The sequence below is a fragment of the Streptomyces sp. YIM 121038 genome (assembly GCF_006088715.1).
GTDB lineage: Bacteria > Actinomycetota > Actinomycetes > Streptomycetales > Streptomycetaceae > Streptomyces.
Map to the genome: position 1 here is coordinate 4,888,614 of NZ_CP030771.1, position 57,671 is coordinate 4,946,284.

49 protein-coding genes and 1 tRNA gene (2 of these 50 cut by a window edge) are annotated in these 57,671 nt (G+C 69.5%); 29 read left to right on the forward strand and 21 right to left on the reverse strand.

Annotated elements, in window-relative coordinates:
* Positions 1 to 415, reverse strand: the beginning of a protein-coding gene (locus C9F11_RS20675; RefSeq protein WP_138960672.1) for an MFS transporter. It extends 797 nt beyond the left edge of the window; 415 of the gene's 1,212 nt are visible here — the first part of the coding sequence; the start codon lies at positions 413 to 415; its stop codon lies off the left edge, out of view.
* A gap of 145 nt (positions 416 to 560) precedes the next feature.
* On the opposite strand from C9F11_RS20675, the gene C9F11_RS20680 reads away from it, so the two are divergent.
* Together C9F11_RS20680 and C9F11_RS20685 are read left to right on the forward strand one after the other, a co-directional pair.
* Positions 561 to 1,019 carry a MarR family transcriptional regulator gene (locus C9F11_RS20680; RefSeq protein ID WP_138960673.1) on the forward strand — a complete coding sequence of 153 codons (459 nt, stop codon included), beginning with the start codon at positions 561 to 563 and terminating at the stop codon, positions 1,017 to 1,019.
* Between the two features lie 278 nt (positions 1,020 to 1,297).
* Entirely contained in the window at positions 1,298 to 1,750 is a 453-nt protein-coding gene (locus C9F11_RS20685; protein WP_030676931.1) for a GNAT family N-acetyltransferase, read from the forward strand.
* 237 nt (positions 1,751 to 1,987) lie between these two features.
* Here C9F11_RS20685 and C9F11_RS20690 read toward each other — a convergent pair whose 3' ends face one another.
* Complete coding sequence (locus C9F11_RS20690; RefSeq protein ID WP_138960674.1) at positions 1,988 to 3,361, reverse strand: serine hydrolase domain-containing protein; 1,374 nt, start codon at positions 3,359 to 3,361, stop codon at positions 1,988 to 1,990.
* 320 nt (positions 3,362 to 3,681) lie between these two features.
* Here C9F11_RS20690 and C9F11_RS20695 point away from each other — a divergent pair, with 320 nt between their 5' ends.
* Positions 3,682 to 4,812 (forward strand): FAD-dependent oxidoreductase, encoded by a 1,131-nt coding sequence (locus C9F11_RS20695; protein ID WP_138960675.1) that lies wholly within the window; start codon positions 3,682 to 3,684, stop codon positions 4,810 to 4,812.
* Between the two features lie 31 nt (positions 4,813 to 4,843).
* Here C9F11_RS20695 and dnaB read toward each other — a convergent pair whose 3' ends face one another.
* Positions 4,844 to 6,307: a replicative DNA helicase gene (gene dnaB, locus C9F11_RS20700; protein ID WP_138960676.1), complete on the reverse strand. Its 1,464-nt coding sequence runs from the start codon at positions 6,305 to 6,307 to the stop codon at positions 4,844 to 4,846.
* Between the two features lie 460 nt (positions 6,308 to 6,767).
* Between dnaB and C9F11_RS20705 the strand changes: the two genes are divergently transcribed.
* Positions 6,768 to 8,105: an MATE family efflux transporter gene (locus C9F11_RS20705; protein WP_138960677.1), complete on the forward strand. Its 1,338-nt coding sequence runs from the start codon at positions 6,768 to 6,770 to the stop codon at positions 8,103 to 8,105.
* A gap of 206 nt (positions 8,106 to 8,311) precedes the next feature.
* On the opposite strand, the gene rplI is transcribed toward C9F11_RS20705, so the two are convergent.
* From rplI to rpsF, 4 genes are all read right to left on the reverse strand, one after another.
* Entirely contained in the window at positions 8,312 to 8,758 is a 447-nt protein-coding gene (rplI, locus tag C9F11_RS20710) for a 50S ribosomal protein L9 (RefSeq protein ID WP_138960678.1), read from the reverse strand.
* An 18-nt stretch (positions 8,759 to 8,776) separates the two neighbouring features.
* Positions 8,777 to 9,013, reverse strand: a complete 237-nt coding sequence (gene rpsR, locus C9F11_RS20715) for a 30S ribosomal protein S18 (protein ID WP_003949403.1) — start codon at positions 9,011 to 9,013, stop codon at positions 8,777 to 8,779.
* Between the two features lie 72 nt (positions 9,014 to 9,085).
* Positions 9,086 to 9,685: a single-stranded DNA-binding protein gene (locus tag C9F11_RS20720; RefSeq protein WP_138960679.1), complete on the reverse strand. Its 600-nt coding sequence runs from the start codon at positions 9,683 to 9,685 to the stop codon at positions 9,086 to 9,088.
* Between the two features lie 100 nt (positions 9,686 to 9,785).
* Positions 9,786 to 10,076 carry a 30S ribosomal protein S6 gene (gene rpsF, locus C9F11_RS20725; protein WP_006604399.1) on the reverse strand — a complete coding sequence of 97 codons (291 nt, stop codon included), beginning with the start codon at positions 10,074 to 10,076 and terminating at the stop codon, positions 9,786 to 9,788.
* Positions 10,077 to 10,386: 310 nt separating this feature from the next.
* Between rpsF and C9F11_RS20730 the strand changes: the two genes are divergently transcribed.
* The 3 genes from C9F11_RS20730 to C9F11_RS20740 all read left to right on the forward strand — a co-directional run bounded on the left by C9F11_RS20730 (position 10,387) and on the right by C9F11_RS20740 (position 13,137).
* Complete coding sequence (locus tag C9F11_RS20730; RefSeq protein WP_030676909.1) at positions 10,387 to 10,698, forward strand: hypothetical protein; 312 nt, start codon at positions 10,387 to 10,389, stop codon at positions 10,696 to 10,698.
* Positions 10,699 to 10,906: 208 nt separating this feature from the next.
* Complete coding sequence (locus C9F11_RS20735) at positions 10,907 to 12,028, forward strand: peptidoglycan bridge formation glycyltransferase FemA/FemB family protein (RefSeq protein ID WP_030676906.1); 1,122 nt, start codon at positions 10,907 to 10,909, stop codon at positions 12,026 to 12,028.
* 77 nt (positions 12,029 to 12,105) lie between these two features.
* On the forward strand, positions 12,106 to 13,137 hold the full coding sequence (locus C9F11_RS20740) for an alanine racemase (protein WP_138960680.1): 1,032 nt from the start codon (positions 12,106 to 12,108) through the stop codon (positions 13,135 to 13,137).
* 229 nt (positions 13,138 to 13,366) lie between these two features.
* Here C9F11_RS20740 and C9F11_RS20745 read toward each other — a convergent pair whose 3' ends face one another.
* Positions 13,367 to 14,896, reverse strand: coding sequence for a glycosyltransferase 87 family protein (locus tag C9F11_RS20745; protein WP_138960681.1), 1,530 nt, complete (start codon positions 14,894 to 14,896; stop codon positions 13,367 to 13,369).
* Positions 14,897 to 15,131: 235 nt separating this feature from the next.
* The gene (locus C9F11_RS20750) at positions 15,132 to 17,840 is read right to left on the reverse strand and encodes a transglycosylase domain-containing protein (protein ID WP_138960682.1); all 2,709 of its coding nucleotides are present in this window, start codon (positions 17,838 to 17,840) and stop codon (positions 15,132 to 15,134) included.
* Positions 17,841 to 18,214: 374 nt separating this feature from the next.
* Between C9F11_RS20750 and C9F11_RS20755 the strand changes: the two genes are divergently transcribed.
* The 4 genes from C9F11_RS20755 (at position 18,215) to C9F11_RS20770 (ending at position 22,042) form a co-directional block, all read left to right on the forward strand.
* Positions 18,215 to 18,904, forward strand: coding sequence for a PadR family transcriptional regulator (locus tag C9F11_RS20755; protein WP_138960683.1), 690 nt, complete (start codon positions 18,215 to 18,217; stop codon positions 18,902 to 18,904).
* Between the two features lie 58 nt (positions 18,905 to 18,962).
* Positions 18,963 to 20,045: an inositol-3-phosphate synthase gene (locus C9F11_RS20760; RefSeq protein ID WP_138960684.1), complete on the forward strand. Its 1,083-nt coding sequence runs from the start codon at positions 18,963 to 18,965 to the stop codon at positions 20,043 to 20,045.
* A gap of 78 nt (positions 20,046 to 20,123) precedes the next feature.
* A complete protein-coding gene (locus tag C9F11_RS20765; protein WP_138960685.1) occupies positions 20,124 to 21,380 on the forward strand; it encodes an MFS transporter in 1,257 nt (418 codons plus the stop codon).
* Positions 21,381 to 21,508: 128 nt separating this feature from the next.
* On the forward strand, positions 21,509 to 22,042 hold the full coding sequence (locus C9F11_RS20770) for a hypothetical protein (RefSeq protein WP_138960686.1): 534 nt from the start codon (positions 21,509 to 21,511) through the stop codon (positions 22,040 to 22,042).
* A 187-nt stretch (positions 22,043 to 22,229) separates the two neighbouring features.
* Here the strand turns inward: C9F11_RS20770 and C9F11_RS20775 are convergent, their stop codons facing one another.
* Complete coding sequence (locus tag C9F11_RS20775; RefSeq protein ID WP_138960687.1) at positions 22,230 to 23,705, reverse strand: CCA tRNA nucleotidyltransferase; 1,476 nt, start codon at positions 23,703 to 23,705, stop codon at positions 22,230 to 22,232.
* A gap of 227 nt (positions 23,706 to 23,932) precedes the next feature.
* Here C9F11_RS20775 and C9F11_RS20780 point away from each other — a divergent pair, with 227 nt between their 5' ends.
* The 7 genes from C9F11_RS20780 (at position 23,933) to trxA (ending at position 34,208) form a co-directional block, all read left to right on the forward strand.
* On the forward strand, positions 23,933 to 26,353 hold the full coding sequence (locus C9F11_RS20780) for a DUF6049 family protein (protein ID WP_138960688.1): 2,421 nt from the start codon (positions 23,933 to 23,935) through the stop codon (positions 26,351 to 26,353).
* Positions 26,354 to 26,400: 47 nt separating this feature from the next.
* Positions 26,401 to 29,046 (forward strand): murein biosynthesis integral membrane protein MurJ, encoded by a 2,646-nt coding sequence (gene murJ, locus C9F11_RS20785; protein WP_249401807.1) that lies wholly within the window; start codon positions 26,401 to 26,403, stop codon positions 29,044 to 29,046.
* Between the two features lie 118 nt (positions 29,047 to 29,164).
* Positions 29,165 to 30,868 carry a protein kinase family protein gene (locus tag C9F11_RS20790; protein WP_138960689.1) on the forward strand — a complete coding sequence of 568 codons (1,704 nt, stop codon included), beginning with the start codon at positions 29,165 to 29,167 and terminating at the stop codon, positions 30,866 to 30,868.
* A 36-nt stretch (positions 30,869 to 30,904) separates the two neighbouring features.
* Positions 30,905 to 31,657 carry an RNA polymerase sigma factor SigM gene (gene sigM, locus C9F11_RS20795; RefSeq protein ID WP_138960690.1) on the forward strand — a complete coding sequence of 251 codons (753 nt, stop codon included), beginning with the start codon at positions 30,905 to 30,907 and terminating at the stop codon, positions 31,655 to 31,657.
* A complete protein-coding gene (locus tag C9F11_RS20800) occupies positions 31,654 to 32,691 on the forward strand; it encodes a hypothetical protein (RefSeq protein ID WP_138960691.1) in 1,038 nt (345 codons plus the stop codon). Before sigM ends, C9F11_RS20800 begins: the two co-directional genes overlap by 4 nt.
* A 179-nt stretch (positions 32,692 to 32,870) precedes the next feature.
* Positions 32,871 to 33,833, forward strand: a complete 963-nt coding sequence (gene trxB / locus C9F11_RS20805; protein WP_138960692.1) for a thioredoxin-disulfide reductase — start codon at positions 32,871 to 32,873, stop codon at positions 33,831 to 33,833.
* Positions 33,834 to 33,878: 45 nt separating this feature from the next.
* The gene (gene trxA, locus C9F11_RS20810) at positions 33,879 to 34,208 is read left to right on the forward strand and encodes a thioredoxin (protein ID WP_138960693.1); all 330 of its coding nucleotides are present in this window, start codon (positions 33,879 to 33,881) and stop codon (positions 34,206 to 34,208) included.
* Positions 34,209 to 34,337: 129 nt separating this feature from the next.
* Here trxA and C9F11_RS20815 read toward each other — a convergent pair whose 3' ends face one another.
* The 9 genes from C9F11_RS20815 to rpmH all read right to left on the reverse strand — a co-directional run bounded on the left by C9F11_RS20815 (position 34,338) and on the right by rpmH (position 41,416).
* A complete protein-coding gene (locus tag C9F11_RS20815; RefSeq protein ID WP_138960694.1) occupies positions 34,338 to 34,955 on the reverse strand; it encodes a GNAT family N-acetyltransferase in 618 nt (205 codons plus the stop codon).
* 368 nt (positions 34,956 to 35,323) lie between these two features.
* On the reverse strand, positions 35,324 to 36,448 hold the full coding sequence (locus C9F11_RS20820) for a ParB/RepB/Spo0J family partition protein (protein ID WP_138960695.1): 1,125 nt from the start codon (positions 36,446 to 36,448) through the stop codon (positions 35,324 to 35,326).
* On the reverse strand, positions 36,445 to 37,518 hold the full coding sequence (locus C9F11_RS20825; protein ID WP_138966787.1) for a ParA family protein: 1,074 nt from the start codon (positions 37,516 to 37,518) through the stop codon (positions 36,445 to 36,447). Before C9F11_RS20825 ends, C9F11_RS20820 begins: the two co-directional genes overlap by 4 nt.
* 349 nt (positions 37,519 to 37,867) lie before the next feature.
* Positions 37,868 to 38,584 (reverse strand): 16S rRNA (guanine(527)-N(7))-methyltransferase RsmG, encoded by a 717-nt coding sequence (gene rsmG, locus C9F11_RS20830; RefSeq protein WP_138960696.1) that lies wholly within the window; start codon positions 38,582 to 38,584, stop codon positions 37,868 to 37,870.
* A gap of 98 nt (positions 38,585 to 38,682) precedes the next feature.
* The gene (locus C9F11_RS20835) at positions 38,683 to 39,198 is read right to left on the reverse strand and encodes a R3H domain-containing nucleic acid-binding protein (RefSeq protein ID WP_138960697.1); all 516 of its coding nucleotides are present in this window, start codon (positions 39,196 to 39,198) and stop codon (positions 38,683 to 38,685) included.
* 14 nt (positions 39,199 to 39,212) lie between these two features.
* Entirely contained in the window at positions 39,213 to 40,526 is a 1,314-nt protein-coding gene (yidC, locus tag C9F11_RS20840; RefSeq protein ID WP_138960698.1) for a membrane protein insertase YidC, read from the reverse strand.
* 3 nt (positions 40,527 to 40,529) lie between these two features.
* Positions 40,530 to 40,889, reverse strand: coding sequence for a membrane protein insertion efficiency factor YidD (yidD, locus tag C9F11_RS20845; protein WP_138960699.1), 360 nt, complete (start codon positions 40,887 to 40,889; stop codon positions 40,530 to 40,532).
* Positions 40,886 to 41,257, reverse strand: a complete 372-nt coding sequence (gene rnpA, locus C9F11_RS20850) for a ribonuclease P protein component (protein ID WP_138960700.1) — start codon at positions 41,255 to 41,257, stop codon at positions 40,886 to 40,888. The genes yidD and rnpA overlap by 4 nt, the downstream gene beginning before the upstream one ends.
* A 21-nt stretch (positions 41,258 to 41,278) precedes the next feature.
* Positions 41,279 to 41,416 (reverse strand): 50S ribosomal protein L34, encoded by a 138-nt coding sequence (gene rpmH, locus C9F11_RS20855; protein WP_003956500.1) that lies wholly within the window; start codon positions 41,414 to 41,416, stop codon positions 41,279 to 41,281.
* Between the two features lie 386 nt (positions 41,417 to 41,802).
* Here rpmH and dnaA point away from each other — a divergent pair, with 386 nt between their 5' ends.
* From dnaA to C9F11_RS20905, 9 genes are all read left to right on the forward strand, one after another.
* Positions 41,803 to 43,758: a chromosomal replication initiator protein DnaA gene (gene dnaA, locus C9F11_RS20860; RefSeq protein ID WP_138960701.1), complete on the forward strand. Its 1,956-nt coding sequence runs from the start codon at positions 41,803 to 41,805 to the stop codon at positions 43,756 to 43,758.
* 1,084 nt (positions 43,759 to 44,842) lie between these two features.
* Positions 44,843 to 45,973: a DNA polymerase III subunit beta gene (gene dnaN / locus C9F11_RS20870; protein ID WP_030676844.1), complete on the forward strand. Its 1,131-nt coding sequence runs from the start codon at positions 44,843 to 44,845 to the stop codon at positions 45,971 to 45,973.
* A 133-nt stretch (positions 45,974 to 46,106) separates the two neighbouring features.
* Entirely contained in the window at positions 46,107 to 46,991 is an 885-nt protein-coding gene (gnd, locus tag C9F11_RS20875; protein ID WP_138960702.1) for a phosphogluconate dehydrogenase (NAD(+)-dependent, decarboxylating), read from the forward strand.
* 132 nt (positions 46,992 to 47,123) lie between these two features.
* Positions 47,124 to 48,248 carry a DNA replication/repair protein RecF gene (gene recF / locus C9F11_RS20880; protein ID WP_138960703.1) on the forward strand — a complete coding sequence of 375 codons (1,125 nt, stop codon included), beginning with the start codon at positions 47,124 to 47,126 and terminating at the stop codon, positions 48,246 to 48,248.
* A complete protein-coding gene (locus C9F11_RS20885; RefSeq protein WP_138960704.1) occupies positions 48,245 to 48,823 on the forward strand; it encodes a DciA family protein in 579 nt (192 codons plus the stop codon). Before recF ends, C9F11_RS20885 begins: the two co-directional genes overlap by 4 nt.
* Before the next feature lie 286 nt (positions 48,824 to 49,109).
* Positions 49,110 to 51,206, forward strand: a complete 2,097-nt coding sequence (gene gyrB / locus C9F11_RS20890; RefSeq protein WP_138960705.1) for a DNA topoisomerase (ATP-hydrolyzing) subunit B — start codon at positions 49,110 to 49,112, stop codon at positions 51,204 to 51,206.
* A 56-nt stretch (positions 51,207 to 51,262) separates the two neighbouring features.
* A complete protein-coding gene (gene gyrA, locus C9F11_RS20895; RefSeq protein ID WP_138960706.1) occupies positions 51,263 to 53,848 on the forward strand; it encodes a DNA gyrase subunit A in 2,586 nt (861 codons plus the stop codon).
* 18 nt (positions 53,849 to 53,866) lie between these two features.
* Positions 53,867 to 54,577: a DUF3566 domain-containing protein gene (locus C9F11_RS20900; RefSeq protein WP_138960707.1), complete on the forward strand. Its 711-nt coding sequence runs from the start codon at positions 53,867 to 53,869 to the stop codon at positions 54,575 to 54,577.
* Positions 54,578 to 54,833: 256 nt separating this feature from the next.
* A tRNA-Ile gene (locus C9F11_RS20905) sits at positions 54,834 to 54,910 on the forward strand.
* Between the two features lie 79 nt (positions 54,911 to 54,989).
* Here C9F11_RS20905 and C9F11_RS20910 read toward each other — a convergent pair.
* The gene (locus tag C9F11_RS20910) at positions 54,990 to 55,325 is read right to left on the reverse strand and encodes a DUF6344 domain-containing protein (protein WP_138960708.1); all 336 of its coding nucleotides are present in this window, start codon (positions 55,323 to 55,325) and stop codon (positions 54,990 to 54,992) included.
* Between the two features lie 323 nt (positions 55,326 to 55,648).
* Here C9F11_RS20910 and C9F11_RS48165 point away from each other — a divergent pair, with 323 nt between their 5' ends.
* Positions 55,649 to 55,777: a DLW-39 family protein gene (locus C9F11_RS48165; RefSeq protein WP_003999697.1), complete on the forward strand. Its 129-nt coding sequence runs from the start codon at positions 55,649 to 55,651 to the stop codon at positions 55,775 to 55,777.
* Between the two features lie 248 nt (positions 55,778 to 56,025).
* A complete protein-coding gene (locus C9F11_RS20920) occupies positions 56,026 to 57,528 on the forward strand; it encodes a hypothetical protein (protein WP_138960710.1) in 1,503 nt (500 codons plus the stop codon).
* Between the two features lie 19 nt (positions 57,529 to 57,547).
* On the opposite strand, the gene C9F11_RS20925 is transcribed toward C9F11_RS20920, so the two are convergent.
* On the reverse strand, positions 57,548 to 57,671 hold the final stretch of the coding sequence (locus tag C9F11_RS20925; RefSeq protein ID WP_138960711.1) for a serine/threonine-protein kinase. The gene runs 1,895 nt beyond the window's last position; only the last 124 of its 2,019 coding nucleotides appear in the window; its start codon lies off the right edge, out of view; its stop codon occupies positions 57,548 to 57,550.

Sequence of the window (57,671 nt, forward strand, 5' to 3'; positions counted from 1 at the left end):
CCACGGTCAGACCCGAGAACATGGTGGCGATGGCCCCGGCCTTCTTCTCGGGGGCGACCAGCTCGGCCGCGACGACCGAGCCGATGCCGAAGAAGGCACCGTGGGCGAGGGAGGCGACGACGCGTCCGGCGAGCATCACGCCGAAGGCCGGTGCGACGGCCGAGAGCAGATTGCCCGCGATGAACAGGCCCATCAGCAGCATGAGCATCCGCTTCCGCGAGATGCGGGTGCCGAGGGCGGTCATCAGCGGGGCACCCAGCACGACGCCCAGGGCGTAGCCGGTCACGAGGAACCCTGCCGTGGGGATGGAGACGTCGAAGTCACCCGCGACCTCGGGAAGGAGTCCCATGATCACGAACTCGGTGGTCCCGATTCCGAAGGCCCCGATCGCTAGGGCCAGAAGCGCGAGAGGCATGGAGCTACCTTCCAAACGATTGCGGGAGCGCTTAACGTGCGTCCACAATAGTTGCAGGCGCGGGTTAATTGCAAGCGCTGGATATTGCAGCAGTGGACTATCCTGGACGCAGCCGCTCTGGGACGCAGGAAGACGGAGGAACGCCATGACAGCGACCGACCCCGCACTCACCGCGCTGGCCCAGGGCTGGTGCGCGCTCTCCCTGCTCCACGGGAAGATCGAGTCCCATGTGGAGCGGGCACTCCAGGCCAAGCACGGCCTGAGCGTGCGGGAGTACAGCCTGCTCGACGTGCTCAGCCGCCAGCACGACGGCGAGGGCGGCCATCTGCAGATGAAGCAGGTCGCCGATGCCGTGGTCCTCAGCCAGAGCGCCACCACCCGCCTGGTCACCCGGCTCGAGGAGCGCGGTCTCCTCCTGCGCTATCTGTGCCCCACGGACCGGCGCGGCATCTACACGAACGTCAGCGACAGCGGCACCCAGCTCCTCGCCGAGGCCCGGCCCACCAACGACGCGGCCCTGCGCGAGGCCCTGGACGAGGCCGCGCAGAACCCTGAGCTCGCCCCGCTGGTCCGGGTCGTCGAAACGGTGCGCGCGCCTGTGTGAGGCACGGCTTGCGTGTGAGGCACAGCTTGCGTGTGAGCCATGGCCTACGTGTGAGCCACGGCCTGTCGGGCGGCGAGCGTCGGGCGTTGGGCTGAGGGGGCGGGGAGCGCGGTGGAGGGTGCGCGCGGCGAGCGCATGAGCCAGTAGTCGCCTCAGCCCGACAGGCCCCCACAGGCCCCACAGGCCCCACAGGCCCCAGATCATCACGCCAGGGCGGCACCCTCAGGTCACCGCCGACCCCAACCCCTCGGCCAGCCGCCTACGCATAGGCTGCGGCCATGGGAGATCTTGAGATACGACCTGCCGTCGCCGATGACATCCCCGCGATCGTGGCCATGCTGGCGGACGACCCCCTGGGCGCCCAGCGCGAGTCGCTGGACGACCTCACCCCGTACTTCCCCGCCTTCCAGCGGCTCGCCGAGGACCCGAACCAGCACCTGGTCGTCGCCGTCCGCGAAGGCCGCGTCGTCGGCACGCTCCAGCTCACGATCATTCCGGGTCTGTCCCGGAAGGGTGCCACGCGGTCGATCATCGAAGCGGTACGCGTGCACGCCGAGGAGCGCGGCAGCGGCCTCGGCACCCGGTTCATCGAGTGGGCCGTCGATGAATCCCGGCGCCAGGGCTGCCAGTTGGTGCAGCTGACCTCGGACGCGACTCGCACCGACGCCCATCGCTTCTACGAGCGTCTGGGCTTCACGGCCTCGCACGTGGGCTTCAAGCTCCAGCTCTGAAGCGGGCGATGGCGCCTGAACGGCCGCTGCCATACGAAGCGAAAGGCCCAGGTTGTCCTGCTTCGCTGTTTCACGTGAAACAGGACAACCTGGCCTGCGTCTCCGCGATCGCCCCTTGTCCACGCGGTCGGCCCTTGACCACGCGGTCGGCCCTTGACCACGCGGTCGGCCCTTGACCGCAATCGCCTCTTGGCCGCAGTCAGTTCCTGTTGATCGCAGTCAGTTCCTGGTCGCGGACTACGCGAGGCCCCGCCACCCCTCCGGGTCCACCCCGCCGGGCACCGGAGCCTTCGCGTCGTACGGCTCCCGCGTGAAGACGAACGACCCCAGGTCGAGATGGCTCACCGAGCCGTCCGGCCGCCGAACCGCTCGCAGAAGCTCACCCGCGTAGTACCCGTCGAGCCCGGTCCACGTCCCGTCACCGTTCGGCCGGAAGCTCGAACCACGGCCGCCGCCCGCGAGCGAGCCCAGCTGAACCGCGCCATCCGCCGCGAGGCGCAGCACCTGGACACTGGTCCCCCAGTACCAAGGCCCGGTCAGCTCCAGTACGGCCGGGTCGACCTCACGCAGCGGCCGCCAGGGCTCAGGGATGCGCGGCTCCGCCTCCGCCACGATCCCTACGAGCTCGGCCGCCACCGTGGCCACCGGGAGGCCGGAGGTGCAGTTGGCGAGGACCACGGCCGCGACATCGGCCTCCTCACAGGTCCACAGGCTGGCGACGAAGCCCGGCAGCGAGCCCGTGTGCCCGATGAGCGCGCCACCGCTGAACCGGACGATGCCGACGCCAAGCCCGTACGTCTGCTCCGCGTCACCGAGCTCCGCGACCGCCGCCGGCGCCTTCATCTCCCGGACCGTTTCGAGACAGAGCACTCGGTCATCGCCCCGCATCAGGAACACGGCGAAGCGCGCCAGGTCAGCCGTCGTCGACCACAGCTGCCCTGCCGGAGCCATGAGTCCCAGGTCCTCCACGGGCTCCGGCAGCAACACATCGGCCCACGGATGCACCGCCCAGCCACCCGCGTGCGGAGCCATCGGCTGCCCGCTCGTACGGTTCAGGCCGAGCGGTTCCAGGACCTCCCTGCGCAGTACCTCCTCCCACGGCGCACCGCGCAACGCCTCGATCAGCGAACCCAGGAGTGTGTAGCCGGGGTTGGAGTAGTGGAAGCGGCGCCCCACCGGGTGCTTGAAGGGTTGCTCCCCAAGGACGTCACTCAGCTCGGGTCGCAGTGACGCGGGGCTGCGCTCCCACCACTGCCCCGGCGTCTCGGCCGCGAGTCCGCCCCGGTGCGACAGGAGTTCAGCGATCGTGACCTCCCCTACGCCGGTGCCCGGCAGGTGCTTCTCCAGCGGATCGGAGAGATCGAGCAGGCCCTCGTCGCGGAGCCGCATCACCAGGACGGCGGTGAACGTCTTGGTGATCGATCCGATGCGGTACTGCACGTTCTCGTCCGGCCCATGGCCGTCGACCGAGGTCCGGCTTCCCGTCCACACCAGCTCACCTCCCCGCACGACGGCAGCGACCAGGGACGGCGCTCGCCCCTCCGTCTGAGCGGTGGCAATCCGATGGGTCAAGGCGCGGCGCGTAGAGGGAAGCAGCTCTTCGTTTGTCATAGGGCCAGTTCATACGGGCGGGTGCCCCAGCGTCGAGCCCATTACGAACGCATCCGTATCCACTGTGAATGCATCCGTATCCACAGGGACGCTTTCGCTCCACGCCCTACCTGGCCACGCCATGTTTCACGTGAAACGTCCGCGCTTGCGCGCAGGATCTTCGGCTGACCGCCGGGCCCCTCTGCGAGGACGGAATCGCCGCCCGCCACACAAGATCGCATCTGTGACCCACGTCTCGTCGGCGCATGTCACGAATCCGCAGCCCCACTCTGTCTACCTTTCGAGGCCGCACCGGCGGCGGACATCGGAGGGAGAGCGTGATGGCAGCGCACATCGTGGTTCTGGGAGCGGGTTACGCGGGCGTCGTCGCGGCCAAGTCGATCGCCAAGCAGTCCGGCACCCGGGTGACCTTGGTGAACGCGAGCGACCGGTTCGTCGAGCGGGTGCGGATGCACCAGGTCGCGGTGGGCCAGCAGGTGCGCCAGCGGCCGATCGCCGAACTGCTCACGGGCGCACCCGTGGAGTTCGTCGTCGACCGCGTCGTCGCCATCGACGCCGAGCGTCGCGAAGTCGTCCTGGCCGATGCCGCGCCCCTCGGCTACGACACGCTGGTCTACGCGCTCGGCAGCCTCGCCGCCCACGACGCCGTTCCGGGAGCGGCCGAGCACGCGTATCCGCTGGCCGTCGCCCAGGACGCCGACCGCCTGCGGGCACGGCTGGCCGCGGGCGGCACCGTCACGGTCGTCGGCGGCGGTCTGACCGGCATCGAGGCCGCGGCCGAACTGGCCGAGACGCGACCGGAGTTGAAGGTACGCCTGGTCACCGGCGGCGCGCTCGGCGCGGCGCTCTCCGAGCGGGGTCGACAGCACCTGCGGCGCGTCTTCGCCCGCCTCGGCATCGAGGTACGGGACCACGCCAAGGTCACCGAGGTCCGCGCGGACGGCGTACTCCTCGCCGACGGCGCGCTGCTGCCCTCGGACACAGTGGTGTGGACGACAGGCTTCCGAGTGCCTGAGATCGCACGCGAGGCCGGTCTGGCCGTCGACGACCACGGGCGCGTGCTCGTCGACCCGACGCTGCGTTCGGTGTCCCACCCGGACGTCTACGCCGTCGGTGACGCGGCCGCCGCTCGCCGGCAGGACGGGCAGGAACTGCGCATGGCCTGCGCCACCGGCCTGCCGTCGGCGGCCCATGTGGCGCGGTCGATCAGCGACCGTCTGGCGGGCCGTACCCCGAGCCCGCTGCGCTTCCGGTACCTCAACCAGTGCGTCAGCCTGGGCCGCCGCGACGGCCTCATCCAGTTCGTCCGGGACGACGACAGCGCGGTCGAGCGCGTGCTCACGGGCCGCGTCGCCGCCTGGTACAAGGAGTTCATCGTCCGGGGCGCCCTGTCGGCCCAGCGCCACCCGGGCCTGGTGAAGCTGACCCCGCGCGGGAGCAAGGCCGCATAGCCCGACAGGCGTGCCCCCCCTGCCGCGCGCGTTACGTCTGGGCCATGTCCACGAAGCGCGAGTAGTGGCCCTGGAAGGCGACGGTGATCGTCGCCGTGGGGCCGTTACGGTGCTTGCCCACGATGATGTCCGCCTCGCCCGCGCGCGGTGACTCCTTCTCGTACGCGTCCTCGCGGTGCAGCAGGATCACCATGTCGGCGTCCTGCTCGATGGAACCGGACTCACGCAGGTCGGAGACCTGGGGCTTCTTGTCCGTGCGCTGCTCGGGACCACGGTTCAACTGCGAGAGCGCGATGACCGGAACCTCGAGCTCCTTGGCCAGCAGCTTCAGGTTTCGCGACATGTCCGAGACTTCCTGCTGGCGGCTCTCGGCCCGCTTCGAGCCACCGGACTGCATCAGCTGCAGATAGTCGATGATCACGAGCTTGATGTCGCTGCGCTGCTTGAGGCGGCGGCACTTCGCGCGGATCTCCATCATCGACAGGTTCGGGGAGTCGTCGATGTAGAGCGGCGCCGCCGAGACCTCGGGCATCCGGCGGGCGAGCCGGGTCCAGTCCTCGTCCGTCATCGTGCCGGAGCGCATGTGGTGCAGTGCCACGCGTGCCTCCGCGGACAGCAGACGCATCGCGATCTCGTTGCGCCCCATTTCCAGGGAGAAGATCACGCTGGGCAAGCTGTGCTTGATGGAAGCGGCGCGCGCGAAGTCGAGGGCCAGCGTGGACTTACCCATGGCGGGGCGGGCCGCGATGACGATCATCTGGCCGGGGTGCAGACCGTTGGTGAGCGAGTCGAAGTCGGTGAAGCCCGTCGGCACACCCGTCATCTCGCCGCTGCGGGAGCCGATCGCCTCGATCTCGTCGAGGGCTCCCTCCATGATGTCGCCGAGCGGCAGGTAGTCCTCGCTGGTGCGCTGCTCGGTGACGGCGTAGATCTCGGCCTGGGCGCTGTTGACGATCTCGTCGACGTCGCCGTCCGCCGCGTATCCCATCTGCGTGATGCGGGTGCCCGCCTCGACCAGGCGGCGCAGGACCGCGCGCTCGTGCACGATCTCCGCGTAGTACTCGGCGTTCGCCGCGGTCGGGACCGTCTGGACCAGGGAGTGCAGATACGAGGGGCCGCCGACCTTGGTGATCTCGCCGCGCTTGGTGAGCTCGGCGGCGACCGTGATGGGGTCGGCGGGCTCGCCCTTGGCGTACAGATCGAGGATCGCGGTGAAGACCGTCTCGTGGGCCGGGCGGTAGAAGTCGTGGCCCTTGAGCACCTCGACGACATCGGCGATGGCGTCCTTCGACAGGAGCATGCCACCGAGCACGGACTGTTCCGCGTCCAGGTCCTGGGGCGGTACGCGCTCGAAGGAGGGGCTCCCTCCGTCCCAGCCCCGCTCGTGCTGCTCATCACGGCCCTGGCCGCCGTCGCGGCGCGGGCGGGACGCGGGCAGCCGGTCCCCCGGCCCGCTGTCGGCCCACGGGTCGTCCAAGGGCTCGGAAATACTCACCGGGCCACCTCCTCCCGTCCGCCGCGCGGACCTCGCCGTGCCCCTCTTTCCTACGGCACGACACTGACAAATAAGGGGGCCCAACTCCGGTTCTGACGCGTCGGATTTGCGTGGTTTCGCCGATGACAGGACGAGGCGGGCGCCGCACAACCGTAGGCCCGTCGGCACCGTCAGCCAATCTGGTTATCCACAGGCACTGTGGATGACTGCCCCGATGCTGTGGAGAACCCCGGGAAACCTGTGCACGGCCCGGTGGACAGCCCTGTGAACAAGCCCTCAGGCGACTTTCCACAGCCGCCCTGACCTGCATCTTTCCCATCCACCGGCTGTGCAGAAGAAAAACTTCCCCAGTCGGCCCAAGATCTTGTCGAACAGCGCCCGTCCCCACGCCCGCTCTCGATGCAGGTAAGGGTCCTAAGTCAATTGCATCTCTTACCTGTGGAAGATTAGATTGGTGCTCATGACACAGGCTCCCGCGGCGCCCAAGGCCGCCCGGCGACGACACGACCGAGAGATCGTCGCACTCGCCGTTCCCGCCTTCGGCGCACTCGTGGCCGAGCCCCTCTTCGTCATGGCCGACAGCGCCATCGTCGGCCACCTCGGCACGGCTCAGCTCGCCGGCCTCGGCATCGCCTCGGCCCTCCTGACAACCGCCGTCAGCGTCTTCGTCTTCCTCGCGTACGCCACCACCGCCGCAGTCGCCCGCCGCGTGGGCGCCGGTGACCTCCCGGCCGCCATCCGTCAGGGCATGGACGGCATCTGGCTCGCCCTTCTGCTCGGCGTGGCCGTGATCGCCGTCGCCCTGCCCACGGCACCCGCGCTCGTGGGCCTCTTCGGTGCCTCGGACGCCGCCACGCCCCACGCGGTCACCTATCTGAGGATCTCGGCCCTCGGCATACCCGCGATGCTGGCCGTCCTCGCCGCCACCGGCGTCCTGCGGGGCCTCCAGGACACCAAGACGCCGCTGTACGTCGCCATCGGCGGCTTTGTCGCCAACGGCGTGCTCAACGTGCTCCTCGTCTACGGAGCGGGCCTCGGCATCGCCGGGTCCGCCTGGGGCACCGTCCTCACCCAGTGCGCGATGGCCGCCGTCTATCTGACCGTCGTCGTCCGCGGCGCCCGACGCCACGGCGCCTCGCTGCGCCCGGACGCCGCAGGCATCAGAGCCTGCGCACAGGCGGGCGTCCCTCTTCTGGCCCGCACGCTCTCCCTCAAGGCGATCGTCATCATCGCCACCGCCGTGGCCGCCCGGCTCGGCGATGCCGACATAGCCGCGCACCAGATCGTCCTGTCCCTGTGGAGCCTGCTGTCCTTCGCCCTCGACGCCATCGCGATCGCCGGGCAGGCCATCATCGGCCGCTATCTGGGAGCGGGCGATGCCCAGGGCGCCCGCGACGCCTGCCGCCGCATGGTGCAGTGGGGCTTCGCCTCGGGTGTCGTCCTCGGCCTGCTGGTCGTCCTGGCCCGGCCCGTGTTCGTCCCGCTCTTCTCCAGCGACGCCGCCGTCCAGGACGCCGCTCTGCCCGCGCTGATCGTGATAGCCCTCGCCCAGCCGATCTGCGGCATCGTCTACGTACTCGACGGTGTCCTCATGGGCGCGGGAGACGGGCCGTATCTGGCCTGGGCCATGCTGATCACCCTCGCGGTGTTCGCACCCGCGGCCCTGCTCGTCCCCACCCTCGGCGGCGCACTGACCTCTCTGTGGGTCGCGATGACGCTCATGATGACCGTACGCATGCTCACCCTGTGGCTGCGCTCCCGCTCGGGCCGCTGGATCGTCACAGGGGCCACGCGCTGAGGCGATGTTTCACGTGAAACGTGCCCGGCGTTTGAGCACCATCTCCTGATCCACAGCCGCGTCACGACGTTCCAGACACGACCGATGGAAGCACTCCCGCTCAACGCCATCCACTCGTCCCGCGCTGTCCACGCATGACAAGAGGGCCGCACCAGTAGGTGCGGCCCTCTTGCTCAGTCCTGCGAAACGCAGCGCTAGCGCGGCGTTCAGGCAGCGACGACCTCGACGTTGACCTTGGCGGCCACCTCGGGGTGCAGACGCACGGACGTCGCGTGGGCGCCCAGCGTCTTGATCGGCGCGCCGAGCTCGATGCGGCGCTTGTCGACCTTCGGGCCACCGGCAGCCGCGATCGCCGAAGCGACGTCAGCCGGGGTGACGGAACCGAAGAGACGACCGGCGTCGCCGGAGCGGACGGCCAGACGGACCTTGACGCCCTCGAGCTGGGCCTTGATCTCGTTGGCCTGCTCGATGGTCGCGATCTCGTGGATCTTGCGCGCACGACGGATCTGCGCGACGTCCTTCTCGCCACCCTTGGTCCAGCGGATCGCGAAGTTCCGCGGGATCAGGTAGTTGCGAGCGTAGCCGTCCTTGACGTCGACGACGTCGCCAGCGGCACCGAGGCCAGAGACCTCGTGGGTGAGGATGATCTTCATGTTTCGGTCACCCTTCCCTTATCGCGCGGTGGACGTGTAGGGCAGCAGCGCCATCTCACGGCTGTTCTTCACGGCCGTGGCGACGTCACGCTGGTGCTGCGTGCAGTTGCCGGTCACGCGGCGGGCACGGATCTTGCCGCGGTCGGAAATGAACTTCCGCAGCATGTTCGTGTCCTTGTAGTCCACGTACGTGACCTTGTCCTTGCAGAATGCGCAGACCTTCTTCTTAGGCTTGCGCACAGGCGGCTTCGCCATGGTGTTTCTCCTGTGTGATCAAGAAGTGTGGGTACGACCCGCCTTCTCGTCCCGGGGCCGGGGCCCTGGGTCTTAGAAGGGGGGCTCGTCCGAGTAGCCGCCGCCGGAGCCGCCGGAGCTTCCGCCCCAGCCGCCACCGCCGCCGCTGCCGCCCTGCTGGCCGCCACCGGCCGGCGCACCGGTCGCCCAGGGGTCGTCGGCGGGAGCACCGCCGCCACCCTGCTGCTGACCGCCACCGGGGCCACCGCCCCAGCCGCCGCCCTGCTGACCGCCGCCACCGCCGCCGTACCCACCCTGGCCGCCGCGACCGGTGGTCTTGGTGACCTTGGCCGTGGCGTTCTTCAAGCTGGCGCCGACTTCCTCGACGTCCAGCTCGTAGACCGTGCGCTTGATGCCCTCACGGTCCTCGTAGGACCGCTGCTTCAGCCGGCCCTGCACGATGACGCGCATGCCTCGCTGGAGCGACTCGGCGACGTTCTCCGCCGCCTGACGCCAGACCGAGCAGGTCAGGAACAGGCTCTCGCCGTCCTTCCACTCGTTGGTCTGCCGGTCGAAGGTGCGGGGAGTGGACGCGACGCGGAACTTCGCGACCGCCGCACCGGACGGGGTGAAGCGCAGCTCGGGGTCGTCGACAAGATTGCCGACGACCGTGATGACGGTCTCGCCTGCCATTGGGGGAACCTCTCGGCGGGTTTGCTGCTGGCTGCTGGTGCTGCTACTCGAATCCCGAGTACCGCCGAGCCTCGCGGCTCAGCGGGTCCGAGCCAGGGGCTCAGTGGGTCTCGGGGCGGAGGACCTTGGTCCGGAGGACCGACTCGTTCAGGTTCATCTGGCGGTCGAGCTCCTTGACGACCGCAGGCTCGGCCTGCAGGTCGATGACCGAGTAGATGCCCTCGGGCTTCTTCTTGATCTCGTACGAGAGACGACGACGGCCCCAGGTGTCGACCTTCTCGACCTTTCCGTTGCCCTCACGGACGACGGAGAGGAAGTTCTCGATCAGCGGGGAGACAGCGCGCTCCTCGAGATCGGGGTCGAGGATGACCATCACCTCGTAGTGACGCATGTGGAACCCACCTCCTTTGGACTCAGCGGCCACGGTCGTTCCGTGGCAGGAGGGTCGTGATGCGTACGCAACGGTATCGGCCGCCACTGACAATCGACCGCCCCGAGCGGAGGTCCGAGGGGGAGTCGCGTCGTGTGGCTGTACCAGTCAGTGACGGATCAGTGACTGGCCTGGGCAGACACCGGTGCAGACGGTACAGAGTACCCGCACCTAGGCTTCCGGTTGAAATCCGGCGGCGGGCGGGCAGAATCTGTACACATCGGGTGTGTATGGCGCTACGATGCGCTGCCTTTCCGCAGGAGGTGCCTCCATGGCACAGACATTGCGACGTGACACCGCCGGTTCCCTCTTCGCGACCGACGGCAAGCCCCATCCCCTCCAGGACACACTGCTCGGCGTGACGCTGATCCTCGGCGCGATCGCCTTCGTGTCCGCGATGTTCCACAACCTCCATCTGCTCAGTTCCTGGACCGGCCTGGTGGGCATCTTCACCGGCGCGTACGGACAGTTCATCTCGGTGACGACGCGGGAGCGCTTCTTCCTGATCGTCGGCCTCGGTGCCTGTGCGGTCGGCTTCTTCCTGGGCATGGCGCACGGCGGCCTCTTCGGTGGACTCTGGTGACCTGCGACGGCCGCGGATGAGCCGTCCCCGGCCGCGCCGCCTTCTCCGAACCGGCTGTTGACCGGTCCGCACCACCCCTGGTCAGAGACGGGCCAGGGGCGAAGGTGCGATACGCCCAGACGGGGCGCTCGCAGGGCGCAGTAGGCTTCGGCGCTAGAGCCGGAGCCCCTGTACCCATGGGGACACACCAGCCCGAGGAGCGCCGCGAATGAGCCTGACCCTGAGGACCATCAGCCGAGAGCAACATCTGGCGTACATCCAGAGCCTGCCGTCGGCGAGCCATTGCCAGGTCCCCGCATGGGCAGACGTGAAGAGTGAATGGCGTTCGGAGAACCTCGGTTGGTTCGACGACAGGACCGGTCACATGGTGGGCGCGGGCCTGGTGCTCTACCGCCAGCTGCCCAAGGTGAAGCGCTATCTCGCGTATCTCCCCGAGGGCCCGGTCATCAACTGGTACGCGCCGAACCTGGACGAGTGGCTCCAGCCGATGCTCGCGCACCTGAAGAAGCAGGGCGCCTTCTCGGTGAAGATGGGCCCGCCGGTCGTCATCCGCCGCTGGAACGCCCCCGCGATCAAGGCGGGCATCCAGAACCCCGACGTGAAGCGCCTGCGCGACATCGAGGCCACGCACATCGAGCCGCGCGCCTTCGAAGTCTCCGACAAGCTGCGGCGCATGGGCTGGCAGCAGGGCGAGGACGGCGGCGCCGGCTTCGGCGACGTGCAGCCCCGCTATGTCTTCCAGGTGCCGCTGGCCAACCGCTCGCTGGACGAGGTCCTCAAGAACTTCAACCAGCTGTGGCGCCGCAACATCAAGAAGGCCGAGAAGGCCGGTGTCGAGGTCGTCCAGGGCGGTTACAACGACCTTCCCGAGTGGCAGCGCCTGTACGAGATCACGGCGATCCGCGACAAGTTCCGGCCGCGGCCGCTGAGCTACTTCCAGCAGCAGTGGCGGGCCCTCAACTCCGAGGACCCCAACCGCATGCGGCTGTACTTCGCGCGGCACAACGGCGTGAACCTTTCGGCGGCGACGATGCTCGTCGTGGGCGGGCACGTCTGGTACTCCTACGGCGCCTCCGACAACATCGGCCGCGAGGTCCGGCCCTCGAACGCGATGCAGTGGCGGATGCTGCGCGACGCCTACGCGCTCGGCGCCTCGGTCTACGACCTGCGCGGCATCTCCGACTCGCTGGACGAGACGGACCACCTCTTCGGCCTGATCCAGTTCAAGGTCGGCACCGGCGGCGAGGCCGTCGAGTACGTCGGCGAGTGGGACTTCCCGCTGAACAAGCTGCTGCACAAGGCGCTCGACATCTACATGTCGCGTCGCTGATCCCGCACAGTCGCCTTCCGTAATTCCCTCCATATCTCTGTTACACCGCAGCCACCAGAAAGGTTCCGGGACCAGCCATGGCGCTCACGCTCTATGTCGACACCGCGCGCTGGCGGGCACACCAGAAGCACGTGCTTGACCAATTCCCAGGCATCGTCCCGGTCTGCAAGGGCAACGGCTACGGGTTCGGCCACGAGCGCCTCGCCGAGGAAGCCACGCGATTCGGCGCCGATGTCCTTGCCGTCGGCACGACCTACGAAGCCGCTCGGATCAAGGACTGGTTCGGCGGCGACCTGCTGGTCCTCACCCCGTTCCGCCGGGGCGAGGAGCCCGTGCCGCTGCCTGACCGCGTCATCCGCTCCGTGTCGTCTCTCGACGGCGTGCACGGGCTCGTGGGCGCCCGTGTCGTCATCGAGGTCATGTCCTCGATGAAGCGCCACGGCATCACCGAGCAGGACCTGCCGCATCTGCACGCCGCCATCGAGGACGTGCGCCTCGAAGGCTTCGCGATCCACCTGCCGCTCGACCGGCCCGACGGCACGGACGCCGTCAACGAGGTCATCGTCTGGATGGACCGGCTGCGCACGGCGCGGCTGCCGCTGCACACGATGTTCGTCAGCCACCTCAAGGCCGATGAACTCGCCCGCCTGCAGCAGCAGTTCCCCCAGACCCGCTTCCGGGCGCGGATCGGCACGCACCTGTGGCTGGGCGACCATCACGCGACCGAGTACCGGGGCTCCGTCCTGGACGTGACGCGCGTCGCCAAGGGGGACCGTTTCGGCTACCGGCAGCAGAAGGCCGCGTCCGACGGCTGGCTCGTCGTCGTCGCGGGCGGCACCTCACACGGTGTCGGCCTGGAGGCGCCGAAGGCGCTGCACGGGATGATGCCGCGCGCGAAGGGCGTGGCCCGCGCGGGACTCGCGACCGTGAACCGCAACCTCTCGCCGTTCGTCTGGGGCGCCAAGCAGCGCTGGTTCGCGGAGCCGCCGCACATGCAGGTGTCGATCCTGTTCGTGCCGTCGGACGCGCCGGAGCCGACGGTGGGCGAGGAGCTGGTCGCGCATCTGCGGCACACCACCACGCAGTTCGACCGGATCGTCGACCGCTGACCCCACGCGGCACCCGCGCCGAAGGGCGCGGTCCTCAACGGTGAAAGGGCCGGGCGCGACAGTTGTCGCGCCCGGCCCTTCGCGTGCCGGTCCTCCAGCGCCGCAGACCGCGGTCTCAGCGCCCTCCAAGCCCCGGCCCCGCCCCGTCACCGCCCTCCGGCGTTCCGGCCCTCCTGCCGCAGCCCACAGCCGTTCCGGTACACCGCCATCCGGGCGTCTTCTTGTTCGCTCAGGGCGAACGCTTCCCTGTCGTCCCCCATTCCACGTACGTCTCCTCGCCGTCACGCGCCCCGTCGTACCGCGGTGCCCGACCACCAAGGCTGAGCACGAACACGTCCGGCGCACCGTCCAGGACCCCGCCCGAAGGGTCGTCCTCGCCGGTCCGCCGCACCACGTCCCGCTCCGGCATGAGGATGTCGCGTACGACCACGGCGCACAGGTACAGCGTCCCCAGCAGGTGGATGGCGATGGCCACCTGGTAGCCCTCGGTCGGCAGTCCCTTGTGGGCGTCTCCGCTCGTCGTGTACGCGAGGTACATCCAGATGCCCAGGAAGTACGCGACCTCGCACGCCTGCCAGATCAGGAAGTCCCGCCAGCGCGGACGCGCCAGGGCGGCGAGCGGGATCAGCCACAGCACGTACTGCGGCGAGTACACCTTGTTGGTGAGGATGAAGGCGGCGACCACCAGGAAGGCCAGCTGCGCGAAGCGCGGGCGCCTGGGAGCGGTGAAGCCGAGCGCGGCGATGCCGAGGCAGGCGAGCAGCATGAGCACCACCGCCAGCCGGTTCACCGTGTCCGTGGTCGGCGGGTCGTCCATGCGCTGGGCGAGGATGAGCCAGAACGAGCCGAAGTCGACGCCCCGCTCCCGGCTGAAGCTGTAGAACTTCGCCCAGCCGTCCGGCGCCTGGATCATCACCGGCAGGTTCACCGCCAGCCAGGCTGCGGTCGTCGCGATGAGCGCGCTCCCGAACTCCCGCCACTTGCCCGCGCGCCAGCACAGCACGAGCAGCGGGCCGAGGAGCAGCGCGGGATAGAGCTTGGCCGCCGTCGCGAGCCCCAGCAGGATGCCGAAGGCGACCGCGCGCCCGCGCGACCACATCAGCATCGCGGCAGCGGTGAGGGCGACGGCGAACAGGTCCCAGTTGATCGTGGCCGTCAGCGCGAAGGCGGGCGCCAGGGCGACGAGCAGCGCGTCCCAGGGCCGACGCCGGTGGATGCGTGTCACGCAGACGGCGATGACGGCCGTGCAGGCCATCAGCATCCCGGCGTTGACCATCCAGTAGAACTTCTCCTGGTGCTGGAGGCTGCCGCTGCCCGGTGTCAGCCAGGCGGCCACCTCCATGAACAGCCCCGTGAGCACGGGGTACTCGAGGTACTCCATGTCGCCGGGCAGCTTGTCGAAGTACGGCACGAGTCCGTCGGCGAAGCCACGGCCCTGGTAGAGGTGGGGGATGTCGGAGTAGCACGCGTGGGTGTACTGCGAGCTCGCGCCGACGAACCAGGAGCCGTTGTAGCACGGGGCCTTCTGCACCATGCCGAGTGCGAACATCCCGAGGGCGACGAGCGCGATGACGCGCACGGGCGTCCACCATGTCGCCGCGAGGAGCGCTCTGCGGCCGATGGGCCCGCCGATCAGCTCGCTGCCGGAGGCCGAGAGCTCGTCCTGCCTCGTGGGAAGCACGGGCTGCGGGACCCGCTCGCTCAGGGGTGGATGTGCGCGTGTGGGGGGCGTCTTCTCTGCGCTGGGCATGGCGCACATCCTGCCGTACGGACCCTGTCAGGCCCTGGAAGCACCGACGCGTCCGCGCCCTGTGGCATCGAGGGGAAGAGCCCGCAGCGGCGACGGAGCCCTCAGTCAGGCAGCAGAGGGCCCTCAGCTCCGCCACAGCAGGCCGTGCGCGCCCTCTGGCGGGCCCTTCGGACACGGGCAAGGCCGCCGCACCACGGGGGTGCGGCGGCCTTGTTTCACGTGAAACACGCGACGTGCTCGGCGGTCAGCCTCCGGTCGGGCCTTCGAAGATGCCGCCACCGTTGCCGTTGTGGCCGTTCCCGTTGCCGTTTCCGTTGCCGCCGTTCGCGTCGCCCGTGGGCGGTGGTGACTCACCGCCCGGGCCGCCGATGACGCCCCCGTTGTCGTCCCCGCCCTCGGAGGCCCCGCCGTCGTCCTCGCACCTCGGATCCGAGGCCTTACAGGTCTCGGTCGGGTCGTCGGGGGTCTTCGTCGGCGGAGGCTCGGAGGACTTCGTCTCCGTGGGCGTGGGCGACGGGGAGTCGCTCGGCTCCTCTTCTTCCTCGGTCTGGGTGGGCGTGGGCACCACCGGCTGGCCGACGATCTCGCCGATGGGCTGCGGCGTCGGGAACGTCAGGACGGGCTTGCCCTTGAGCGCGGCCGACATGTAGTCCTGCCAGATCTCCGCGGGGAACGAGGCGCCGTGGATCTTCTCCTGGCCGCCCGTGCCGAACATCTCCAGGAACTGGCGCTTCTTGTTGGACTCGTCGTCGTCCATCCGGTACATGCTGATCGCCGTGGACAGCTGCGGGGTGTAGCCGACGAACCAGGCGGACTTGTTGCCGTCGGTCGTACCCGTCTTGCCGGCCACCTGACGGCCGGGGAGCTTCGCCGAGGTACCCGTGCCCTTCTCGACGACGGTCCGCAGGACGTCCGTGACGTTGTTCGCGACCGCGGGGGAGAAGGCCACCTTCGTCTTGGACGGGTGGGTGTAGACCGACTGACCCTCCTTCTCGATCTCCTTCACCGAGAACGGGTCACGCTGCTTACCGCTGGCCGCGAACGTGGCGTAGGCACCGGCCATCCGGATCGCGCTCGGGGACGACGTACCGAGGGAGAAGGACGGGTAGGTGGCGCCCGCCATGGAGTTGTCGTCCCGCAGGCCCGCGTCTATGGCCGCGGCCTTCACCTTGTCGAGCCCGACGTCCATGCCGAGCTGGACGTAGGCGGAGTTGACCGACTCCCGCATGGCCTCACGCAGGTCGATCTTGTAGCTCGGCGGGTTGTAGGACTGGTGGCCGTCGTTGCTCTGCAGCCACTCCTTGCCGTCCTTGTCCGTCCAGACCGTGCCGTCGTAGTTCTTGATCTTGAGCTTGTTCTTGCCGCTGTACAGGCTCTTCGGGTTGATGACGGTGCGCTGGGCGTCGTCCTGGTTCGCGCTCCCGCTCTTGTCCCGGATGCCGTTCTTGAAGGCCGCCGCCAGCACGAAGGGCTTGTACGTGGAACCGACCTGGGCACCCGTCGTGTCCGCGTTGTTGGTGAAGTGCTTGGTCGCGTCCTCACCGCCGTAGATGGCCTCGATCGCGCCGGTCCCGGGGTTGACCGAGGCGCCACCGAACTGGACGTACTTGTCCTTGTCCGGGCGCAGCTTCGGCTTGATGTTCTCCTTGCGGACCTTCTTCACGGCCTTTTCGAGCTCCGTGACCTTCTTCTTGCTGAAGGTCGTGTGGATCTCGTAGCCGCCCTGGTCCAGCTCCCGGGCGGAGATGTCGGTGTTGTTGACGACGTACGCCTTGGCGAGCGAGACGAGGTAGCCGATCTGGCCGCTCAGCTTGACGTTGGAGCGCGGGTTCTGCGGCGTCGGGAACTTGGTGTACTTCTCCCGTTCGGACGCCTCCATGCTGCCGTCCTTGACCTCCTCGTCGAGGATCCACGCCCAGCGCTTCTTGGCGCGCTCGGTGTTCGCCTGTGTGTTGGCCGAGGGGTCGATCTCCGGGTAGCCCGCCGGGTCGTAGTAGGTGGCGCCCTTGAGGACCGTGGCGAGCAGGGCGCACTCGCTGGGGTTCAGCTTCTGCGCCTCCTTGCCGAAGTAGGCGCGCGCGGCGGCCTGGATGCCGTAGGCGTTGCGGCCGTAGTAGGCGGTGTTGAGGTACCCCGCCATGATGTCTTCCTTGCTGACGGTCCGGCCGACCTTTATGGAGATGAACAGCTCCTTGAACTTCCGGCTGAACGTCTGCGACTGGTCGTCGAGCCGGGCGTTCTTCACGTACTGCTGCGTGATGGTCGAGCCGCCCTGGGTCTGACCGCCCTTGGCCATGTTCACCACGGCGCGGGCGATGCCCATCGGGTCGACGCCCTTGTCCTTGTAGAACGTCTTGTTCTCCGCCGAGATGACGGCGTTGCGCATCGCCTCGGGGATGTCCTCGTACTTGATGATCTGGCGGTTGGTCTCCCCACCGGTCGCGACCATCTGGGAGCCGTCGGCCCAGTAGTAGACGTTGTTCTGCGCCTTGGCCGCGTTGGCGACCTCGGGGATCTCGACGAGCGCGTACGCGATGCCCGCGACCGCCATCAGGCTGCCGAAGAACCCGATGACCAGGCCCGTGATCAGGCGCCACGACGGGATCCAGCGGCGCGGCCCGCTCCGGCCCGCGCGTGGATAGTCGATGAAGCGCTTCTTGGGCGGGCCGTAGCCCCGCCCGCGGCCGCGTCCGCCGCTCTCCGGCGCCCGGCGCCGGCCTCCGCCCACGGAGCCATTGCGGGCGGCGCGCCTGGCCTCCGCGCGCCCCCCGTAGGAGCGCCCCTCGTCCTCGGGGGCGCCGGATTCGTACGAAGACGAAGGTCCGTGCGGCGAAGACGGCGATCCGGTGGCGCCTCGCGGTGCTGCGCGACGGCCGGACGGCGCGCCGGACGCGCCCCGCCTGGCCGCGGCGCGTCCGCCGCCCTGTGGCGGCTTGCGACGGTGCTCGCTCATCGAACGACTACTCCTCGGGCAGGCGCGGTGGTCCGCACCTGGAAACGGCAGCTGGTTTCCGGTCCCCCCGACGTACGGACGAGTCCATTCCGGCACTCGTCCGTACGGCACCGGGACAGTAACGCCACCTCACGTCACTTGGTTCCCGGCGGTATGCATGGCGCACAGACTACGCACCGTCAAAACCCTCTTAGCGCTGAAGTTCACCCCAAATCAGGCAAGTTACTTCCTACGAATCGGTGATGTGACGCCGTTCACCGTTCCCCCTCTTGTCGCAGCAGGAACCTCGTTCTATCGTCGTGATGTATCGAGTCGATACATCAGGTCGGCATAAAGGTCCGTGTCAGGCAGACCGGGACAGACGGGAGGACACCATGAGCAGGCGCTCCGGCATCCTCGAGTTCGCTGTGCTCGGCCTGCTCCGCGAGTCCCCGATGCACGGCTACGAGCTGCGCAAACGGCTCAATACCTCACTGGGCGTGTTCCGCGCCTTCAGCTATGGGTCGCTGTACCCCTGTCTGAAGACACTGGTGGCCAACGGCTGGTTGATCGAGGAGTCGGGAACCGCCACCGCAGAGGCCCTGGCGGCGGCTCCGCTCGCCGGGCGCCGCGCCAAGATCGTCTACCGGTTGACCGCGGAAGGTAAGGAACACTTCGAGGAACTGCTCTCGCAGACCGGCCCCGACGCGTACGAGGACGAGCACTTCGCCGCCCGCTTCGCCTTCTTCGGCCAGACCTCGCGGGACGTGCGGATGCGGGTGCTCGAGGGCCGCCGCAGCCGCCTGGAGGAGCGCCTGGAGAAGATGCGCGCCTCTCTGGCCCGCACCCGGGAGCGCCTCGACGACTACACGCTTGAGCTGCAGCGCCACGGAATGGAGTCCGTGGAGCGCGAAGTGCGCTGGCTGAACGAGCTCATCGAGAGCGAGCGCGCGGGACGCGACCAGCAACGGTCCGGTCCCGGGAGCTCCGCTCAGCAGAACAGCACATCTGGGGAGTCGGACGTCCTGCCCCGGCGGCGGGGGGACAACCCGCCGCCGGATGCGTCCGGCGACACCGCCAAGTGACACCCCGCACTCGCGGGGTGCCATCCGGAATACCGAGATCACACAGGGAGCAACCGGAATGGGTTCGGTTCGCGTAGCCATCGTCGGCGTGGGCAACTGCGCCGCCTCGCTGGTCCAGGGCGTCGAGTACTACAAGGACGCCGACCCGGACAGCAAGGTCCCGGGCCTGATGCACGTCCAGTTCGGCGACTACCACGTCGGTGACGTCGAGTTCGTCGCCGCCTTCGACGTCGACGCGAAGAAGGTCGGCCTCGACCTCGCGGACGCCATCGGCGCCAGCGAGAACAACACCATCAAGATCTGCGACGTGCCGAACACCGGCGTGCAGGTCCAGCGTGGCCACACCCACGACGGTCTGGGCAAGTACTACCGCCAGACCATCGAGGAGTCCACCGAGGCCCCCGTCGACGTCGTCCAGGTCCTCAAGGACAAGCAGGTCGACGTCCTCGTCTGCTACCTGCCCGTCGGTTCCGAGGACGCCGCGAAGTTCTACGCGCAGTGCGCCATCGACGCCAAGGTCGCCTTCGTCAACGCCCTGCCGGTGTTCATCGCGGGCACCAAGGAGTGGGCGGACAAGTTCACCGAGGCCGGCGTCCCGATCGTCGGTGACGACATCAAGTCCCAGGTCGGCGCCACCATCACGCACCGCGTCATGGCGAAGCTGTTCGAGGACCGCGGCGTCCGTCTCGAGCGCACCATGCAGCTGAACGTCGGCGGCAACATGGACTTCAAGAACATGCTGGAGCGCGACCGCCTCGAGTCGAAGAAGATCTCGAAGACGCAGGCCGTCACCTCGCAGATCCCCGACCGCGAGCTGGGCGAGAAGAACGTCCACATCGGCCCGTCCGACTACGTGGCGTGGCTCGACGACCGCAAGTGGGCGTACGTCCGCCTCGAGGGCCGCGCCTTCGGCGACGTCCCGCTGAACCTGGAGTACAAGCTCGAGGTCTGGGACTCCCCGAACTCGGCGGGTGTCATCATCGACGCCCTGCGCGCCGCGAAGATCGCCAAGGACCGCGGCATCGGCGGCCCGATCCTGTCGGCGTCCTCGTACTTCATGAAGTCCCCGCCGGTGCAGTACTTCGACGACGAGGCCTTCGCGAACGTCGAGAAGTTCATCAAGGGCGAGGTCGAGCGCTGACCGCGCTGAACGGCTGACCTGACGAGGGTCCCCGGGTCGTCGACCCGGGGACCCTCGTCGTATGTGAGGCTGTGCGCCATGGCTGTCGTCGGTGACCTGCGCGTTCTGCTGCGCCTTCGGGACTTCCGGCGACTGCTCGCCGTGCGCCTCCTCTCCCAGGGCGCGGACGGCGTCTACCAGGTCGCGCTCGCCACGTACGTGGTCTTCGCGCCGGAGAAGCAGGCCTCCCCCGCGGCGATCGCCTCCGCGATGGCGGTGCTGCTGCTGCCGTACTCGCTCGTCGGCCCGTTCGCGGGCGTCCTGCTCGACCGCTGGCGGCGCCGACAGGTCCTCGTGTACGGCAACGTCCTGCGGGCCGCGCTGGCGTCCCTCACGGCCGTGCTGATGCTCAGCGGTGCGCCCGACGGGCTCTTCTACGCCTCCGCGCTGTGCGTCACCGCCGTCAACCGTTTCGTCCTGGCGGGGCTCTCGGCGGCGCTGCCGCGCGTGGTGGACGACGACCGCCTGGTCATGGCCAATTCCCTGTCGCCGACCGCCGGAACCCTCGCGGCGACGGCGGGCGGGGGCCTCGCCTTCCTCGTCCGCATCGTCGCCGCCGACTCGGACGCGGCGGTCGTCCTTCTGGGAGCCGCGCTCTATCTGTGCTCGGCGCTCGCCTCCCTGCGCATGCCGCGTGACCTGCTCGGCCCCGAGAAGGAGTTGGTGCAACCACGTCTGGGGGCAGCGCTCGCCGGCACCGCACGCGGGCTTCTGGCGGGCGTACGCCACCTCGCCGAGCGCCGCACGGCCGCGCACGCCCTGGTGTCGATGACCCTGATGCGGTTCTGCTTCGGCGCCCTGACGGTCATGGTGCTGATGCTGTGCCGGTACGCCTGGTCGTCGACCGAGGACGACGGGCTCGCGCTGCTCGGCATCGCCGTGGTGGTCTCCGGCGCCGGGTTCTTCACTGCCGCCCTGGTGACCCCGTGGGCCGTCGGGAGGCTCGGCGCCCGGCGCTGGATGGTCGTCTGCGCGGCCGCCGCCGCGATCCTGGGCCCCGCGCTCCTGCTGCCCTTCGCGCCGGGCCCGATACTCGTCGCCGCCTTCGTCATCGGGCTCACCACCCAGGGCGCGAAGATCGCCACGGACACGGTCGTGCAGTCGGCGGCTGACGACGGCTTCCGTGGCCGGATCTTCTCCCTGTACGACGTGCTCTTCAACGTCGCCTTCGTCGGAGCGGCGGGCGTCGCGGCGCTGATGCTGCCCCCGGACGGAAAATCGGTCGCGTTGGTTGCCTCGATCGCGCTGGTCTATGCAGCGATTGCTGGCGCTATGACCAGGTTTGACGTCCAGTAAGTGTCACATCAATGCCACAGAGCCCGGCTGAGGTTCATCGCGCCCGCGTGAGCCGGATAACTTACGGAAGTCCTTCGCGCCCTCGCGCCGCAATCCCTTCGTCCTGCTTCTCTTCTAGGGGGATCCCCGTGTCCACTCCGCCGCCCCAGGGCCAGAACCCATTCGCCCAGGGCCAGCAGCCCTACGGTCAGCCGCCGCAGGGCCAGGGCGCTCCGCAGCACCCGGGCGCGGCCCCGTACGGCCAGACGCCCCCGCCGCCGTACCCGCAGCACCCGGGCGCTCCCCAGCAGGGCATGCCCTTCTACCAGGGCGGCCCGGACCCGGTGGCCCCGCGCAAGAGCAAGAAGAAGTTCATATTCATCGGGGTGGCGGTCGTCGCCGTCCTCGGCCTCGGCGGCGCGGCCGTCCTGGCGGGTCAGGACGAGGCCTCCGCGGCCGAGGTCGGCGACTGCATGAGCATCGGCAAGCCGGAGAGCTCCACGGACCCGGACCTGAAGATCGTGGACTGCGGCGACAAGAAGGCCAAGTACAAGGTCATGGAGAAGAAGGACAGCGGGAGCTGCGACCGCACGAAGTACGCCGAGTACCGGGAGACCGGCGGCGGCGATGACTTCGTCCTCTGCCTAAAGCTGTACGTGCCGTCCGGCTCGGCAGACAAGTAGAGCCGGTCGCATCGCGAGGCTGGCCCTGCGCCCCTGCCGATGACAGTGCACCTGCCGAGGGGCCATGTTTCACGTGAAACATGGCCCCTCGGCATAGGCGGCCTTGTCGTACGAGCCTCGAGGGCAACGAGAAGGGGCGCGGTGTTTCACGTGAAACACCGCGCCCCTTCTCGTTGTCAGCTAAGCGTCAGCTGTCCGCGTTCTGTGCGGCCCACCATTCCTTGAGCTCCGCGATCGCCGCGTCCCGCTCCATGGGGCCGTTCTCCAGCCGCAGCTCCAGCAGGAACTTGTAGGCCTGACCGATCACCGGGCCCGGGCCCACGCTCAGGACTTCCATGATCTCGTTGCCGTCGAGGTCCGGGCGGATCGCGTCCAGCTCCTCCTGCTCCTGCAGGCGGGCGATGCGCTCCTCCAGGCCGTCGTACGCCCGCGACAGCGCGTTGGCCTTGCGCTTGTTGCGGGTCGTGCAGTCGGAACGGGTCAGCTTGTGCAGGCGCTCCAGGAGCGGGCCCGCGTCGCGTACATAGCGACGGACGGCGGAATCCGTCCACTCGCCCGTGCCGTAGCCGTGGAAGCGCAGATGCAGCTCCACCAGACGCGAGACGTCCTTGACGAGCTCGTTGGAGTACTTGAGAGCCGTCATCCGCTTCTTGGTCATCTTCGCGCCCACCACCTCGTGGTGGTGGAAGGAGACCCGGCCGTCCGTCTCGAAGCGGCGCGTCCTCGGCTTGCCGATGTCGTGCAGCAGCGCGGCGAGCCGGAGTGTCAGATCCGGGCCGTCCTCCTCCAGGGCCATCGCCTGCTCGAGGACGATCAGGGTGTGGTCGTAGACGTCCTTGTGCCGGTGGTGCTCGTCGCGCTCCAGGCGCAGCGCCGGAAGCTCCGGCAGCACGTGGGCCGCGAGACCGGTGTCGACCAGGAGGGCCAGCCCCTTGCGGGGGTGCGCGGCCACGATCAGCTTGTTCAGCTCGTCACGGACCCGCTCGGCGGACACGATCTCGATGCGCTCGGCCATCGCCGTCATCGCGGCGACGACGTCCGGGGCCACCTCGAAGTCCAGCTGCGCGGCGAAGCGCGCGGCCCGCATCATCCGCAGCGGGTCGTCCGAGAACGACTCCTCAGGGGTGCCGGGGGTACGCAGGACCCGCTCCGCCAGGTCGTCGAGACCTCCGTGCGGGTCGATGAACTCCTTCTCCGGGAGCGCCACGGCCATGGCGTTCACAGTGAAGTCGCGGCGCACGAGATCGTCCTCGATGGAGTCGCCGTACGACACCTCGGGCTTGCGGGAGGTCCTGTCGTACGCCTCCGATCGATATGTCGTCACCTCGATCTCGAAGCGCTGCTCGACGCCATCGACGCGGGCATCCTTCTGGCAGCCCACCGTGCCGAAGGCGATCCCGACCTCCCACACCGCGTCCGCCCACGGACGGACGATCTTCAGTACGTCCTCGGGGCGGGCGTCCGTCGTGAAGTCCAGGTCGTTGCCGAGCCTGCCGAGGAGGGCGTCCCGGACCGACCCGCCGACCAGGGCGAGCGAGAACCCGGCCTCCTGAAAGCGGCGGGCGAGGTCGTCTGCGACAGGGGACACGCGCAGCAGCTCGCTCACGGCGCGCTGCTGGACCTGACTCAGGGCACGGGGGTTGTCTTCGTTGGCGTTCGGCACAACAGAAAAGGGTACGTGCCCCGGCGCCCCGCGGCCGCCTCGATTTCCCCGGCCTCCGTGAAGCCCGTCCACAGCGCTCACCTCGGCCCTTGCGGCCCGCGCGGCGCGGTCTCGCGATCTTGTGGAGTGGTCCGCGGCACTCAGGCCCGGCGCGCCTCGTTACCATGCGTGGACGCAGCATCCGACAACCACCGACACAGCTGACGACGACGAGGGACGGGCAACGCGTGGCCGAGGCGGCAGACTTCCCGGGGACCACCCCCTCACCTGCCCGCCGGTGGCTCCGGCGCACAGCGGCGCTGCTGGCCGGAGCACCCCTACTGGCCGGTCTGCTCCAGGTGCCCGCGGGCTCCGCCGCGCTCGCCGCCACACCGGACGTGAAGACCGCGGCCACGGGTGCGAAGAGCGCTGCCACAGGCGTGCGGACGGGCCTGAAGGCGGCCGCCACGGGCTCCCGGACCGTCGACGTTTCCCTGGACACCCTGACGCCCAGCGCGCCCCGCAAGGGCGACACCATCACCGTCTCCGGCACGGTCACGAACGAGGGCCGTCAGCCGGTCACCGCGGCGCAGGTCGGACTGCGCATCGCGCCTCCCCTCGGAGGCCGCACCGCGATCGACACCGCCGCGCAGCGCAAGGGGTTCCAGCCCGGGACCGACGGCACCGAGGTCGGCGGCAAGTACGTCAAGAAGATCGCCAAGCTCGCCCCGGGCGTCCCGCAGCACTTCAGCATCTCCGTGCCCGTCAGCGCCCTCGACCTCGGCATGGACGGCGTCTACCAGCTCGGCGTGACGCTGACGGGCCAGACAGCGGCCCAGGCCTACCCGCAGGTCCTCGGCATCGAGCGGACCTTCCTGCCGTGGCAGGACGGGTCCGCGGACACGAAGACGAAGACCACGTACCTGTGGCCGCTCATCTCCACCACGCACCTCACCGCGCAGACGCGCTCCGACGAACAGCAGACGCCCGTCTTCAAGAACGAGGACCTCGCCAAGGAGATCCAGCCGGGCGGCCGCCTGGAGCAGCTGATGACGCTCGGCGAGCAGCTCGACGTCACCTGGGTCATCGACCCGGACCTGCTGGTCTCCGTGGAGGCGATGGCGGACGAGTACGAGGTGGAGGGGCCGGACGGAACGACGGTTCCGGGCCGCTACGAGACCGTCGCGCAGCAGTGGCTCACCGAGCTCCAGCAGACGGTGAAGGGCAAGAAGGTCGTCGCGCTGCCCTTCGCCGACCCCGACCTCGCCTCGCTCGCGCACAACGGCAAGGCGGTCTCCGGGTCGCTCGGCCACCTCAAGGAGGCCACCGAGGTCGGCGCCAAGGCCGTACGCGACATCCTCTTCGTGAAGCCGACCACCGACTTCGCCTGGCCCGCCGACGGTGCCATCGACCCGTCCGTCGTCGACGTCGCCACCTCGGCGGGCGCCCACCGGGTGATCACCCGCAGCGACAGCCTGCGCGAGACCCACGGCCTGCTGTACACGCCCAACGCGGCCCGGCCCATCGGCGGCGGCACCACCGCCGTGGTCGCCGACGCCCGGCTCTCCACCGCCTTCGAGGGCGACATGACGCGGTCCGAGAACTCCACGCTCGCGGTTCAGGAGTTCCTCGCCCAGAGCCTCATGCTCACGTTGCAGGACGACAAGCAGCGCAACATCGTCGTAGCCCCTCAGCGCACGCCCACCACGAGCCAGGCCCAGGCGATGGCCAAGGCACTGACCGCACTCGGAGACGAGCGCTGGTCGGAGCCGCAGGACCTGATCGCGGCCGCGAAGGCCAAGCCGGACCCGTCCGCCACCACCCAGGTGCCGTCGTCCGCCTCCTACCCGGCCGCGCTCCGCAAGCAGGAGCTGCCCCGGTCGGCGTTCGAGGAGATCCGGGGCACCCAGGACGAGCTCGACGTCTTCCAGATGGTCCTCTCCGTACCGCACCGGGTGATCACGCCCTTCGGCAGGGCCATGGACCGCGAGATGTCCACGTCGTGGCGCGGCCGCGCGGCGGCGGCACAGGGCTACCGCAAGAGCGTGCAGGGCTATCTGACCAGCCTCATGCACCAGGTCTCGCTGATCAAGAAGTCCGACGCGAAGCTGTCGGGCCGCAGCGCGACGATCCCGGTGACGGTCCAGAACAACCTCGTCCAGGGCGTCGACCACCTCAGGCTCCGGCTGACGTCGACGAACCCCACGCGTCTGAAGATCGGCGACGGCCTCTACGAGGAGCAGCCGGTCAAGATCACGGGCGGCGGTCACACCCAGTCGGTGAAGTTCACCACCACGGCCAACGCCAACGGACCGGTCCAGGTGTACGCCCAGCTCTACACCGAGGACAACCAGCCGTACGGCGACGCCGTGTACTTCGACGTCAACGTCACCGAGGTCACCCCCACGGTGATGCTGGTCATCGCCGGTGGCGTCCTGCTGCTCGTCCTCGCCGGATTCCGCATGTACACCCAGCGCAAGCGCGCGGCGCGGCAGCAGGCGGAGGCGGGCCCGGACGGCGGCCCCGACGGCGACGGCGACGCCGCGGACGACCCCGCGCCCGACGCCGGCCCCGACGCGGGCGAACCCGAGCAGCCGAGTGACCCGACCCCGGACACCGCTCCGGAAAGCACCGAGCCGTCGCACACGGGTGAGAGAGTGGACCGTTGAGCGATGTCGTGGCCGGTGGGCCCGGGGACCATGAGGTGGGGTAAACCATGAACGCGCCGTACGACGGTGAGCGCGGCCAGGGCGCGGGCGGCTCCGGCGCTGCCGGGGGCCCGCCGCCAGGGCCCCACGAGGACGGCCAGGTGCCACAGCAGCAGGCGCCCGACGCCTACCTCCAGGACGCCTATGCCCAGGACCCCTACCGCGCCCAGGACCTCTCGGCCCAGGACCCGGTGGCCGAGGCGCTCTACGACCGTGCCGCGCACCCCCCGCCCCCGCCCGGCACGTACCAGGACCCTCAGCAGCTCTACGCCCAGCCGCCGTCGCCCCAGCACGCCCCGGACCCCCGTGTATGGGCCCAGACGCCGCCCCCGGAGCCGGACGGCGCCACCCGGCACCTCCCGTACGGAGACGACCCGCGCACGACGCAGTACGTCGGCGTCGACGACCTCGTCACCCAGGCCGGCGAGGAGCGGCACCAGCCCGACGCCTTCGCCCACCTCTTCCGCGACCAGCAGCAGGGCAGCGGCTACCCCGACCCGCGCGCCGGAGCACACCAGCAGGACCCGCACCTGGGCGACGGCTACCAGCAGGACCCGCGGAGCCAGGCGTACCAGGCGGGTGGCTACCCCGCCCAGGGCCAGCAGCCCCAGGGCGGCTACCAGCAGGACGCCGGATACCAGCAGGGTGCGGCCTACCCGGACCAGGGCCAGCAGGGCACCGCCTACCCGGGCCGGCAGGCCGCCGGTTACCCCGACCAGGGCGGCGCGTACCCCTACCAGCAGCAGGGCGCGGCCCCGTACGCCGACCAGCAGGGCGGCGCGCAGTACGCGTACCCGCAGAACGACCCCCAGTACTACCCCCAGAGCGGCACCCCGTACGTGAACCACCAGAACGCCCCGTACGCGAACCAGCAGGCGGACGGCTACTACCAGGACCCGAACCAGCAGGGGCAGCCGTACCAGGACGCGCAGCAGTACGACATCGCGCGCCCGCCCGGCGAGTCCCCGTCCGTTCCGGCCCCGGCCCAGGAGCCCGAGCCCGCGGCGCCCGCGGCGAAGTCCGGCGGCCGCGCGTCCAGCCTGCTGAAGTCGAGCGCCGTGATGGCCGCGGGCACGATGGTGTCCCGGCTCACCGGCTTCGTCCGCTCCGCCATGATCGTCTCGGCGCTCGGCATCGGCCTGCTCGGCGACACCTTCCAGGTCGCCTACCAGCTGCCGACGATGATCTACATCCTCACCGTGGGCGGCGGCCTGAACTCGGTCTTCGTGCCGCAGCTCGTCCGCGCCATGAAGGACGACGAGGACGGTGGCCAGGCGTACGCCAACCGCCTCCTCACGCTCGTCATGGTGGCGCTCGGCATCCTCACCGTCGTCGGCTGGTTCGCGGCGCCCGTCCTGGTGCACCTGCTGTCGACGCCGGTCGCCAGCGACCCCGCGGCCAACGAAGTGGCGATCACCTTCGTCCGCTACTTCCTGCCCTCGATCTTCTTCATGGGCATCCACGTCGTCATGGGGCAGATCCTCAACGCGCGCGGGAAGTTCGGCGCGATGATGTGGACGCCCGTCCTCAACAACGTCGTCATCATCGCGACGCTCGGCATGTTCCTGTGGGTGTACGGCACCTCGGAGAAGTCGGGCATGCGCGTCACGTCGATCCCCGACGACGGGGTGCGCCTCCTCGGCGTCGGCGTGCTGCTCGGCATGGTCGTCCAGTCACTCGCGATGTTCCCCTACCTCCGGGAGACGGGCTTCAAGCCGCGTCTGCGCTTCGACTGGAAGGGCCAGGGCCTCGGCAAGGCCGCCATGCTCGCCAAGTGGACGATCCTCTTCGTCCTCGCCAACCAGGCCGGCGCGATCGTCGTGACCCAGCTGGGCACCGCGGCGGTCAAGCACTCCGGCATGGACGGCACGGGCTTCTCGGCCTACTCCAACGCCCAGCTCATCTGGGGGCTCCCGCAGGCCATCATCACCGTCTCACTGATGGCCGCGCTGCTGCCGCGGCTGGCCCGCGCGGCCCACGAGGGCGACGCCGGCGCCGTCCGCGACGACATCTCCCAGGGTCTGCGCACCTCCGCCGTCGCGATCGTGCCGATCGCCTTCAGCTTCGTCGCGCTCGGCATCCCGATGTGCACGCTCATGTTCGGCTCGTCCGGCGTCAACGGCGCCACCCGCATGGGCTACATGCTGATGGCCTTCGGCCTCGGCCTGATCCCGTACTCGGTGCAGTACGTCGTCCTCCGCGCCTTCTACGCGTACGAGGACACCCGCACCCCCTTCTACAACACCGTCATCGTGGCCGCCTTCAACGCCGCCGCCTCGGCGCTCTGCTACATGGTGCTGCCCGCCCGCTGGGCCGTAGCGGGCATGGCCGCTTCGTACGGCCTCGCCTACGCGATCGGGGTGGGCGTGGCCTGGCGACGGCTAAGCAAGCGGCTGGGGGGCGACCTGGACGGTGCGAACGTGGTCCGTACGTACGCCCGTCTCGTGATCGCTTCGGTGCCGGGTGCGATTCTCGGCGCCGCGGCCGGGTACGCGATCACGAAGGCCCTGGGACAGGGCGTCTTCGGTTCACTGGCCGCGCTGGTCGTCGGCTGCGCGGTACTGTTCGGCGTCTTCTTCCTCGTCGCGCGGCGCCTGCGCATCCAGGAACTCAACTCCCTGGTCGGCACGGTACGGGGGCGCCTGGGACGCTGAGGCGTGGCAGTCCGCACAACCATCGGCGGCTACCGCGTGTCGTGCATAGCGGCGGTCTGTGGGCACAATTGGCTTTGGCGTCTGACGTAGCGCAACGGATGGGGAGGCAGGAACGACGGTGGCGGAACGGAGCACGGCTGCCGTCGACGTGGCAGGCAACAGCGGCGACGAGCCGCTGACCGCGAAGGCGGATCAGTCCACGGCCGACGGGGTGGCCCAGACCCGGGAGCGGGACACGGCGGACGACAGCGCGGCGGAGACGAAGGGGCCCTCGAGTCCGCCCGGGGCGACCACGCCCCCAGAACTGCACAGCGGCCACAAACTCGCCAGACGCTATCGCCTCGAGGAGTGCGTCACACGTCTGGACGGTTTCAGCAGCTGGCGTGCGGTGGACGAGAAGCTCCGCCGTGCGGTGGGCGTGCACGTGCTGCCCGCCGACCATCCCCGCGGGCGCTCGGTGCTCGCCGCGGCCCGGTCCGCGGCACTCCTCGGCGACCCGCGGTTCGTACAGGTCCTGGACGCGGTCGAGGAGAACGACCTCGTCTACGTGGTGCACGAATGGCTTCCGGACGCCACGGAGCTCACCACCCTGCTGGCCTCCGGCCCCCTGGAGGCCCACGACGCCTACCAGCTCGTCAGCCAGGTCGCCCAGGCCATGGCCGCCGCACACCGCGAGGGCCTCGCCCATCTGCGGCTGACGCCCGGCGCCGTGCTGCGCACCTCCTCGGGCCAGTACCGCATCCGCGGCCTCGCCGTGAACGCCGCGCTGCGCGGCATCACCTCCGAGACCCCCCAGCGCACCGACACGGAGGCGATCGGCGCCCTCCTGTACGCCGCCCTGACCCAGCGCTGGCCGTACGAGAACGACGCACACGGCCTCTCCGGCCTGCCCAAGGGCGTCGGCCTCATCGCGCCGGACCAGGTCCGCGCCGGGGTGCACCGGGGCCTGTCCGAGCTCTCCATGCGCGCGCTCGCCAACGACGGCGCGACCGCGTCCCGCCAGGAGCCCGCCTGCACCACGCCGGACGACCTGGTGAAGGCCGTCGGCGAGATGCCCCGCATCCGCCCGCCGGAGCCCGCCTTCACGGCGCCGCCCGAGTACCAGCGCACGACCTACCAGCAGGGCACCTACGGCCGCGGTCCACAGCCTCCGGGCTCGACCCAGGTCATCCAGGCCCCGCCGCCCCCGCTGCAGAGCCGCACCGGCAAGGCCCTCAAGTGGGCGGTCTCGGCGCTGCTCATCGCCGCGCTCGGCCTGGGCAGCTGGCAGCTGGCGGACGCCCTCATGGACCAGGACAACAAGTCGGGGGACTCGGGCACGTCGCGGACGTCCGACGACGGCGACAAGAACAAGCCCAAGCCCGGCAAGCCGATCTCCATCGAGAACACCCAGGCGAGCGGCCTGGGCGGAGAGTTCAAGCAGTCCACCGAGAGCGGCGCCACGCTCTGGCGCACCGCGACGTACAACGAGGGTCCGCCCCTGGCTCCGTACAAGCCCGGTGCCGGCCTCGTCTACGACCTGGGCTCGGAGAACAAGCTCACCGACGCGACGATCAAGCTTCTGTACGGCGGAGACCACACGTCGATCTCGCTGTACGCCGCCGACTCGATGTCGCCTATCGGGCCGGTCAGCTCGATGAAGAAGATCGGCGAAGGCAAGACGACCGGCTCCTCCTTGAAGATCAAGGTGAATGCCAAGGCCAAGTCCCGGTACGTACTCCTCTGGGTGACGGCGGTTCCGTCGGTCCCCGCCGAGAAGTACCGCGGCGCCGGCTACCGGCAGGGCATCACGGGCGCTCAGTTCAAGGGCGTCAAGGGCTGAGGGCCCGCGCGTCTCGGCAGGGGGAGGGGGTTCGAGGTGGCGGACGACGCCGGGCACGGTGAGCTCAGCGACCAGGACCTCCTGACGCGCCACGTCGACGGCGACAAGGACGCCTTCGGCGAGCTCGTCCGCCGCCATCGCGACCGGCTGTGGGCCGTGGCCCTGCGCACCCTGGGAGACCGCGAGGAAGCCGCGGACGCCGTCCAGGACGCCCTGGTCTCCGCGTACCGGGCCGCGCACACCTTCCGCGGCCAGTCCGCCGTGACGACCTGGCTGCACCGCATCACCGTGAACGCCTGTCTCGACCGGGCGCGCAAGGCCGCCTCCCGCAGGACCTCGCCCGTCGACGACACCGAGCGCCTGGACCAGCTCCTCGAACCGCACGAGTCCGCGGCGGCACCGGTCGAGCGCGGCGATCTGCACCGGGAGCTCCTGCGGGCGCTCAGCACGCTGCCGCCCGACCAGCGGGCCGCCCTCGTCCTGGTGGACATGCAGGGCTACCCCGTGGCCGAGGCCGCCCGGGTGCTCAACGTCCCCACCGGCACGGTGAAGAGCCGCTGCGCGCGGGGCAGAGCAAGACTGCTGCCCCTGTTGACCCATCTGCGGACGGAGCCACCGGGCGAAAGCGGCCCCGGCAACCCGGGCGAAGGAAAAAAGGCCGCCCCAGGAAGGAACCGGACGCAGGGGACAACCGTCCCACCGGCAGCGGACCCCCCGCGTACGGGGTCGTCCCAGGAGACGGAACCCGGCGATTCAGCGGCAGTGAAGGGCGGAGGTGGGCGAGCGTGACCACGACGACGGACTCGGCTGGGCACCCGGACGTCTCCGAGATCTCCGACCTCACCGAAGGCCTGCTCTCACCGTCCCGCACGCACGACGTGCGGCAGCACCTGGACGGCTGCGCGCTCTGTACCGACGTCTACGACTCCCTCGAAGAGATTCGCGGCATGCTCGGCACGCTGCCCGGGCCCTCGCGCATGCCCGCCGATGTCGCGGAGCGCATCGACGCGGCTCTGGCGGCTGAGGCGCTTCTGGACTCCACCGTCACCGAGGACGTCGGCGCCTCCCTGTCGGCCCACGAGGCCGGGGAAGCCTCGGTACAGGCCGAGGAAGCCTCGGTACGCGGGCCCGTTGTCGAGCCCGCTGTCGATGTTTCACGTGAAACATCGACCTCCGAGCCGAGCGAAGCGGCTGCCTCATCGAGCAAGCCCGCTGCCTCAGCCGCTGCCAGCAGCGGCACCCATGGCCCGTCCGGTCACGCTCGCGCGGCCACCGGGCCGGGCCGGGGCGGGCGCTTCCGGGGGAGGCGCCGCCGTACGGCAGCCCTTGGTGCCGTCTTCACCGCTGCCGCCCTGGGCCTGGGCGCACTGCTGATCCACCCGTGGGAGAGCGACTCGGAAGGCTCGGAAACCACAGCGGCCCGCACAGCAAGCGCTGACACGTTCTCCAGGGACAAGCTCAAGGACCGCGTCAACGACATGCTTGCCGGAGAGCAGTCGATCGCGGGTGCCGACAACACCGCCCCTCCCGAGACACGCGTCGGACCGCAGTCCAGCCCGAACGGCCCGAAGAAGGGCTCGACGACACCCGAAGACGTCGACGAGGTGCCCGCCTGCATCGAGCGGAGCCTCAATGGCCGGGCACCGCTGGCCGTGGACAAGGGCACCTACGAAGGCAAGAGCGCCTACCTCCTCGTCGCGGCCCATGAGTCCGACAGTGCCAAGGTGTCCGCGTATATCGTCGATGCCGCCTGTGTGAACGCGCCCTCGTCGCCCGAAACCATCGGCAAGGTACTGCTCACCGAGTCCTACGCCCGGAACTGAGCGGTCCCCAGCCCGACGGGTACGTGTGGATCTCGCCCCGCTGTCCCGCGCCCGGGCTTCCGTGTGCTCGGACACGTTGGGGAATGCACGCCCCGTAGGATCCGTTGGGTGGGGTGAGAGCCCTGAGACAGGCACCCGCCAGCAGTACGCAGCAGTCTTCAGAGACGAGGAATCAAGCCGTGACCGACGTCCGTAACGTGATCATCATCGGCTCCGGGCCCGCCGGCTACACGGCGGCGCTCTACACCGCGCGCGCGTCCCTGAAGCCCCTGGTGTTCGAGGGTGCCGTCACCGCGGGCGGCGCGCTGATGAACACCACCGACGTAGAGAACTTCCCGGGCTTCCAGGACGGCATCATGGGCCCGGAGCTCATGGACAACATGCGCGCCCAGGCCGAGCGCTTCGGCGCCGAGCTCGTGCCCGACGACGTGGTCTCCGTCGACCTCACCGGTGAGATCAAGACCGTCACGGACACGGCCGGCACGGTGCACCGCGCGAAGGCCGTCATCGTGACGACGGGCTCCCAGCACCGCAAGCTGAGCCTGCCGAACGAGGACGCGCTGTCCGGCCGTGGCGTCTCCTGGTGCGCGACCTGCGACGGGTTCTTCTTCAAGGACCACGACATCGCCGTCATCGGTGGTGGTGACACCGCGATGGAGGAGGCGACCTTCCTCTCCCGGTTCGCCAAGTCCGTGACGGTCGTCCACCGCCGCGACAGCCTGCGTGCCTCCAAGGCCATGCAGGAGCGCGCCTTCGCCGACCCGAAGATCAAGTTCGTCTGGGACAGCGAGGTCGCCGAGATCAAGGGCGAGCAGAAGCTCTCCGGTCTCACCCTGCGCAACGTCAAGACGGGCGAGACGTCCGAGCTGGCGGCCACCGGCCTGTTCATCGCGATCGGCCACGACCCGCGCACCGAGCTCTTCAAGGGCCAGCTGAACCTGGACGGCGAGGGCTACCTCAAGGTCGACGCGCCGTCGACCCGGACGAACATCCCCGGTGTCTTCGCCGCCGGTGACGTCGTCGACCACACCTACCGCCAGGCGATCACGGCGGCGGGCACCGGCTGTGCCGCCGCTCTGGACGCCGAGCGCTTCCTCGCCGCCCTCGCGGACAGCGAGACCGCGGCCGCTGCTGCCGTCTGATCCTCCCTTCCTCCCCCACCCGCACCACCATGTGAGGAGCCCGCCGTGGCCAACCTGAAGAACGTGACCGACGCTTCCTTCGACGAGGACGTCCTCAAGAGCGACAAGCCCGTCCTGGTGGACTTCTGGGCCGCCTGGTGCGGCCCGTGCCGCCAGATCGCGCCCTCGCTCGAGGCGATCGCGCAGGAGTACGGCGACAAGATCGAGATCGTCAAGCTCAACATCGACGAGAACCCGGGCACGGCCGCCAAGTACGGCGTCATGTCGATCCCGACGCTGAACGTCTACCAGAACGGCGAGGTCGCCAAGACCATCGTCGGTGCCAAGCCGAAGGCCGCCATCGAGCGCGACCTGGCGGACTTCATCGCCGAGTAAGACACCACGTCATCGGTATCCGCCCCCGTCGGCGGAGAGCGATGTTTCACGTGAAACACGAATGGGCCAACCCCGAGGGGTTGGCCCATTCGTCTGTCCACTGTGCGGTCTGCGGCCTATCCGGCCCGCCTAGAGCGGCCGCAGGGCCGGTTCCTTCTGTACAGCTCCCAGCAGTCGGTCGAGCGCCAGCTCGACGTCTTCCTTCCACGAGAGCGTCGTCCGCAACTCCAGCCGGAGTCTCGGGTACGCGGGGTGGGGGCGGACCGTCTTGAAGCCCACCGCGAGGAGATGGTCCGCGGGCAGGACACAGGCCGGCTTCTCCCAGCGCGCGTCACCGAACGCCTCGATGGCCTTGAAGCCCCGGCGCAGCAGATCCTTGGCGACTGTCTGCACGATGACGCGGCCAAGTCCCTGCCCCTGATAGCCCGGCATGATCCAGGCAGTCATCAACTGAACGGCATCCGGCGAGACCGGGCTCGTGGGAAAGGCCGTGGACCGCGGCACATAGGCGGGGGGAGCGTAGAGGACGAAACCCACCGGGACGTCATCGACGTAGACGACCCGACCGCACGACCCCCACTCCAGCAGAACGGCGGAGATCCACGCTTCCTTCTCCAGCTCGGGTGTTCCGGCCTTCAGCGCGGCTTGGCCGCTGACCGGGTCCAGCTCCCAGAAGACGCACGCCCGGCAACGCTTGGGAAGGTCCGGAAGGTTGTCCAGCGTGAGCGGTACGAGCCGTCGCCCCATGAAGGCGGTTCCTCTTCTCCTTCGCCCGCGGCGCCACGAGCAGCTGTCAGTGTGCTCCGTTCCCTGAGCAGGCTGCCGACGAAGCCACCGACCGCGCCCAGGCCGAACCCTGCGGTCATCAGTCCGGTGCGGCTCACCGATCGCATGGCCCCCGCCTCCCCTAAGAGGTGCCGTCAGGTGGATGCGCCATACCCAAACGCATCGTATCCACGATGGGATTGCATCGATACCGGAAGAAAGCAAAGAGCGGGCCGTGTTCCGGCACACACCGGACACGGCCCGCTTTCACAGGCGTCACAGGATTCGGCTACAGCGGTCTGCCGATGCCCGCGCTCAGCGCACGGCCTCCAGGAGGACGCCGTCGCTGCTCAGCTCTGCTCGCCCTCGGAGGCTTCCTCGGCCGCGGCATCGGCCAGGCCACGCTTGAGGACCGAACCCTCTTCAGGAGCGAGCGTGGCGAGGATCCGCTCCAGGTCGTCCAGCGAGGCGAAGTCGACGACGATCTTGCCCTTCTTCTGGCCCAGGTCGACCCTCACCCGCGTCTCGAACCGGTCCGAGAGACGCGTGGCGAGACTCGTCAGCGCAGGGGACACACGCGCACCGGCACGAGGCCCCTTGGCCTTCGGCTTGGTCTGCGGCCGCGACCCCATGAGCGTCACGATCTCCTCGACGGCCCGCACCGACAGCCCTTCGGCCACGATCCGGTACGCGAGGCGGTCCTGCTCCTCCTGGTCCTCGACGGACAGCAGCGCCCGGGCATGGCCCGCGGACAGCACTCCGGCGGCGACCCTGTTCTGCACCTTCGGCGACAGCTTCAGAAGGCGGAGCGTGTTGGAGACCTGCGGGCGGGACCGGCCGATCCGGTCCGCCAGCTGGTCATGCGTGCACTTGAAGTCCTTGAGCAGCTGGTCGTAGGCCGCGGCCTCTTCCAGCGGGTTCAGCTGAGCGCGGTGCAGGTTCTCAAGGAGCGCGTCCAGGAGGAGCTTGTCGTCCTCCGTCGCCCGCACGATCGCCGGGATGCGCTCAAGACCCGCCTCACGGCAAGCCCGCCAGCGCCGCTCGCCCATGATGAGCTCGTACCGCGAGGGGCCCAACTGCCGTACGACCACGGGCTGGAGAAGCCCGACTTCCTTGATGGACGTCACCAGCTCCGCGAGGGCGTCCTCGTCGAAGACCTCACGCGGCTGCCGCGGGTTCGGCGTGATGGAGTCGAGCGGCAGCTCGGCGAAGTGCGCACCGGCCGGGCTCCGCAGTTCGTCCACCGGCCCGCCGCCCCGCTCTTCCGTCTCCTGCGGAACCGGGGGCTGCGCAAGGGAGCTCTGGGGAAGCGCGGCCACGGTGGCGGCCGCCACGCCGCGCTCCGCGGTGAGGACCGGCACGGCCGTCGGCGAGGTGGATGCCCCACCCGTGGTCGGCGCAGCCGCCTTCTCCGTAGGAGCCGCAGGGATCAGAGCGCCCAGGCCACGGCCCAGCCCTCTTCGTCGCTCGCTCACTGGATCCCCTCCGTCATGTTCTGGTCGTTCTGGATGCCCGTGTGGGCGTGCTGCACGTCGTACCGCACGCCTACTCCGCGCAGCGCGATCTCTCGCGCCGCCTCGAAGTACGACAGGGCACCGCTTGAGCCTGGATCGTAGGTCAACACGGTCTGGCCGTAGCTGGGCGCCTCGGAGATGCGTACCGAGCGCGGGATGCTCGTTCTCAGCACCTCGTCGCCGAAGTGGTTGCGCACCTCGTCGGCCACCTGGGAGGCGAGCCGGGTCCGGCCGTCGTACATGGTGAGCAGGATGGTCGACACATGCAGGTTCGGGTTGAGGTGACCCCGCACCAGGTCGACGTTGCGCAGGAGCTGACCGAGGCCTTCCAGGGCGTAGTACTCGCACTGGATGGGGATCAGCACCTCCGCACCGGCTACCAGGGCGTTCACCGTCAACAGCCCCAGCGATGGCGGGCAGTCGATGAGGATGTAGTCCAGCGGCTGCTCATACGCCTGGATCGCCCGCTGGAGCCGGCTTTCCCGCGCCACCAGCGACACCAGTTCGATCTCCGCACCGGCGAGATCGATGGTGGCCGGGGCACAGAAGAGACCCTCGACATCAGGGACGGGCTGGACGACCTCGGCGAGAGGCTTGCTCTCGACCAACACGTCGTAGATGGAGGGGACTTCGGCGTGGTGGTCGATGCCGAGCGCCGTGGAGGCGTTCCCCTGCGGGTCCAGATCGATCACCAGAACACGCGCGCCGTGCAAGGCCAGTGAGGCGGCAAGGTTGACGGTTGTCGTCGTCTTGCCTACCCCGCCCTTCTGGTTGGCGACGACCATGATTCGGGTCTGCTCGGGCCGTGGCAGGCCCTCGCCCGCGCGGCCAAGAGCTTCCACCGCCAGTTGGGCAGCACGACCGATGGGGGTGTCGTCCATCGGGCTCGGTGTTTCACGTGAAACATCCTCCCCCGCCGACTCGGTACGGGGACCGGGGACCGGATCGGTCATCGGTCCCGCGATGTTGGCGTCGGACCGCAAGGATTCACTCTCCTCGACTACAGGCTCGCAATGAACAGAGCCTCCCATGCTTTCGGGGTCGTGAACCAGCGAGGCCCGGTCTTCTGTGGACGAATCCGTCTCTGTGGACAACTCCGTTCCCTTATCGAGGGAACCAAGTGGCCGACGCTCGCGGGGTTCGGCAGCGCGACCGCGACTGATGATGCCATGCAGCAGTGAGCGACGTTTCACGTGAAACACGATGCATGGCGACCGGGGTGCCGCTCGTGCGACACCCCGGTACGCGTACGTTTGACAGCTTTTGTGGAGTACGGCTCGTCGTCAGGACGGATCAGCGACGAACGTCAACGCGCGTCCACCAGCGGTCGACAGGCGTAGACGCACGGCAGACACCTCGTCGACGCGGCACCGACGTCCTTCAGCGACGGCGACGGACGCGTCCGACCCGTGCGGCCTTGGCCCGCTTGGCAGCGAAGCGCACACCGCCGGGGCTCTCGCCCACCTCGACCCGCACCACGGTGGACAGGGGGTCGACGACCCCTTCGCCCACCTGCACCACGGAGACGGACTCGGCGCCGAGCTTGCTCAAGGCGGCGCCCGCCGCCTTGACCTCTTCCTCGGCCGTGTCGCCCTTGAGCGCCAGCATCTCTCCGTACGGACGCAGCAGCGGGACGCCCCATCCAGCGAGACGGTCCAGCGGAGCGACAGCACGCGCGGTCACGACATGGACGGGCTGCAGCTTGCCGAGGACCTCCTCGGCGCGGCCACGGACGACCGTGACATGGTCGAGCCCCAGCAGCTCGACGACCTCGCTGAGGAAGTTCGTGCGCCGCAGCAGCGGCTCAAGAAGCGTGATCTTGAGGTCCTCGCGGACGAGCGCGAGCGGGATGCCGGGCAGTCCGGCCCCGGAGCCGACATCGCACACCGTCACGCCCTCGGGAACCACCTCGGACAGGACGGCGCAGTTCAGCAGGTGCCGCTCCCACAGCCGGGGAACCTCGCGGGGGCCGATCAGGCCGCGCCGCACTCCCGCCTCGGCGAGCAGTTCCGCGTACCGGACCGCGTCCGGGAATCGCTCGCCGAAAACCGCGCGCGCCTGCTCCGGCGCCGGGGGGAGCTCCGCTTCCTCCGTCACGGGGACCGTCCTTCCGTACCGCACTGGGTCAGTGACTATCAGGCTGACAAAGACCGGCCCCGTCTGCGAACAGACGGGGCCGGGATGAGACGTACAGATCAGGCGGGGAGTACCACGACGAAGCGCTGCGGCTCCTCGCCCTCGGACTCGCTGCGCAGACCCGCGGCCTTGACGGCGTCGTGCACGACCTTGCGCTCGAACGGCGTCATCGGCTTGAGCTTGACCGGTTCGCCGGAGCTCTTGGCGTCGGCGGCGGCCTTGGCGCCCAGCTCGGACAGCTCCTCGCGCTTCTTGGCACGGTAGCCCGCGATGTCCAGCATCAGGCGGCTGCGGTCGCCGGTCTCCCGGTGTACCGCGAGGCGGGTCAGCTCCTGGAGCGCCTCCAGGACCTCGCCGTCCCGGCCGACCAGCTTCTGCAGGTCGCGGCTGCCGGAGTCGCTGATGATCGACACCGCGGCCCGGTCGGCCTCGACGTCCATGTCGATGTCGCCGTCGAGGTCGGCGATGTCCAGCAGACCCTCGAGGTAGTCCGCCGCGATCTCCCCCTCCTGCTCGAGGCGGGTCAGAGCGTCGCCGGCCTCAGCTGCGGCGGAGGTGGTGGTGCCTTCCGTCACGGGATGGACTCCTTTTACTTCTTGGACGGGTGCTTGGGCCGCTGCTGACCCTTGCGCTGTCCGGACTTGGCTTTGCTGCGGGTGCCCTGGCCGGGCTGGCTGCCCGAGGCGGCGCCGGCGGGCTTGTTCTTGGCCGCGGCACCCTGGGGCTTGCTGTCCTCGGACTTGGTCAGCGACGGACCGGAGGCATCGGAGGCCGGGGCGGTCGTGGCGCCGTCGTCCGTCTTGCCGCCCGTGGCGGCGGTGGTGGACTGGCGCTTCGACTTGCTCTGGCGCTTGGGCTGCTGCCGCTTGGGCGCTGCCGCGGGCGCACCGTCCTCGGTCGTGGTGGCCACGGTGTCGCTGACGATCACGGTGCCGTCGGCCTGAGCGGCGAAGCCGGCCTTGTTCAGGCCGTTGATGAACTTCCGCTCGTACTCGTTGCGGTCGCGGCCCTTGGCGACGATGGCCTTCACGGCCCTGACCTGGCCACGGCTACGGGTCTTGCCGGCGGTCGTGATGTGCTTCTGCAGGCGCTCCAGGTACGAGGCCTGGGCCTTGGAGCCGGGGGTCGGGTTCTGGCGGATCACGTACATCTGCTGGCCCATGGTCCACACGTTGGTGGTCAGCCAGTAGACGAGGACACCGACCGGGAAGTTGATGCCGAAGACGGCGAACATGATGGGGAAGACGTACATCAGCATCTTCTGCTGCTGCATGAACGGCGTCTTCACCGTCGTGTCGACGTTCTTCGTCATCAGCTGGCGCTGCGTGAAGAACTGCGAGGCCGACATCAGGATGATCATGAGCGCGGTCACGACGCGCACATCGGTCAGCGAGGCGCCGAGCGAGGCGACCTTGTCGGCGCTGTCCGTGAACTTCACCGCGAGCGGGGCACCGAAGATGTGGGCGTCACGGGCGCTGTCCAGCAGCTGCTGGTCGATGACGCCGATCTTCTTGTTGGACGCGATGCCGTTGAGCACGTGGTACAGCGCGAAGAAGAAGGGCGACTGCGCCAGGATGGGAAGGCACGAGGAGAGCGGGTTGGTACCCGACTCCTTGTACAGCTTCATCATCTCTTCGGACTGGCGCTGCTTGTCGCTCTTGTAGCGCTCCTGGATCTTCTTCATCTCGGGCTGCAGCGTCTGCATGGCCCGGGTCGCCTTGATCTGCTTCACGAAGAGCGGGATCAGGCAGATGCGGATCAGGATCACCAGGGACACGATCGACAGGCCCCAGGCCCAGCCCGTATCAGGGCCGAAGATCGCACCGTACAGTTTGTGGAACTGCACGATGACCCAGGAGACGGGTGTCGTGATGAAGCTGAAGAAACCGGCAATCGTGTCCACTAATCAGGCTCCTTGAGCATGGGACGGGGTCTCGGCGGCCGGGCTCGGGGGAGCCGGTGGGAGGTCTCCGGTCGGCACGCCAGCGGCGGAGGGCCCGCCCTTGCGTTCGCGCCAGACAGCGCGCAGCATCTCGTGCCACCGCGGACGCTTGCGCGGCGGAACGTGATCGACACCACCGAGCGACCACGGGTTGCACCGCAGGATGCGCCAGGCAGTGAGCGCTGTTCCCTTGACCGCACCGTGCCGGTCGATGGCGAGGTAGCCGTAGTGGGAGCACGACGGGTAGTACTTGCACACCGGGCCGAGGAGTGGACTGATCGTCCACTGGTACAGCTTGATCAGCGCCAGCAGCGGGTACTTCATCGCGCGCCCCCTCCAAGGAGGCGCCGCAGGGCGGCGTCCAGGTCTTGGGCCAGCTGTGCGTAGGTGGCGTCGCCCGCGCCGGGCAACGCTCGTACGACTACCAGGCTACCGGGGGGCACCAAGGCCAACCGGTCGCGTGTCAGATGGCGAAGTCGGCGCTTGACCGTATTGCGTACGACGGCTCCACCCACGGCCTTGCTCACGACGAAACCCGCACGTGTCGGGGGAACGCTCTCCCCTGGCACGTGCGGGTCCGTTGCACCGCTGCGTAGATGAACGACGAGGAGAGGGCGGCCAGCCCTGCGTCCTCGCCGTACCGCGGTCGCGAAATCTTCGCGCCGCCTCAGCCGATGCTCGGTAGGCAGCACGACGTCATGACCTAATTGCGCTTAGGCGGACAGGCGGGCGCGACCCTTGCTACGGCGGGACGCCAGGATGGCGCGGCCGGCACGGGTGCGCATACGCAGCCGGAAGCCGTGGGTCTTCGCGCGACGACGGTTGTTCGGCTGGAAGGTGCGCTTGCTCACTCGGGGGCTCCAGTAATGACTCGTGTGGTGGCGGGTATCGCCTGGCTGTCACCGTGCGCCCACGAGAAGCTCGGAAAAGCTCGCGTATAGGCACCGAGTGCACCGCTTCACAATCACTGACCGTGATCTTTGCCCATCGGAGGCAGGCGGCAGCAGCCATCGACAACTCGACCTGGTTACGGTACGCGGGGCTACGCCATCCGGTCAAACCAGCCGTCAGGGAGAGACACTGTGCACAGCCTGTGGACAACAACTTGAACCGCACCCGTCGCCCTGACTACCGTGGCTGAACTCCGATTCGTTCCCTTCCCCCTGCCCCTCCCGATTTCCGTCCCGACCCGTCCCAAGAACCACACCTTCGTGGGACCTGTGAGAGAGCGTGCCCTGTGGCTGACGTACCTGCCGATCTTGCCGCAGTGTGGCCAAGGGTTCTGGAACAGCTGCTGGGCGAAGGGCGGGGGCAGGGCGTCGAGGCGAAGGACGAGCACTGGATCCGACGGTGTCAGCCGCTCGCGCTCGTCGCCGACACCGCGCTCCTCGCCGTTCCGAACGAATTTGCGAAGGGCGTCCTGGAGGGCCGTCTCGCCCCGGTCGTCAGCGAGACGCTGAGCCGGGAGTGCGGGCGGCCGATCCGCATCGCCATCACGGTCGACGACTCCGTGGGCGAGCCCCAGACCCCGCCCGCGCCGCCGGTCCAGCACCAGCAGCCACGCTACGAGGACCAGCCCTCCCGCTACGAGGAGCAGCCGCCCCGCTACGAAGAGCCCGCACCCCGGTACGAGGGGCAGGAGCCGCCTCCTGCCTCCGGCCAGGGGCATGACGCGTACGACGCGTACGGCCGCCGCCCCGGGGACGAGCGCTCCCCCGGCCCGCGCCCGGACCAGCTGCCGACGGCCCGCCCGGCGTACCCGGACTACCAGCGCCCCGGCGCCTGGCCGCAGCAGCAGCCACAGGACGACTACGGCTGGCAGCAGCCGCGCCTCGGCTTCCCCGAGCGCGATCCGTACGCGAGCCCCGGACAGCAGCCGCAGCAGCACGACTACCGCCCGCAGCCGCCGCAGGAGCGCTCGCCGTACGAGCAGCAGCTCTCCGAGCGGCCGGCGCAGGACCGCCACGACCGCCACGACCGCCACGACCGTCGTGAGCGGCACGAGCCGCCCTCCGGCGCGGGTTCCGGCGCAGGCCCGCACGGGGGCCCTGGCGGCCCCTCGGGCCCCGTCGGCCACGGCGGCACCTCCCTGCCCGCGTCGAGCGGCGCTCCCGGCCCGCTGGCCGCGCAGCCCGCGCCCGCGACCGGCCCGGGCGAGCCCACCGCGCGGCTGAACCCGAAGTACCTCTTCGACACCTTCGTGATCGGGGCGTCGAACCGCTTCGCGCACGCGGCCGCGGTCGCCGTCGCCGAGGCTCCCGCGAAGGCGTACAACCCCCTGTTCATCTACGGGGAGTCAGGGCTCGGCAAGACCCACCTGCTGCACGCGATCGGGCACTACGCGCGGAGCCTGTACCCGGGCACGCGGGTGCGCTACGTGAGCTCCGAGGAGTTCACCAACGAGTTCATCAACTCCATCCGCGACGGCAAGGGCGACAGCTTCCGCAAGCGCTACCGCGAGATGGACATCCTGCTCGTCGACGACATCCAGTTCCTCGCGGACAAGGAGTCGACGCAGGAGGAGTTCTTCCACACGTTCAACACGCTCCACAACGCGAACAAGCAGATCGTGCTCTCCAGCGACCGGCCGCCCAAGCAGCTGGTGACCCTGGAGGACCGGCTGCGCAATCGCTTCGAGTGGGGTCTGATCACCGACGTCCAGCCGCCCGAGCTGGAGACGCGCATCGCGATCCTGCGGAAGAAGGCGGTCCAGGAGCAGCTCAACGCCCCGCCGGAGGTCCTGGAGTTCATCGCGTCCCGCATCTCGCGGAACATCCGCGAGCTGGAGGGCGCGCTGATCCGCGTCACGGCGTTCGCGTCGCTCAATCGCCAGCCCGTGGACCTGGGTCTCACCGAGATCGTCCTGAAGGACCTGATCCCGGGCGGCGAGGACGCGGCTCCGGAGATCACGGCGACGGCCATCATGGCGGCCACCGCCGACTACTTCGGCCTGACGGTGGACGACCTGTGCGGATCGTCGCGCAGCCGGGTCCTGGTGACGGCCCGCCAGATCGCCATGTACCTGTGCCGCGAGCTGACCGACCTCTCCCTGCCGAAGATCGGCGCGCAGTTCGGCGGCCGCGACCACACGACGGTCATGCACGCCGACCGCAAGATCCGTGCGCTGATGGCCGAGCGCCGCTCGATCTACAACCAGGTCACCGAGCTCACCAACCGCATCAAGAACGGCTGACAGCAACGGCGATACGCCACGAAAGGGCGCCCCGGGGTCACGTCTCCGGGGCGCCCTTTCGCGTTCTCGTGTGCCTACGTAGTGGGCCATTGCTTACGTGGTGGGGCCTGGCGGGGCGTTGGAGCAGCCTGGCGACGGGCGTTCACAGGCGCGTGCCCACGTGGGGGAAGCACGCCTCCAGGAGAGCCGCGGAACAGCCGCAGCAGGACCGCAGCGGGCCGCGAGGCGGTCCCCGGCACGCGTTCCCGGTTCCAGGAGCGCCCTCCTCAGCGCCGCCAGAACCCGCCCCGCGGCCCGCTGAAACCCGTCCTCACGCCGTCCTCAAGGCTGTGCAGGGCGCTCTCCGGCCCCGATGACCGCGACCTCTTCGTCATCTTCTGTTCGATTCATGGTCACCTCACCCGGGTTCTCCACAGATCTGGGGCCTTTTCGCTCTCCACACCCTGGGGACTGGGAAGTTGTCCCAACCGTGTCCACAGGGGACCCTGCTGAATAGTCATCAGGCCAGGTCAGGTGGTTGTGGATTCGTGGACGAAGACTCTCCACAGACTGTGGATAAAGATCTTCTCCACAGGGGGTGGGAAAAGTTGTCCACCGGCAGCCCACAGGCTGGGGCCGGTTGTACACAGCTTCTCCCCAGGCCTGTCCACTGTTCGGCAACGCGACGCGCGCTCTCACCGGGTCGAGTGAAAGGCGTCACACAAAGCTGCCGGGTTGGCCTGTGGGGAAGCTGGGTAAAGCTGGGGACAGGGCTGGGGAGAAGTCCCCCTCTCCTGTGCATCGGGTGTGCAGAACTTTCGCCCGTCCACAGTTACCCCCGGTTGTCCACCGCCGTCGCCCACAGGGCCAGTGGACAAAAAACGGGCGTTGACCTGCGCATTCGCGGTTATCCACGGTTTCCACAGGCCCTACTACTACTCCCGACTAGAGAGAGTCAGATTTCCGCTTTGAAGTGGGGGCTGTGTACAACTCGCGGCTCGGGCCGCCACGACCTCTCGGCACGACTTGACCCCGACGGGCACCAGCTGTCAGTGCGGTGCGTCAGACTGGTCCCCAGTGCCAGCAACAGCAGGAGGGCGGCTAAGTGAAGATCCGGGTGGAACGCGACGTACTCGCGGAGGCGGTGGCGTGGGCGGCACGCAGCCTCCCGGCTCGGCCGCCAGCGCCCGTCCTCGCGGGCCTGCTGCTGAAGGCCGAGGAGGGCGCCCTCTCCCTGTCCAGCTTCGACTACGAGGTCTCGGCCCGCGTCTCCGTGGACGCCGAGGTCGACGAAGAGGGCACGGTCCTCGTCTCCGGCCGCCTGCTGGCCGACATCTGCCGCGCCCTGCCGAACCGCCCGGTGGAGATCTCCACAGACGGTGTACGGGCGACGGTGGTCTGCGGCTCCTCCCGCTTCACCCTCCACACCCTGCCTGTGGAGGAGTACCCGGCGCTGCCGCAGATGCCGACCGCCACGGGCACCGTCCCCGGTGAGGTCTTCGCCTCGGCCGCCTCCCAGGTCGCCATCGCCGCGGGCCGCGACGACACGCTGCCCGTGCTCACCGGTGTCCGCATCGAGATCGAGGGCGACACGGTCACGCTGGCCTCCACCGACCGCTACCGCTTCGCGGTCCGCGAGTTCCTGTGGAAGCCGGAGAACCCGGAGACGTCCGCCGTGGCCCTGGTGCCCGCCAAGACGCTCCTGGACACCGCCAAGGCCCTCACGAGCGGCGACACGGTCACCCTGGCCCTGTCCGGCTCCGGCGCGGGCGAGGGCCTCATCGGCTTCGAGGGCGCGGGCCGCCGTACGACGACCCGCCTCCTGGAGGGCGACCTCCCGAAGTACCGCACGCTCTTCCCGACGGAGTTCAACTCGGTCGCCGTCATCGAGACCGCCCCCTTCGTGGAGGCCGTCAAGCGCGTGGCGCTCGTCGCCGAGCGGAACACCCCGGTGCGGCTCAGCTTCGAGCAGGGCGTGCTCATCCTGGAGGCCGGCTCCAGCGACGACGCACAGGCTGTGGAAAGGGTCGACGCCCAGCTGGAGGGCGACGACATCTCGATCGCCTTCAACCCGACGTTCCTGCTCGACGGCCTGAGCGCGATCGACTCCCCGGTCGCCCAGCTGTCGTTCACGACGTCGACGAAGCCCGCGCTCCTGAGCGGCAAGCCGGCCGTGGACGCCGAGGCGGACGAGGCGTACAAGTACCTGATCATGCCGGTACGTCTGAGCGGCTGAGCCCACAGGTGTGTGGCCGCGTCCGGGCGTAGGCTCGGACGCGGGTACGAACGTGCCGCGGGTACGCGGAGCCGCTCAGCGCCGAGCGGCCGTGACGTGCCTTTACGCCACATCGCTAGTTAGGAACGCACTGATGGAGCTCGGTCTCGTCGGCCTCGGCAAGATGGGCGGCAACATGCGCGAGCGCATTCGCCGCGCAGGCCACACCGTCATCGGATACGACCGCAATCCGGACCTCGCGGATGTCCACAGCCTCGAAGAGCTGGTGAGCAAGCTCAAGGGCCCGCGCGTGGTGTGGGTGATGGTCCCGGCCGGAGCCGCGACCCAGTCCACCATCGACGAGCTGGCCGAGCTCCTGTCGCCCGGTGACGTCGTGGTGGACGGCGGCAACTCCCGCTGGACGGACGACGAGAAGCACGCCGAGGAGCTCGCGGCCAAGGGCATCGGCTTCGTCGACTGCGGCGTCTCCGGCGGCGTCTGGGGCCTGCAGAACGGCTACGCGCTGATGTACGGCGGCGACAAGGAGAACGTCGCCAAGGTGCAGCCGGTCTTCGACGCGCTCAAGCCGGAGGGCGACTTCGGCTCCGTGCACGCGGGCAAGGTCGGCGCGGGCCACTTCGCGAAGATGGTTCACAACGGCATCGAGTACGCGATGATGCAGGCCTATGCCGAGGGCTGGGAGCTGCTTGAGGCCGTGGACTCGGTCACGGACGTGCGTGAGGTCTTCCGGTCCTGGCAGGAGGGGACGGTCATCCGTTCCTGGCTGCTCGACCTGGCGGTCAACGCGCTGGACGACGACGAGCACCTGGACAAGCTGCGGGGCTTCGCCGCGGACTCCGGCGAGGGCCGCTGGACGGTGGAGGCGGCGATCGACAACGCGGTGCCGCTGCCCGCGATCACGGCGTCCCTGTTCGCGCGGTTCTCCTCCCGGCAGGACGACTCGCCGCAGATGAAGATGATCGCGGCGCTGCGCAACCAGTTCGGCGGCCACGCCGTCGAGTCCAAGAGCGAGCACTGATCCACAGCCCGCGCGGCCCGCTGTCCACAGCCTGTGTGGACAGCGGTGGGCCGCGGCGGGCGGGCCGTCGGCACCCAGGCCACGGCGGCCCCTAGCCACAGCAGGAAAGCCGGGGGAGGTCGGCGCCACATCATGCACGTCACCCACCTGTCCCTGGCCGACTTCCGCTCGTACGCCCGGGTCGAGGTTCCGCTCGACCCGGGCGTCACCGCGTTCGTGGGGCCGAACGGCCAGGGCAAGACCAACCTCGTCGAGGCCGTCGGCTATCTGGCGACGCTCGGCAGCCACCGGGTCTCCTCGGACGCGCCCCTGGTGCGCATGGGCGCCGACCGGGCCGTCATCCGGGCCGCCGTCCGGCAGGGCGAGCGCCAGCAGCTCATCGAGCTCGAGCTGAACCCGGGGAAGGCGAACCGCGCCCGCATCAACCGGTCCTCGCAGGTCAGGCCCCGTGACGTGCTGGGCATCGTGCGCACGGTCCTGTTCGCCCCCGAGGATCTGGCCCTGATCAAGGGCGACCCCGGGGAGCGGCGGCGCTTCCTCGACGAGCTGATCACCGCCCGCTCCCCGCGCATGGCGGCGGTCCGCTCCGACTACGACCGCGTCCTGAAGCAGCGCAACACGCTCCTGAAGTCCGCCGCCCTCGCCCGGCGCCACGGCGGCCGCTCCATGGACCTGTCCACCCTCGACGTCTGGGACCAGCACCTCGCCCAGGCGGGCGCCGAGCTGCTCGCCCAGCGGCTCGACCTCATCGCCGCGCTCCAGCCGCTCGCCGACAAGGCGTACGAACAGCTGGCCCCCGGCGGCGGCCCGCTCGGCCTCGACTACAAGCCCTCCTCGGCCGGAATCGTCGGCCACGCGCGCGAGGAGCTCTACGAGCAGCTGATCGCCGCCCTGGGAGAGGCCCGCAAGCAGGAGATCGAGCGGGGCGTCACCCTCGTAGGACCCCACAGGGACGACCTACTACTCAAACTTGGCCAGCTGCCCGCGAAGGGATACGCCTCCCACGGAGAGTCGTGGTCCTACGCGCTCGCTCTGCGGCTCGCCTCGTACGACCTGCTCCGGGCCGAGGGCAACGAGCCGGTCCTCGTCCTCGACGACGTCTTCGCCGAGCTGGACGCGCGCCGCCGCGAGCGGCTCGCGGAACTGGTGGCCCCCGGGGAGCAGGTCCTGGTCACGGCCGCCGTGGACGACGACGTACCGGGTGTCCTCGCGGGCGCGCGGTACGCCGTGTCCGGCGGCGAGGTGGAACGCGTATGACCGAGCCCGGCAAGGCACCGAAGCCCGACGGTTCCTCGGAGCCCGCGGGGGCCGGGGCGGCCAGGCCCGCGCCGCCCGAGCCCTCCGGGGTCGACCTCGCCCGCGTGGCCCTGCGCGCCGCCAAGGAGCAGGCACGCGCGCGCGGGGACGCGACCCGCCAGAAGAAGCAGGCCCGGCGCGGCGGCCTGCGCTCGGGCGCGCGCTCCGACGGGCGCGATCCGCTGCCGCTCGGCTCCGCCATCAACCGTCTGATCACCGAGCGCGGCTGGGAGACCCCGGCGGCCGTCGGCGGCGTGATGGGCCGCTGGCCCGAGATCGTCGGCGAGGACCTGGCCAAGCACTGCGTACCGCAGCGGTACGACGAGAACGAGCACGTCCTGACCGTGCAGTGCGACTCCACGGCCTGGGCGACGAACCTGCGACTGCTCGCTCCGCAGCTGGTCGCGCGCCTGAACGAGGACCTCGGGCACGGCACCGTACGCCTCATCAAGGTCCTCGGACCCGGTGGCCCCGCACGCCGCTTCGGACCCTTGCGGGCGCCCGGCAGCACGGGTCCCGGCGACACCTACGGATGACGAGATCCGGTCGGTAGCTGGGGGTTGACCGCCCGAAGCGCTGAGTGCCGCTGTGAGCCTCTTAGGGCCCGGGGGCGCATATGGGGAGTCGGCTGATGCCGGTTCAGGGCGGCACATGCGGACTCAGGTACCGGCAAACCCCCATCACTGTCGGCGCTACCGGTAGACTGGAAGCTAATCCCGCCCCAGTCGTGGGGAGCAGCGGGAGAAGCTGAGCAAGAGCTGAACCAGGCTTACCAACGCAACACGCCGCAGCCGCTCCGGCCAGCGCCGGGAGCTTGGCTTTGTGCTGTGCCAGAAAGGGCGCTTCGTGGCCGATTCCGGCAACCCCAACGAGAACATCCCGTCCACTGCCGCCGGCGACGGCGCCGTACCCCCCGAGGCCATCGAGGCCTCCGGCGAGGGCACGGCCTACGACGCCAGCGCCATCACCGTCCTCGAGGGTCTGGACGCGGTCCGCAAGCGGCCCGGCATGTACATCGGCTCGACCGGCGAGCGCGGTCTGCACCACCTCGTGCAGGAAGTCGTCGACAACTCCGTCGACGAAGCCCTGGCCGGGCACGCGGACACCATCGACGTCACGATCCTCGCCGACGGCGGCGTCCGCGTCATCGACAACGGCCGAGGCATCCCGGTGGGCATCCACCCGGTGGAGAAGAAGCCGGCCGTCGAGGTCGTGCTCACGGTGCTGCACGCGGGCGGCAAGTTCGGCGGCGGCGGGTACGCCGTCTCCGGCGGTCTGCACGGCGTGGGTGTCTCCGTGGTGAACGCGCTCTCCACCAAGCTGTCCGTCGAGATCAAGACCGACGGCTACCGCTGGACGCAGGACTACAAGGGGGGTGCCCCCACGGCACCGCTCGAGCGGCACGAGGCCACCGACGAGACGGGCACGTCGGTCACCTTCTGGGCCGACGGTGACATCTTCGAGACCACCGTGTACTCCTTCGAGACGCTGGCGCGGCGCTTCCAGGAGATGGCCTTCCTCAACAAGGGCCTGACGATCAAGCTCACCGACGAGCGCGAGTCGGCCAAGGCCACGGCGGGCGCCGACTCCGCCGAGGCCACCGACGACACCGTCGAAGAGGTCCGCTCGGTCACGTACCACTACGAAGGCGGCATCGTCGACTTCGTGACGTACCTCAACTCCCGCAAGGGCGAGGTCGTCCACCCGACCGTCATCGACGTCGAGGCCGAGGACAAGGAGCGCATGCTCTCGGTCGAGATCGCGATGCAGTGGAACTCGCAGTACAGCGAGGGCGTGTACTCCTTCGCCAACACGATCCACACGCACGAGGGCGGCACCCACGAAGAGGGCTTCCGCGCCGCGCTGACCGGTCTGGTGAACCGTTACGCGCGCGACAAGAAGCTGCTCCGCGAGAAGGACGACAACCTCACGGGTGAGGACATCCGCGAGGGTCTGACCGCGATCATCTCGGTGAAGCTGGGCGAGCCCCAGTTCGAGGGCCAGACCAAGACGAAGCTCGGCAACACCGAGGCGAAGACGTTCGTCCAGAAGGTCGTGCACGAGCACCTGACGGACTGGTTCGACCGCAACCCGAACGAGGCCGCGGACATCATCCGCAAGGGCATCCAGGCCGCCACCGCGCGCGTGGCCGCCCGCAAGGCGCGTGACCTCACCCGCCGCAAGGGCCTCCTGGAGACCGCGTCCCTGCCGGGCAAGCTCTCCGACTGCCAGTCGAACGACCCGACGAAGTGCGAGATCTTCATCGTCGAGGGTGACTCCGCCGGCGGCTCGGCCAAGTCCGGCCGCGACCCGGAGTACCAGGCGATCCTGCCCATCCGAGGCAAGATCCTGAACGTCGAGAAGGCCCGCGTCGACAAGATCCTGCAGAACCAGGAGATCCAGGCGCTGATCTCGGCCTTCGGCACCGGAGTCCACGAGGACTTCGACATCGAGAAGCTCCGCTACCACAAGATCATCCTGATGGCGGACGCCGACGTCGACGGCCAGCACATCAACACCCTGCTGCTGACGTTCCTGTTCCGCTTCATGCGTCCGCTCGTCGAGGCGGGCCACGTCTTCCTGTCCCGGCCGCCGCTTTACAAGATCAAGTGGGGCAAGGACGACTTCGAGTACGCGTACTCGGACCGCGAGCGCGACGCGCTCATCGAGCTCGGCCGCCAGAACGGCAAGCGGATCCGGGACGACTCGGTCCAGCGCTTCAAGGGTCTCGGCGAGATGAACGCCGAGGAGCTGCGCATCACCACGATGGACATCGAGCACCGCGTGCTCGGCCAGGTCACCCTCGACGACGCCGCCCAGGCCGACGACCTCTTCTCGGTCCTCATGGGCGAGGACGTCGAAGCGCGCCGCTCGTTCATCCAGCGCAACGCCAAGGACGTCCGCTTCCTCGACATCTGAGCCGGTCAGGCACCCCGACGGCTGCTGACTGACGTACGAAAGGATCTTGACCGGCCATGGCCGACGAGAACAACCCCACTCCTTCCGAGGACGGCGAGGGTCAGACGGTGCGCATCGAGCCCGTCGGGCTCGAGACCGAGATGCAGCGCTCGTACCTCGACTACGCGATGTCCGTCATCGTGTCGCGCGCGCTGCCGGACGTCCGCGACGGTCTCAAGCCCGTGCACCGCCGCGTCCTGTACGCGATGTACGACGGCGGGTACCGCCCCGAGAAGGGCTTCTACAAGTGCGCCCGCGTCGTCGGCGACGTCATGGGCAACTACCACCCGCACGGCGACTCCTCGATCTACGACGCGCTCGTCCGCCTCGCGCAGCCGTGGTCGATGCGCATGCCCCTGGTGGACTCGAACGGAAACTTCGGCTCTCCGGGCAACGACCCCGCGGCCGCCATGCGCTACACCGAGTGCAAGATGGCGCCGCTGTCCATGGAGATGGTCCGGGACATCGACGAGGACACCGTCGACTTCACGGACAACTACGACGGCCGCTCCCAGGAGCCCACCGTCCTGCCCTCCCGCTTCCCGAACCTGCTGATCAACGGCTCGGCGGGCATCGCGGTCGGCATGGCGACCAACATCCCGCCGCACAACCTCCGCGAGGTCGCGGCGGGCGCGCAGTGGGCCCTGGAGCACCCGGAGGCCTCGCACGAGGAGCTGCTCGACGCCCTGATCGAGCGCATCAAGGGCCCCGACTTCCCGACCGGTGCCCTCGTAGTGGGCCGCAAGGGCATCGAGGAGGCGTACCGCACGGGGCGCGGCTCCATCACGATGCGCGCGGTCGTCGAGGTCGAGGAGATCCACAACCGCCAGTGCCTGGTGGTCACGGAGCTGCCCTACCAGGTCAACCCGGACAACCTCGCGCAGAAGATCGCCGACCTGGTGAAGGACGGCAGGGTCGGCGGCATCGCCGACGTCCGCGACGAGACGTCCTCGCGCACGGGCCAGCGCCTGGTCATCGTCCTCAAGCGGGACGCGGTCGCCAAGGTCGTCCTGAACAACCTCTACAAGCACACGGACCTGCAGACGAACTTCGGCGCCAACATGCTGGCGCTCGTCGACGGCGTGCCGCGCACCCTCTCCCTGGACGCGTTCATCCGGCACTGGGTGGGCCACCAGATCGAGGTCATCGTCCGGCGCACGAAGTTCCGGCTGCGCAAGGCCGAGGAGCGCGCCCACATCCTGCGCGGCCTCCTCAAGGCCCTGGACGCCATCGACGAGGTCATCGCGCTCATCCGGCGCAGCGACACCGTCGACGTCGCGCGCGAGGGCCTGATGGGCCTCCTGGAGATCGACGAGATCCAGGCCAACGCCATCCTGGAGATGCAGCTCCGCCGCCTTGCCGCCCTGGAGCGCCAGAAGATCATCCAGGAGCACGACGAGCTCCAGCAGAAGATCAACGAGTACAACGCGATCCTGGCCTCGCCCGAGAAGCAGCGCGCGATCGTCAGCGAGGAGCTCGCCGCGATCGTCGACAAGTTCGGCGAGGACCGTCGCTCCGCCCTGGTGCCCTTCGACGGTGACATGTCCATCGAGGACCTCATCGCCGAAGAGGACATCGTCGTCACCATCACGCGCGGCGGCTACATCAAGCGCACCAAGACGGAGGACTACCGCTCGCAGAAGCGCGGCGGCAAGGGCGTGCGCGGCGCGAAGCTGAAGCAGGACGACATCGTCGACCACTTCTTCGTGTCGACGACGCACCACTGGCTGCTGTTCTTCACCAACAAGGGCCGCGTCTACCGTGCGAAGGCGTACGAGCTCCCGGACGCCGGCCGGGACGCACGCGGCCAGCACGTCGCGAACCTGCTCGCCTTCCAGCCTGACGAGTCGATCGCCGAGATCCTCGCGATCCGCGACTACGAGGCCGTGCCCTACCTGGTGCTCGCCACCAAGGGCGGTCTGGTCAAGAAGACGCCTCTGAAGGATTACGATTCGCCTCGCTCCGGCGGTGTCATCGCCATCAATCTGCGCGAGACGGACGACGGTTCGGACGACGAGCTGATCGGCGCGGAGCTGGTGTCCGCCGAGGACGATCTGCTGCTGATCAGCAAGAAGGCGCAGTCGATCCGGTTCACCGCGACGGACGACGCGCTGCGCCCGATGGGCCGTGCGACCTCCGGCGTCAAGGGCATGAGCTTCCGCGACGGTGATCAGCTGCTCTCGATGAATGTGGTCAGGCCCGGTACGTTCGTCTTCACCGCCACCGATGGTGGGTACGCGAAGCGGACCCCTGTCGACGAGTACCGCGTCCAGGGCCGCGGTGGTCTCGGCATCAAGGCCGCCAAGATCGTCGAGGACCGTGGTGAACTCGTCGGCGCACTGGTGGTCGAGGAGACCGACGAGATCCTCGCCATCACCCTCTCCGGCGGTGTGATTCGCACGCGAGTCAACGAGGTCAGGGAGACGGGCCGTGACACCATGGGCGTCCAACTGATCAACCTGGGCAAGCGCGATGCCGTCGTCGGCATCGCTCGTAACGCCGAGGCCGGGCGCGAGGCCGAGGAAGTCGACGGGGTCGACGAATCGTCTGACGGCACTCCGGCCGTCGGTACGGACGAGGGCACACCGTCCCCGGCCGAGTAGCGCGAGGAGTGAGTCATCGTGAGTGGAGCCCCGGGCGCCGGAGCGGCTGGATCGCGTGGAACCGGCAAGGATGGTGCCCGTGGCTCCGCCACTGATGACGACTCCCACGAGTCTCATGGATCCCAGGGGGGGACTGTGACAGACACCCGAGGTCGCGGCACGCAGACGTCCGAGACCGAGGCCCCCGCCAAGGGCGGGGCTGCCAAGAAGGGCGCGTCCGCGGGGGGCGGATCCAGCGCCCTGCCCGGTGAGCGCCCGCCCCAGCAGCAGGGCTCCCAGCCGTACCACCCGCCGCAGGCCTATCAGGCGGCGGCCGGCACGGTCCGCCGTCCCCGCACGGGGGCGCGCACCACCCCGCGCACGCGCAAGGCGAGGCTGCGCGTGGCCAAGGCCGACCCCTGGTCGGTGATGAAGGTCAGCTTCCTGCTGTCCATCGCGCTCGGCATCTGCACGATCGTCGCGGCCGCGACGCTGTGGATGGTCATGGACGCCATGGGCGTCTTCTCCACCGTCGGCGGCACGATCTCCGAGGCGACGGGGTCGAACGAGTCCAACGGCTTCGACCTCCAGGCGTTCCTCTCGCTGCCGCGCGTGCTGATCTTCACCTCGATCATCGCGGTCATCGACGTCGTCCTCGCCACGGCCCTCGCGACCCTCGGCGCGTTCATCTACAACCTCTCGGCGGGCTTCGTCGGCGGCGTGGAACTGACGCTGGCCGAGGACGAGTAGCCCTCTCCGCTCTGCGCGCTCCACCCGCCGCGCCTCCGTACGCTGCCGGGGCCCCTGCGCAAGGGCCCCGGCAGCGCGCTGCGCGGCTCCGGTGCGGCCTGCCGGGCGGCCCTCGGGGTTCCGCGCGGCCTTCAGGGCTCCGCGCGTGCCCCCGCGAGGGCGTGGTCACCGGTCCACCGGCTATCGATTTTGGGACTGGCCCCCACGTGCGCTAATCTTCAGAGGTCAGCGCGCGGGACATCCCGCAGAGCGCGGCGGGGCTATAGCTCAGTTGGTTAGAGCGCATCCCTGATAAGGATGAGGCCACAGGTTCAAATCCTGTTAGCCCCACCAGCAAGAAGACCCCCAGCCGATACCGGCTGGGGGTCTTCTGCGTGGGTGACGTCCACCGCTCGGGGGGTTCGCTCGGGGGTTACGGCTCCGCGGCGAGGCTCGCGCTCGTGAGGGCCCCTGAGCCGTCGTCCGCGGCCTCCGCGTCCGTCGTGGGGAGGTGGCGGCAGCTGGGCGTCGAGCCGTGGGCCTCGGCGCGGATGCGTTGCTTCATGGTGGGTGGCAGGGACCGTTCGTACGCCATCGCCCAGGCGGCGAGCACGTGCTCCTGTGCGCTCGTCGTGCTCTTGCACGTCGTCGTGGCTTCCTGTACCGGCGTGGCCGCGGCCGCCGAGGAGGCGAAGCCGAGCGCGGCGAACAGCGCGAGGACGGCGGAGACGAGTGTGGCCCACAGCTTCATGGCCTTCGTGGCGGGCATAACCCCTCACTTTCGGGTTGGGCGATTTGCGTACTTTCCTCATGATGTGGATGCGGGGCCGACAGTGGGGGACCGACGCTCGCGTCGCGCCGATGTTCAGATGAACACCACCCAGATGGGTGCAGGAGGCCCGAGAAAGCGGGAAGCGGGGCAAGCTCGGCGAACCCCGCTGGGGACGGAGCGTAGGCGGAGGGATTCGGTCCGCATCTACTGCGGTGTTCCGGAGGGGAGTTGAGGCCGATCCAGGTCACCGATCGGTATCGGTCGGTGTGTATAGTCGGGCGCCAGAAGTCCCCTACGTCAAGGAAAGACGAGGTCGCGCGGTGAAGAAGCTTCTCCTGGTCGCACTGGCCGCCATCGGCGGGCTCCTCGTGTACCGCCAGATCCAGGCGGATCGCGCCGAGCAGGATCTGTGGACGGAGGCGACTGACTCCGTGCCCACGGGTTCGTGAGTATCGACGGCAGTCTCGTCACAGGGCCCCGATCGCTAGAGCGGTCGGGGCCCTGTGCTGTGCGAGGGGGCTTTTGTCCCGCTCCTCCTGGGCTGGGCGGCTGACGCTCGGACCGCACGGGTGACGTCCCCCTGCCGGGGCGGGAGGGGCTGGCGCCGCCCCGGACGGCGGCCGCGACCCCCTTGATTCACTTACGCAATTTCATTGCTTGCTTGGGCAAATCAATGGAGGGTGAGGTGGAGAGCGGCGTGACGCGGCACCGGGCGGGCCGTCGGACAGTGGCGGGCGCGGGGGCCGCGCTCCTGAGCGCGGTGTGGTGCGCGGCCGCGCTCCCCGCGACCGCGCACGCTGCCGAGACTCCGCAGCCGTACGCCTTCGCCGATGACGCACGGGCCGTCGCGGGTACGCCGAGCAGCACCGGGAGCCGCGCGCTCACGCCGGGATCGACGTACAGGAGCTCCATTAAGCCTCCCGGCCCCGGTGGCACCACCCAGCTCTACTACCGGCTCGACCTGGGTGCCAAGGACAACGTCTACGTCTCCGCCACCGCGCTCCCCGGCGTCGGCAGCCAGGTGGGCTTCGCGGACGGCATCCGAGTGTCCGTCGAGGACGCGAACGGCTTCGACTGCGACGCGGGTTCCGCGCGCTTCGGTGCCTCGCGCAGCCCCCGCCCCCTCACCGCGTCGGCCTCGCGCACCGTCGGGCCGGACGAGCGCTGGTGCGCGACGGCAGGCACCTACTACGTAGTCGTCGAGCGGACCGTCGACTCCAGGTCGTCGATTTCGTCCGCGACCGAGAAACCGTCCACTCCGGAGAGCTGGGATCTGGAGCTTCACGTCACCTCGGAGCCCGCGCTCGCCGTCCGGGGCGCGACGACACCGCCCCGGACGGGGGACCCCGGCACACCCGCCCCACCCGCGGGCCCGGCCCGCCCGCGCGCGGGAGGCAGCAGCTTCAGCACGGCCAAGGCCCTGGACAGGGGCGTGTGGGGCGACGAGGTCGAGCCGGGGCGGACGCGCTACTACCGCGTGCCGGTGGACTGGGGCCAGCGGCTGTCCGCCACGGTCGAGGTCGGCGGGGCGCGGGGAGCCGGGGTGTCCGGCGGGATCGGGGGCTCGGGCGGAGCCGATGGTTCCGGCAGGTCGAGGGGGTCCGGGGCGGGCGGCGGTGCCGCAGACCGTGAGTACGTCACGTCCGCGCTGGTCGTATCGGTGTTCAACCCCGCGCGCGGCCCGGTCGATGACATGGACACCGCGTACGACGGCCGCCAGAAGTCCGCCGTGCTGCCGCCGCTGCCGCCCGTCGCCTACGAGAACCGGTACGCGGTCATCTCCAAGGTCGCCGGGGTGCGCTTCGCCGGGTGGTACTACCTGACGGTCTCTCTGGATCCGGACGTCGGCGCGCAGTTCGGCGAAGGGCCGGTCGGACTGACCCTGCGGGTGGACGTCTCCGGCGAGCGGCGGACGGGACCCGAATACGTGGGAGCGGCGCGGCCCGCGGACGCCTTCGGCGTGACGGAGCGGGACGAGGCGGCGGCACGGGGCGGCGCCGGAGGGGACGACGCCTCCGGCGGGCCTGGCGGGCGCGGCGCGGACCGCGGCGGGGCGGCCGCCGCGGGCACGGGCGGCGACGAGGCCATGAAGGTCCTGGCCGCGGCGGGCATCGGCACCGGAACGGTGCTGGTGACCGTGCTGGGGGTGTGGACGCTGGTGGGGCGGAGGCGGGCGGCGGGGCGTCGCGCTTCGGCCTGAGGGTGCCCCGGGCCGCGCCTCAGATGCGGAACAGCGCCCAGAATCCCACCGCGAAGCAGGCCAGCGCGGCGAGCAGCATCGGCAGGGCCACCTTCACGGGCGGTCCGTTGCGCCGCCGGGCCGCGTGGGAGCGGGTAGGTCGG

Coding starts and splice junctions, on each gene's coding strand:
- C9F11_RS20680 (WP_138960673.1), top strand. CDS start 561: ATGACAGCGACCGACCCCGCACTCACCGCGCTGGCCCAGGGCTGGTGC.
- C9F11_RS20685 (WP_030676931.1), top strand. CDS start 1,298: ATGGGAGATCTTGAGATACGACCTGCCGTCGCCGATGACATCCCCGCG.
- C9F11_RS20690 (WP_138960674.1), bottom strand. CDS start 3,361: ATGACAAACGAAGAGCTGCTTCCCTCTACGCGCCGCGCCTTGACCCAT.
- C9F11_RS20695 (WP_138960675.1), top strand. CDS start 3,682: ATGGCAGCGCACATCGTGGTTCTGGGAGCGGGTTACGCGGGCGTCGTC.
- C9F11_RS20705 (WP_138960677.1), top strand. CDS start 6,768: ATGACACAGGCTCCCGCGGCGCCCAAGGCCGCCCGGCGACGACACGAC.
- rplI (WP_138960678.1), bottom strand. CDS start 8,758: ATGAAGATCATCCTCACCCACGAGGTCTCTGGCCTCGGTGCCGCTGGC.
- rpsR (WP_003949403.1), bottom strand. CDS start 9,013: ATGGCGAAGCCGCCTGTGCGCAAGCCTAAGAAGAAGGTCTGCGCATTC.
- C9F11_RS20720 (WP_138960679.1), bottom strand. CDS start 9,685: ATGGCAGGCGAGACCGTCATCACGGTCGTCGGCAATCTTGTCGACGAC.
- rpsF (WP_006604399.1), bottom strand. CDS start 10,076: ATGCGTCACTACGAGGTGATGGTCATCCTCGACCCCGATCTCGAGGAG.
- C9F11_RS20730 (WP_030676909.1), top strand. CDS start 10,387: ATGGCACAGACATTGCGACGTGACACCGCCGGTTCCCTCTTCGCGACC.
- C9F11_RS20735 (WP_030676906.1), top strand. CDS start 10,907: ATGAGCCTGACCCTGAGGACCATCAGCCGAGAGCAACATCTGGCGTAC.
- C9F11_RS20740 (WP_138960680.1), top strand. CDS start 12,106: ATGGCGCTCACGCTCTATGTCGACACCGCGCGCTGGCGGGCACACCAG.
- C9F11_RS20745 (WP_138960681.1), bottom strand. CDS start 14,896: ATGTGCGCCATGCCCAGCGCAGAGAAGACGCCCCCCACACGCGCACAT.
- C9F11_RS20750 (WP_138960682.1), bottom strand. CDS start 17,840: ATGAGCGAGCACCGTCGCAAGCCGCCACAGGGCGGCGGACGCGCCGCG.
- C9F11_RS20755 (WP_138960683.1), top strand. CDS start 18,215: ATGAGCAGGCGCTCCGGCATCCTCGAGTTCGCTGTGCTCGGCCTGCTC.
- C9F11_RS20760 (WP_138960684.1), top strand. CDS start 18,963: ATGGGTTCGGTTCGCGTAGCCATCGTCGGCGTGGGCAACTGCGCCGCC.
- C9F11_RS20765 (WP_138960685.1), top strand. CDS start 20,124: ATGGCTGTCGTCGGTGACCTGCGCGTTCTGCTGCGCCTTCGGGACTTC.
- murJ (WP_249401807.1), top strand. CDS start 26,401: ATGAACGCGCCGTACGACGGTGAGCGCGGCCAGGGCGCGGGCGGCTCC.
- C9F11_RS20815 (WP_138960694.1), bottom strand. CDS start 34,955: ATGGGGCGACGGCTCGTACCGCTCACGCTGGACAACCTTCCGGACCTT.
- C9F11_RS20825 (WP_138966787.1), bottom strand. CDS start 37,518: ATGGGAGGCTCTGTTCATTGCGAGCCTGTAGTCGAGGAGAGTGAATCC.
- yidD (WP_138960699.1), bottom strand. CDS start 40,889: ATGAAGTACCCGCTGCTGGCGCTGATCAAGCTGTACCAGTGGACGATC.
- gnd (WP_138960702.1), top strand. CDS start 46,107: ATGGAGCTCGGTCTCGTCGGCCTCGGCAAGATGGGCGGCAACATGCGC.
- recF (WP_138960703.1), top strand. CDS start 47,124: ATGCACGTCACCCACCTGTCCCTGGCCGACTTCCGCTCGTACGCCCGG.
- C9F11_RS20885 (WP_138960704.1), top strand. CDS start 48,245: ATGACCGAGCCCGGCAAGGCACCGAAGCCCGACGGTTCCTCGGAGCCC.
- gyrA (WP_138960706.1), top strand. CDS start 51,263: ATGGCCGACGAGAACAACCCCACTCCTTCCGAGGACGGCGAGGGTCAG.
- C9F11_RS20910 (WP_138960708.1), bottom strand. CDS start 55,325: ATGCCCGCCACGAAGGCCATGAAGCTGTGGGCCACACTCGTCTCCGCC.